Below are 56,000 nucleotides of genomic sequence, written 5' to 3'. Positions count from 1 at the left end.
CTGCAGCAGCGGCTCGGCGTTGAGGCCGAGATTGGCGTCGAGCAGCCTACGAGTGTATGCGTGACGCGGCGCATTGACGATTTGGACTGTCGAACCGAGCTCGAGCAGCTCGCCATGCCGGAACACCGCGATGCGCTCTGCAAGCTCAGCGGCCAGCGCGATGTCGTGGCTGATGAACAGCAGCGTCATACCGTCCTCGGCCACCAGTCGCCGGATCAGCCCGACGATCTCGGCCTGCACGATCGTATCCAGCGCGCTGGTCGCCTCGTCGGCGATCAGCAGTTTCGGCCCGGCCGCAATCGCTGCGGCGATCGCCACACGCTGCTTCTGGCCGCCGGAGAGCTGGTGCGGGAAGGCGCAGAGGGCAGCGTCCGGATCGGGCAGGCGGACGCGCTCGAGCAGGGTTTTTGCCTTGGCATAGGCGTCTCGCCAACTGAGGCCGAGATGAGTGCACGCGACTTCCGCGATCTGCTTGCCGATTGGCATCACCGGGTCGAGACTGGCGGATGGGTCCTGGAAAACGAAGCCGATATCGCGGCCGCCGATGGGGGTGTGGCTTGTCGCAATGACGAATGGTCGGCGCTCTGTCGCGCCCCCTTCTGTCCTGCCGGACATCTCCCCCTCAAGGGGGGAGATTGCACTTTCATCTCTGCCTTCGCCAATCACCGAAGCTGGCGGAAAGGAACCGGCTGCGGAACTGCCGATCTCCCCCTTTGAGGGGGAGATGTCCGGCAGGACAGAGGGGGGTGCCTTGGCACCAAACATTGGTGGCGGGCGCAAGAGCCAATCGATGCGGCCTTCGATCCTGGCGGTGGCCGGCAGCAGGCCGGCAATGGCCAGCGCCAGCGTGCTCTTGCCCGAACCGCTTTCACCGATGATGGCAAAGCGCTCGCCGGCGGTGATGTCGAAGCCGACATTCTTCAGCGCCGCTACCTCGGCGCCGTCGCGGCGATAGGTCACCGTCAGATTGCGGATCGAAGCAAGCGCCGTCACGACAGGCTCCTCCTCATCGCCGTGGTCTCGACGACGCCTTCGCCGGCGAGATAGACGCCGAGCACGGTGAGCACGAGCGCTACGCCCGGAATGATCGACAGGAAGGGCGCGGTGCGCAGCACGGCGCGGCCTTCGGCGATCATGCCGCCCCAGGTAACCCGGTTGGGATCGCCGAGGCCGAGAAAGGACAATGCCGCTTCGGTGAGAATCGCCGCGGCGACGATCACCGACGACAAAGCCATTACCGGCGGCAGCGCATTGGGGAGCACCTCGCGAAAGGCGATCTCCAACGGATGCATGCCGATGACGCGGGCGCCGGCAACAAAATCGCGCTCGCGGATCGACAGCACTTCGGCCCGCGCCACGCGTGCCGGTCCGGTCCAGGCGCCAAGCGCGATCGCCGCGACGACGACGCCGAGCGACGGCCCGACGATGCTGACGAAAGCCAAAGCCAGCAGAAAGGCTGGCACGGTCTGGAACGCGTCGGCGATGCGCATCAGCATCTCGTCGACAACGCCGCCAGCAAAACCGGCCAACGTGCCGATCACGACGCCGACGGCAAGGGCGACGGCTGCTGCTGCCAGCCCGACCGCCAGCGAGGTGCGGGCGCCGTGGAGAAGCTCGGCTAGCACGTCGCGGCCGAGGCGGTCGGTGCCGAGTGGCAACGACCAGTCCTGGAACGGCGGCAGCAACGCCGGCCCGGCAATGGCCTGCGGATCGCCGGGAAAGAACAAAGGTGCGGCAAGCGCCACGCCAAACAGCGCCGCCAGGATGACCGCGCCGGCGATCGCTTCCGGGGTCCGGAGAAAGCGGCGAAGCGGGCTCACGCGCCGGCCTCACTGGCGCCGACGCGCGGATCGAGGAAGGCGTAGGCGATGTCGACGAGAAGGTTGATGATGACGACCAGGACAGCGCTGGTGAGAATAATGCCGAGCAGTAGTGGGGTATCCCGCGCGGCCACCGCTTCCTGCGCCAGTCGGCCAAGGCCTGGCACGGAAAAGACGCTTTCGATGACGACGCTGCCGCCCAGCATCTGCGCGGACTGCAGGCCGAACATGGTGACCAGCGGCAACAGCGCGTTGCGGGCGACGTGGGCGAGCACGATGCGACGGCGGGAAAGTCCCCTGGCACGGGCGGCCAGCACAAAGTCCTGTCGCCACACCTCGGCCATGCCGGCGCGCATCATGCGCAGATAGAGCGCCAGATAAATGAAGCCGAGCGCCGAAACCGGCAGGACGAGATGGCGGGCGATATCGGCGGCACGATCGAGGCCGGTCTTGTCCGAGGCGATACTCTCGATGCCGCCGATCGGAAACCAGCGCAGGTCGACGGCGAAGACAATGATCAGCACAAGCCCGAGCCAGAAGCCCGGCACGGCATAGAGCGCCAGCGAACCGATGGAGAGGAAGCGATCGCGGAAGCTGCCGGGTCTGGCGCCGGCATAGATGCCGAGCGCCGAGCCGAGGCCGAAGGAGAGCGCGGTGGCGCTGCCCATCAACAGCAGCGTGTTGGGCAGGCGCCCGAGGATGACATCGCGGATCGGCCGCGAAAAGCTGACCGATTGGCCGAGATCGAGATGCAGCAGCGCCCAAAGATAATTGGCGAGCCGTGTCAGCTCCGACTGGTCGAGACCCCAGCGGTGACGCAACAACTCGATCATGCCGGCGTCGCCGCCGGTCGAGACGATGTAGGCATCGACCGCGTCGCCGGGAGCGGCTTCGAGCAACAGGAACGTGCCGATGACGACAATCAGCAGCACGAAGATGCTGCCGACGAGACGGCGGCGAAGGAGGATGACGGCGCGGGTCATGGCGCAACGCCGATAGGAGAGCCAAGTCTTCGGTGCCGCGCTCTACGGCGCCCCCCTCTGTCCTGCCGGACATCTCCCCCACAAGGAGGGAGATTGGCAGTTTCGGCGTTGCCGGCCGTCTTGCAACGCTGGAGATTGGCAAAAGCGACAATGACAGCCGATCTCCCCGCTCGTGGGGGAGATGCCAAGTGGTGGCAAAGAGGGCAGGACAGAGGGGGGCGCGAAAAAGCTCTCATCGCTGAAGCTGAGCACCCAGACAAGCGGCGCGCAAGTCTGGAGAGACTTCCTTACCCCTCCAGCCAAGTGTCCGCCCAGTTCGATACCGCCCAGCGCGGGTTGTTGGCGATGTTGTTGACCGTATCGCGGGCGACGCTGATGAAACTCCATTCGGCGACGTTGATCAGCGGCAGGTCGGCGGCAACTTTTCTCTGGAACTCCTTGTAGAGTTCAGTGCGGGCGGCGGTGTCGAGCGTCTCCGATGCCTTGGCGATCAGGGCGTCGAGATCGGCATTCTTGTAGCCACCCTGGTTGGAGAAGGGCACGCCGTCGGGAGTACCGCTCTGCACCAGGATGGTGGTCGAGATCGCCGGATCGCCGCGGAACACCGGCGGCCCGACCGCAAGGTCGAAGGCGTGATCGGTGTAGACAGCCTTGATATGCGCGGCAGAGTCGTTGTTGACCAGCTGGGCGTCGATGCCGATGGCGGCGAGCGCCTGGCGCAGATAGTCGCCGAACTGCTTGGTTTCGTTGAAGTAGGGCGCCGGCAGCAACCTCAGTGAAAAGCGCTTGCCGTCATCGCCTCGGCTGTAGCCGGCCTCGTCAAGCAAGGCGTTGGCCTTGGCAACGTCGAAGGCGTAGGTCGGCACGTCGGCGGTATAGAATTGCGGGTCGTTTTTCGGCACCGGGCCAGTGGCGGTGGCGGCATAGCCAAGGAATACCGTCTTGACGACGAAATCCTTGTCGATGGCGTGAGCGATCGCCTGGCGTACTTTCAGGTCGGCCAGCTCCTTGCGGCGATGATTGATCTCGACGACGAGCTGGTAGGTCAGCCCTTCATAACCCTTGGTGATCACCTTGAGACCGGGCACTTTGGAGATGCGGTCGAGATCGGCCAGGGGCACGGCGGAGAAGGCGGCGAGCTGGATCTCTTCGGCTTCCAGGGCGCTGGCAGCCGACGCGCGGTCCGGCAGCACCTGATAGATGATCTCGTCGAGATAGGGCTCGTCCTTGCCCCAATAGTCGGTGTTCTTCTCCAGCCGGTAATATTCGCCGGGCTTGTGTTCGGCAAATTTGAACGGTCCGGTGCCGACCGGGGCGTTGTTGGCCGGATTGTCCTCGATCTTTCCGGTCTCGTAGATGTGCTTGGGCACCACGCTGCTCAGCGCCGGCAAGGCGTTGCGGATCAGCTGGAACGGTGTCGGCTTGGCGAATTTGAACACGGCGGTGGCTTCGTCCGGCGTGTCGACCGCGTCCAGATCCTTGAACACGGTGCGGCCGAGATTCTGCAGCGGCTTCCAGACCTGCAGCGCCGAGAAGGCGACATCGGCTGAGGTGAATGGCTTCCCATCATGCCATTTGACGCCCTCGCGCAGTTTGAACGTCACCGACAGGCCGTCGGCGGCACCTTCCCAGCTGAGCGCCAGGCGCGGATCGAGCCCGTCCTTGCCGCCGAAGGAGGCCTCGGCCAAGGTTTCCACGATCTTGCTCGAAATGAAGAAGACGCCGTTCGAGGCGACAATCGCCGGATTGAGATTGCGCGGCTCGGAATCGGCGGCGACAACCAGTCGTCCGCCCTTTCTCGACGTCTGCGCCGAGCCGATCGTCGGCATGGCGGTGGAGGCCAACAGCAATGCCGAACCGGCCAGCATTGTACGTCTGGAAATGGTGAACTCTGGCATGATCGAACTCCGTCCTCTCCGCGGACCCGGCCGGGTCCGCCGTACCCCTCGGACGCTCGTAAGCATCCTGCAAAGCTGATTATGGGCCTTGTGCGGGGTTTCGCCAAAGACGGAATTGGCGCATCTCTACGTGGCTTTGAAATTTCCGTCCGCTGGACCAGTTGTACAGAAAACGGTTCGACGCGCGGTTCTAGCAGGACCAGACTGGAGTAAAGTGCAGCAGGTGGAGCAGCTTTTGGGGCTGGTTCGCCCGTTCTGGCTGGACCAGATCGGGCAAAATGATGCAGATTTAAGCATAGCCGAGGTTCAGAGCCGGAAAAGCCGGTGCCGGCGAGCGGCCGGCTAAGGGATTTCAGGGAGAGAGACATGAACATTGCCCCAGGCAAGAATGCCGTCGGCAGCGTGCCGTTCGACCAGGCCAGGGTGGACGGGCTGATGGAGGAGGCCGGCATCGACGTGCTGCTCGCCACCTCCAAGCACAACACGCAATATCTGCTTGGCGGCTACAAGTTCATCTTCTTCGCCGCCATGGATGCAATCGGCCACAGCCGTTATCTGCCTGTCGTCGTCTATGAGAAAGGTGGGCCGGAGCATGCCGCCTATATCGGCAACCGCATGGAAGGCGGCGAGCACCAGAATCATCCGTTCTGGACGCCGACACTGCATGCCGCCTCCTGGGGTACGCTCGATGCCGCCAATCTGGCGGTCGAGCATTTGCGAAAGATCGGCAAGGGCAATGCCCGCATCGGCATCGAGCTCGCCTTCCTGCCGTCCGACGCCTATATGCTGATCCGCAACGCGCTGCCGGATGCCAAGCTGATCGATGCGACTGATATGCTGGAGCGCATGCGGGCAATCAAAACCGAGGCGGAGCTGGAAAAGCTGCGCATCGCTTCGGAGCTGATCACCGATTCCATGCTGGCGACCATCGGCTGGGCACGCGAAGGCACGACCAAGAGCGAGATCATCGAACAGCTCAGGCGCGAGGAGACCAATCGCGGCGCGCATTTCGAATATTGCCTGTTGACGCTAGGCTCCAGCCACAACCGCGCCGCCTCGCCGCAGGCGTGGAGGAAGGGCGAGGTGATGTCGATCGATTCCGGCGGCAACTACCACGGCTACATCGGCGATCTTTGCCGCATGGGCGTGCTGGGCGACCCTGACGCCGAACTCGAGGATCTGCTGGCCGAGATCGAGACAGTGCAGCAGGCGGCCTTCTCCAAGGTCAAGGCGGGCACGCTGGGCGGTGACATGATTTGTCATGCCGAAGGCGTTCTGAAGAAATCCAAGGTTGCGGCCTATACTGATTTCTTCGCGCATGGCATGGGGCTGATCACGCATGAAGCGCCGTTCCTGATGACCAACCATCCGGTGACCTATGAAGGCACCTATGCCGCAAAGCCGCTGGAGAAGAATATGGTGCTTTCGGTCGAGACGACCATGCTCCACCCGACGCGCGGCTTCATCAAGCTGGAGGACACGGTGGCGGTGACCGATGCCGGTTACGTCATGTTCGGCGATCGGGGCCGGGGCTGGAACGGGGGCGGGGCTTAGGCGCCTTCTATCTCAATTCCCGCCTGGCGGCAGCAGGGTGAAATCCGGCAACTCCCGCAACGCCAGTTCCGGCCCGGCCGGCGAATAGACGACGAAAAGCTGCATCGGCCCGTCGCCGGTATTGAGCGTCGAGTGGAAGCGGCTTTCCGGCACATAGATGGTACAGCCGGGGCCGACTTTCTCGACGACCGGGTTGCCTTTCTCGTCTTCGACCATCTGCTCGCCATTGCCTGAGATGACAAAGATGATCTCCTCCGCACCCGGATGGTTATGACGCGTATGGCCTTTGCCTGACGGTAGGTCGACGACACCACCGGAAAATCGCTTTGCGCCGTTCACTTCGGGAGCGACCGTCAGCGACAGCCTGCCCCAGTCGAAGCCGAAGGCGCTAACGTCTTTTGGATATACGAATACCTTGCTGTTGTCGGTCATCGTCCCACCCTTCTTTTTGCTGGTCTCTACGCAGCGCCGAACGTGACGGCCTTGAAATCCGCCGTCTGCCTGGCGATCGAGGCTTCCGCCGGCAGCCGCTCCATCGAACTGGCGCCATAGAACCCGTGCAGGCCCTTGCAGCGCTCGAGAATATATCTGGCGTCGTCCGGCATCGAGATCGGCCCGCCATGGCAAAGCAGGATCATATCCTCGCGCACTGAGCGTGCCGCTTTGGCGATGGCGTCGATCTCGCTCACACAGTCGTCCAGCGATTTAGCCGATGTCGCGCCAATCGAGCCGCCGGTGGTCACCCCCATATGGGCGACGACGATGTCGGCGCCAGCTGTTGTCATGGCGCGCGCCTCGTCTGGGTTGAAGACATAGGGCGTGGTCAACAGGTCGAGTTTGTGAGCCTCGGCGATCATGTCGACCTCGAGCCCGAAGCCCATGCCGGTTTCTTCAAAACTCTGCCGCATCTGGCCGTCGAACAGGCCGATGGTCGGAAAGTTCTGCACACCGGAAAAGCCCATCGTCTTCAACTCGGCCAAAAGCAGCGGCATGATGACGAAGGGATCGGTGCCGTTGACGCCGGCCAGCACCGGCGTCTTCTTCACTACCGGCAGCACTTCGTAGGCCATTTCCTTGACGATCTCGTTGGCGTTGCCATAGGCGAGCAGGCCGGCGGCCGAGCCGCGCCCGGCCATGCGGTAGCGGCCGGAATTGTAGATGATGATCAGGTCGATGCCGCCGGCTTCCTCTGCCTTGGCCGACAGGCCGGTGCCGGCACCGCCGCCGACGATCGGCACGCCGTCCGCGATCATCTTGCGGAATTTCTCCAGGATTTTCTTGCGCGGTATGGCGGCCATGTCTTGGTGTCTCACTGTCTGGCGATGTCGAGGAAGGCCGTTGTGGCAGCCCAGGCGAATTCGGGGTCGTTGATATGAAGCGGCAGGCGCAGCACGCGCCGCGTTTTGGCGGGTTTGATGGTACGCTCGATCGCGTCGAACAAAGCGGCATCGGCTTCAGGGTCGAAGAAGGCGCCGCCTTCAATGTCGAGCGCCGACACGCCTTTCTCCGGAATGAGGAAACGAACCGGACCCTGGCAGAGGCTCAGCCTTGTGCCGATCCATTCGCCGATCGTTCTGCTTTCGTCGGCAGTGGTGCGCATCAGTGTGACGTTTGGATTGTGCTCATAGAACAGCCGGCCGCGATAGCGTTCCGGAATTGTCGGCGGCGCCCAGAAATTGACCATGTCGAGCGCGCCGACCGAGCCGACATAAGGCAGCCCGGTGCGGGCGATGGCGCCAAAGCGATCTTCGGTCGCCGGCAGCACGCCGCCAAGCACCAAGTCGCAGACTTCGGTCGTTGTGATGTCGATGACGCCTGACAACAGGCCGCTGTCGGCCAATTTTTCCATGGTGCGGCCGCCGGTGCCGGTGGCATGAAAGACCATGCAGTCATAGGTCGAACGAAGCTCATCGGCGATCGCGGTCACGCATGGCGTGGTGACGCCGAACATGGTGAGGCCGAGCGACGGTTTGCCCTCGGGCGGCGGCGCCGGCTTTGTCGCCATGCCTGATATCGCCTGGGCGGCATTGTGCAGCACAACGCGCGAAAGCCGGTTGAGGCCGGCCATGTCGGTCACCGACGGCATCATGACGATGTCGGAGACGTCGACGTAAGGCGCGGTGTCACCCGAGGCCAACGTCGAAACCATGATCTTGGGCAGACCGAACGGCAGCGTGCGCATGCCTGCGGTGATGATCGAGGTGCCGCCACCGCCGCCAATGCCGATAATCCCGGCAATATCGCTGCGCGACTGGACAAACCGGGCAAAGGCGGCAGCCATCGCCGCCACCGCGGTGCCGCGATCGTCGACGCCGAGCACGGCATTGCGACCCTCGGAATGGTGGCTGGCGACCTCGTCTGCCGAAACATCGACCGGCACGGTCGCGCCGCGTGTTCCGATGTCGACACGGGCAATCGAAGCGCCGGTAGCCGCGACCGCATCGGCCAGAAATGCGAGTTCCTCGCCCTTGGTGTCGGCGGTGCCCACCACATAGATGCGCTTCATCGCGTTTCCCCGGTCTTGGGCGTGCTCGGCGCTGCCGCCCCTTTTTGCCCGGCCGTTCGACGGCGCGAAGGGCCATTGCAATTTTTTGAGACACGCGTATCGTATTGACATGAATGTCTCACGTCAACAAGCGGCAATGGACGACGATGCCAGCCAAGGGCCGAACCCCCAAGTAGAGCGCGGGGCCCGCGCGCGCACCAGGCGTCTCATGCTTGAGACGGCGACAAAGCTGATGCAGGCGGGCGCCACGCCCTCCGTCAGCGAGGTGGCGGAGGCAGCGGAGGTCTCGCGCGCCACCGCCTATCGGTATTTTCCGAGCCAGGCGGCGTTGGTGCAGGCGGTGGTCGATGAGGGGCTTGGGCCGATCCTTACGTGGAAATCGAGCTCTGCCGATCCCGAGCGCCGGGTCGCCGAGCTGTTCGAGACCGCCATGCCGCGCATCGAGGTCTTCGAAGCGACGTTCAAGGCGGCGCTGAAACTGTCGCTCGACCAGTGGGCGCAGCGACAGGCAGGCACGCTTGACGGCGAACCTGCCTTCACGCGCGGCCATCGCGTCGATCTTTTGAAAGATGCGATCGCGCCACTCAAAGGCCGGTTGCCGCCGCGCGAATTCAAGCGGCTCGCGCAGGCGCTGTCATTGATCTTCGGTGTTGAGGTGCTGATCGTTTTAAAGGATATATGGGGCTTGGATAGCCGCAGTACGATGTCGGTTGCGCAATGGGCGGCCGGCGCACTGGTGCGTGCGGCGGTGACGGAATCGATGGCTGAAGGTGACGGGATCGCGCCGACGAGGGCCGTTAGATGAGGCCAATCTGGTTCGACCAGATTTTCAGCCTGACCATTTGTGCTACTAGCGATGCAGCGGCCTAAGCAAGGCACTTATGTATCGAGGAGTAGGAAAATTCAGGGAAAACAGACAGATATCGCAGAAACCAACTTGTCTGCGTGTCCGCCACCGTTCAAGAAAGAGCTTGACGTTTGTCTGAAATTGGTAATACCAGATCAGGACAAATAAAGCGGATCAAAGGGTGAAGGCTAAGATCCGTTTCGGTCGAACGAGGAGGCTCAAAACCGGAACGGTGCCGTCACGGGAGGACTACCAGGGCCGGCCTCGCCGCCGGCTCGCATGACGCGGTAGAATGCGCACAAGGGAGGAAATCATTATGCGCAAGACAATGACCAGCTTGCTTGCTGGTATCGGCCTAGTGCTCGCCTGCGGAACGTCCGTCTACGCGCAGGAAAAGGAACTTACAATCTTCTGGGCGGAATGGGATCCGGCCAATTACCTGCAGGAACTCGGCAACGAATACGAGAAGGAAACCGGCGTCAAGATCACGGTGGAAACCACACCGTGGCCCGACTTCCAGACCAAGGCCTTCACCGAGTTCAACGCCCATGGCGACGCCTACGATATGGTCGTCGGCGACTCGCAATGGCTCGGTGCCGGCTCGACCGGTGGCCACTATGTCGACCTGACCGACTTCTTCAACAAGCACAAGGTCGGTGAAGTGATGGCACCGGCCACGGTGAAATACTATGCCGAATATCCGGGCGGCAGCAGCAAGTACTGGGCCATTCCGCTCGAAGGCGACGCCGTCGGCTGGTCCTATCGCAAGGACTGGTTCGAAGACCCCAAGGAAAAGGAAGCCTTCAAGGCCAAGTATGGCTACGATCTCGACGTGCCGAAGGATTTCAAGGCGCTACGCGACATCGCCGAATTCTTCTACCGGCCGGACCAGAAAAAATACGGCATCGCCATCTACACCGACAATTCCTATGACGCGATGGCGATGGGCTTCGAAAACGCGCTGTTCTCCTTCGGCGGCGAGCTGGGTGACTATAAGACCTACAAGGTCGATGGCTTCATCAACTCCGACAAGGCGATCGCGGCGCTCGACGCCTACAAGGAACTCTACAAGTTCACGCCTCCGGGCTGGGCCAAGTCGTTCTTCGTCGAGGACAACCAGGCGATCACTGAAAACCTGGCCGCGATGAGCATGAACTACTTCGCGTTCTTCCCCTCGTTGATCAACGAGGCGTCGAACCCGAACGCCAAGAACACCGGCTTCTTCGCCAATCCAGCCGGACCTGGCGGCGACCAGTTCGCCGCACTCGGCGGTCAGGGCATCTCCATCGTTTCCTACTCGCAGAAGCAGGAAGAGGCGACGAAGTTCCTGGAATGGTTCATCAAGGACGAGACCCAGAAGAAATGGGCAGCGCTTGGCGGCTACACCTGCAGTGCCGCCGTGCTCAAGTCGCCCGAATTCCAGAACGCCACGCCCTACAACAAGGCGTTCTACGAGACCATGTTCAAGGTCAAGGACTTCTGGGCGGTTCCGGAATACGCGGAACTGCTGCAGCAGCTTAACCAGCGCATCTATCCTTACATGATCGGCGGCGAAGGCACCGCCAAGGAGACGCTGGACGCACTGGCAGCCGACTGGAACGCGACCTTCAAGAAATACGGCCGCGGCCAATAAGTATGAAGTTTCACGGAGGGGGCGTTCGTGCCTCCTCCGTTTCTTTTTCTGATTTTTGAACCGGGAGCAGAGTCTTGGCGACCACGATGATCACCACGCTGGACAGGTCCTCGCGGGCCGCCGCTCGCGGTCTAAGCGACATTTCGATCCGCAATCTCTTCATCATCCCGACGATCCTGTTTCTGATCGTCTTCAACATCTTCCCGCTGATCTATTCGCTGGGCTATTCGTTCACCGATTTCCGCGCCTCGACCAGCGCGGCGGCGAATTTCGTCGGGCTGCAAAACTACCGCGACCTGCTCAGCGATCCCTATGTCTGGTCCAACTTCGCCATCACCGCAAAATACGTCATCATCTCGGTCGCCGGCCAGCTGCTCGTCGGCTTCGGCGTGGCCATGCTGCTCAATCGCGACATTCCGCTCAAGGGCCTGCTGACGACGCTCCTGTTGTTGCCGATGATGCTGTCGATGGCCGTCGTCGGCCTGTTCTGGAAGCTGCTCTACGATCCGTCCTTCGGCATCATCAATTATGCGCTGGGCCTCGGCACCTTCGAATGGCTGTCGGATCCGAAAATGGCGCTCTATGCGGTCGCGCTGACCGACATCTGGATGTGGTCGCCCTTCGTCATGCTGTTGTCGCTGGCCGGCCTGTCGGCCGTGCCCAAGCATCTCTACGAGGCAGCCGCGATCGACAGGGCCGGGCCGTTCTACACCTTCTTCCGCATAACGCTGCCGCTGGTTGCGCCGATCCTGATGATCGCGGTCATCTTCCGCACCATGGAGGCGTTCAAGACCTTCGACCTCGCCTACATCCTGACCAGCCAGCCGACGGCCGAGCTGATCTCGATCCGGCTCTACAAGATGGCGTTCCAGGAATGGCAGACCGGGCGTTCCTGCGCGCTCGCCTACATCGTGCTGATCATGGTGCTGGCGATCACCAACATCTATGTCAAATACCTCAACAAGGTGAAGGAGCGCTGAGATGGCCGCAGTCCGCACTTCTTCCGAAATCACCTTCAACCGGGTCGCCATCGTCGCTGTCCTGCTGGTGACGATCATCTTCCTGGCGCCGATCTACTGGATCGCCTCGACGGCGTTCAAGCCGCGCAACCTCGCCACCACCATTCCGCCGACGGTGGTTTTCCAGCCGGAGATATCGCCCTTCGTCAAGTTGTTCACCAAGCGTTCGCAACTGCGCAGCCCGCCGTCGCCGGAGGAGTACGCGGCTGCGCCGTGGTGGGAGCGCGTCGTCTTCAATGGGGGCGAAAAGATCGTGCGCGACGGCAAGGGCCAGGTGCAGTGGTCGGGCTATCCGAGCCGTTTCATGAACTCACTGATCGTTGCCATAACCTCGACCGTCCTGGCCGTCGGCATGGGCACCTTCACCGCCTATGGGTTCTCGCGCTTCAAGGTAAAAGGCGAGGCGGACCTACTGTTCTTCATCCTGTCGACACGCATGCTGCCGCCGGTGGTCGTCGCCATTCCGATGTTCCTGATGTACCGGGCGGTCGGCCTCAACGATTCCCATATCGGCCTGATCATCCTTTACACCGCCTTCAACCTGTCCTTCTCGGTGTGGCTGATGAAGGGCTTCATGGACGAGATCCCCAAGGAGTATGAGGAGGCGGCCCTCGTCGACGGCTATACGCGCATGGAGGCCTTCTTCAAGATCGTGCTGCCCGAGGCCGCCACCGGCATCGCCGCCACCGCCGTGTTCTGCTTTATCACGGCGTGGAACGAATATGCCTTCGCACTGATCATGACCAGCCGCCGTGCCCAGACAGCACCGCCCTTCATCCCCAGCCAGATCGGTTCCGGCCTGCCGGACTGGACGGTGATTGCCGCCGGAACCTTTCTGTTCCTGCTGCCGGTCGCGATCTTCACCTTCCTGCTCCGCAACCATCTGTTGCGCGGCATGTCGTTTGGAGCGATCCGCAAATGAGCTTTCGCTACATCAACCAGAAATATCTCGAACCGGGCAGCCAGGTGCTGATGGTGCTCGGTATCATCGCGCTCTGCCAGCCGTGGAACATGCTGCTGCACAGCTATGGCGTGACCATCATCCTGATCGGCCTGATCGGCTTCAACATCACCTCCAAGATCGCGCCGGAGGAGAAGGCCGGCACCGGGCAAGGGGCAAATCCGGGGGCACAGCATTGACCCAGATCGAGCTTCGAGGCGTCCAGAAATATTTCGGCGCCGTCCAGGTCATCAAAGACCTCAACCTGAAGATCGACGACAACGAGTTCATCGTGCTGCTCGGCCAGTCGGGCTGCGGGAAGACGACGACGCTCAGGGCGATTGCCGGGCTGGAGACGATCGACGGCGGCGACATCCTCATCGACGGCAAGCCGGTCCAGCACCTCAAGGCCGCCGATCGCGATATCGCCATGGTCTTCCAGTCGTTCTCGCTCTATCCGCATATGAGCGTCTATGAGAACATCGCCTTTCCGCTCAGGGCGACGCGCAAGAGCAAGGCCGAGATCGACAGCGAGGTGCGCTCGGTCGCCAAGACGCTGCAGATCAGCGATCTCCTCGCCAAGAAACCGTCGGCGCTGTCGGGCGGCGACATGCAGCGCGTGGCGATCGGCCGAGCCTTGGTGCGGCGGCCGAAGGCGATGCTGATGGACGAGCCGATCGGGGCGCTCGATGCCAAGCTGCGCGAGGAGATGCGGGCCGAGATCAAGCGGCTGCACATCAAGCAGGGCTCGACCAGCATCTACGTCACCCACGACCAGATCGAGGCGATGAGCCTCGCCGACCGCATCGTCATCATGCATGAAGGTGTGCTGCAGCAGGTCGGCTCGCCGGACGAGGTCTATTCGCATCCGGCGAATCTTTTCGTCGCGCAATTTGTAGGCAGCCCGGTGATGAACGTCGCCGACACTTCGGTGACCGAGAAAGCCTCATCGGCCTCGGTCACGGTCGGCGATGCGGCCGCCGGTTTCGAATTCCCGCGCGCCTTGCTGTCGAAGCTCAACGGCCATGCCGGCAGCCAACTCGCGCTCGGCATCCGGCCGGAAGGCGTCCTCGTCCGCCGCGAAGCCGCCGAGGGATTCTTGCCGGTGGAGACGCAGATCGTCGAGCCGCTCGGGTCCTTCGACATCGTCGACCTCAAGGTCGGCTCCAAGATGCTGCGTGCGCGCACCAAGAGCGGCTTCATCGGCGGCCCCGGCGAAAGGGTCTTCGTCAGAATCGATCCCAGCCAGGCGCATTTCTTCGACACGGCGAGCGGCAAATCGCTGGGAGTGAGACTCTGATGGCCCACATCCAGCTCAAGAACATCTCGAAGAAATTCGGCAATCACACCGCCTTGACCGGGCTCGATCTCGACATCGCCGATGGCGAGTTCTTCGTCCTGCTTGGCGAGACCGGCGCCGGCAAGACGACGACGCTGCGCATGATTGCCGGCCTGGAAAAACCGAGCGAAGGCCAGGTCTTCATCGACGGCGTCGATGTCGCCGACTGGGGCGCGGCCGAGCGTGACGTGGCGCTGGTGCTGCAGCAATATTCGCTGTACCCGCGCTATACGGTGCGCCAGAACCTCGAATTTCCGCTGAAGCCGAAGATCCGCCGGCTGCCCGATGCCGAGATCAAGGATCGTGTCGACCGCGCGGCCAGGACGCTGAGGATCGAGCATCTGCTCGACCGCAAGACCGACAGGCTTTCAGGCGGCGAGATGCAGCGCGTCTCGATCGGTCGCGCCATCGTGCGCAAGCCGCGGGTATTCCTGATGGACGAGCCGTTGTCGGCGCTCGACGCCAAATTGCGCGAGGCGCTGCGCACCGAATTGAAGAACCTGCAGATGCAGCTTGGCGCCACCTTCCTGTTCGTGACGCATGATCAGATCGAGGCGATGTCGATGGGTGACAAGGTCGGCGTGCTCAACCATGGCCGCATCGTCCAGACCGGCACGCCGTACGAGATCTATAACAATCCGCGCGACACCTACGTGGCAAGCTTCGTCGGCTCGCCGCCGATGAATCTCATCGACGGCAAGCTCGTCAACGGACGTGCGGTGATGGCGCCGCTCAATTTCGAATTGCCGTTTGCGGGGGGTGCCAAGACTTCGGGGGGTGCCAAGACGGGCGCGGCGATCGACGGTCGCCCGCTCGTCTTCGGTATTCGTCCCGAGGACGTCTATCTCGAGACCGGCGCGCCGGTCGAGGCGCGGGTCCATGACGTCGAGAACCATGGCGTCGAGAAGATCCTGACGCTGCGGGTCGGCGACGCCATGCTGCGCGCCACCGTGCCTGCCAGGACCGACGTCCAGATAGAGCAGCCGGTGCGCTTTGCCTGGAACCCGGACAAGGTGGTGCTGTTCGACAAGGGCAGCGGAATAAGCCTGCGTCACGCCGGCTAAGTACAATCGTCTTTACTGCGCTAGAGCGGGATGCGTTCAAAGTGAACCGTGCATCCCGCTCTATCCATGTGTTTTAGCCGCATTTGTGCGACGCCACGTAATTCCACTTGGCTGCGAAATGCTCGAGTCTTCCCGTCATCCCCCGTACGGGGGATGCGGATGCTCCGATTTGTCGAATAGGCTGATCCTTTGGTCCCAAACGGGCTTTGCAAGCCCAATTTGGAGGCCCAAAATGGAGGGTTGGCTATGGGAAATCTGTTCCGCAGTTTTGCGACGATCCTGCTCGTCGCCGGTATGGGATTGTCGGCGGCGCATCTGGGCGAGGCGCAGGCCGCCAAGAAAGTTGTCGCCGGCGCGAAGGTCGACGCCAAAAAGATCAAGGACCTCAACGGCACGGTCAATCTGTCCACCAGCGACTGCAAGCTGTTGTTGAGCGGCACCGTCGTGGAAGTCTCGGATGGCAGGTGCGGGGCCTCCGGCAAATATTGCAAGAGCAGCGCCGGCTCGGCCTGCATCACCGAGCAATAAGCCGGCCAACGTTTAGCCGGTCTGGCGGATCTCCGCCTGTTCCTCGGCCCGGAAATGGCTGGGCGGCGATCCGATGACCCGTTTGAAGGCGCGGCTGAAGGAGGCGTCGGATTCGTAGCCGAGGCGCGCCGCGACGACGGAAATCTTGAGCCGGTCGCGGACCAGCCATTGCCTCGCCTGGTGCATCCGCACCTGCGTGACGTACTTTGCCGGTGTTTCGCCGACAATGGTTGCGAAGCGCTCGGCGAAACCTGATCGCGAGGCACCCATCATCTTCGCCAGAGCCTCCACCGTCCAGTCGCGGTTCGGTTCAAGATGGATCGCGGCCAGCACCCGGCCGATCTCGCGGTCCCTGACCGCCGCAATCCAACCGGAAGAGTCGCCGCAGCCGCGCTCGACCCATGAGCGGATGACGGTCGCGGCGAGCACATCGGCCAGCCGCGCCAGGATGCCGCCGGAGCCGACGCGCTCCATCGTCACCTCGCGGGCCATCGCTTCCAGCAAATGCGGGATACCTGGCTCATAGGCCTCCAACTCATGTGCGCGCATCACGTCCGGCATCATGCCGAGCAAGGGGTGCAAGCCATCGAGATTGAAATACATGCTGCCGAAAAACAGCAAGGTCCCCGGACGGCAGCCGGGCATGCCGTCATTCGACATGCAATAGACACCCTTGCAGATTTCCTCGACCTCATAGCCGTGGATCGGCGCCGCCTCGATACCCGGCTCGCTCGCCAGTGTGTGGGCTGAGCCGCGCGGCAACAAGGCAGCGTCGCCCGCCTTGAGCTCGACCCATTCACCGGACGGCTGCAGCAACCAGCAGCCTTTGCGGCCGATGAAATGAAACCGTGCCGCCGCCTGAGCCGGAAAATGGATGCCCCAGGGTTCCTTCATCTCGCAACGGCCGTAATCGACGCCTTCGAGGCGCAATCCGCGCAATATGTCTGTCAGCGGATCACCGGTGACGGGGATTTTGGACGAACGGTCAAGCATAATGGTGTTTCTAGCATGGAAACTCCAGACGGTCACTCCTTATGTTGCACTGCAGCCAGATGCTGCGCTGCAACCAGATCGGAGATCCCTCATGACCGAACCCGCGACAGGCGTCATGGACGCCGTTCTCGACCCATCGGAAACCGGCGAACGATCCGAGCCCGCATGGGGGGCGGTGGTCTCCCTGGCGCTCGGAGTCTTTGGCCTGGTGACCGCGGAATTTCTGCCTGCCAGCCTGCTGACGCCGCTTGCGCAGGATCTCGGCATCACCGAAGGCGCCGCCGGGCAGGCGGTAACGGCCACCGCCGTCATTGGCGCGATTGCGGCGCCGACCATGGCTATTGTCACCAAGCGGCTGGACCGCAGGCTGGTCATGTGGGCACTGACGGTGCTGCTTGTGCTGTCAAATCTGGTGGCCGCGTTTGCGTCCTCGCTTCCCGTTCTTCTGATTGCCCGCATCATGCTCGGGATCAGTCTTGGCGGCTTCTGGTCGATGTCGGCAGCCATGGCGATGCGGCTCGTTCCGATGCGGCTGATGCCGCGCGCCATGTCGATCATTCTCACCGGCGTTTCGGTGGCGACGGTCTGCGCGGCTCCGGTCGGCGCCTATGTCGGCGACATCTGGGGCTGGCGGACGGCGTTCATGATCGCCGCCGTGGTCGGTGCGCTGGCGCTGCTGGTGCAGGTGGCTACCATTCCGAAGCTGCCGCCTGCAGGTACGGCAGGTTTTCGCACGCTGCTGGAGGTGATGAAGCGGCCGATGATCAGGGTGGCACTGCTGGTGGTGCTGCTGGTCGCCTCGGGACATTTTGCCGGCTTCACCTATGTCCGCCCGTTTCTCGAGAAGGTCCCCGCGCTGGACATCGAGACGATCTCGCTTGTGCTGCTCGCCTACGGCATTGGTGGCTTCTTCGGCAATTTTGCCGGCGGCTTCATTGCCGAACGCAACCTCAAGGCAGCCGTCAGCCTGGCGCCCCTGCTGATCGCGTTTTCGGCGCTCCTGCTGCTGGTGGTCGGAGGTTCACCCGTCGTGGCTGCAATAGCAGTGGCCAGCTGGGGCTTTGCCTTCGGCGCCGTCCCAGTCGGGCTGCAGACCTGGCTGGTGCGGGCCGCCCCCGATCAGGCGGAAAGCGCCGGTGGGCTCATGGTTATGACGTTCCAGGTCGCCATCGCGTTGGGCGCCGTCTTCGGCGGCCTGCTGGTCGACAATACCGGCGTTGCCACCGCCTTCGCCTATTGCGCGGCGGCGACGTTGCTTGCGGCACTGGCGGCGTTCTTCCTTGGCCCCAAGCCGATCGACGACCCCAAGGCCTAAACGGAACGGCCGTCGAAGTCGAAGACCGGCACGGCGGCGACGTCCAACGCCTCGATGCAATTAATATTGATATAGGCACTTCGCCCGCTCCCTTCGCCGATACCCTCGGCGAAGGGGTGAATGCCGCAGCTGCGGCAGAAGCGGTGGGCGATGACATGGTTGCCGAAGCTGTAGCGGCCGAGATCATCGCCCCAGGCAAGCACCCGCATGCTCTCATGCGGAACTGCCCATAGCAGTGCACCCTTGCGCGAGCAGATCGAGCAATTGCATCGAACGGCTCCGGTCAGCTCGCCTTCGACCTCGAACGCGACCTTGCGGCAGTGGCAGCTGCCTTGGTAGAGCATCGGGCCTTCCTCCTTCGGTTCGACACGTGCAAATCCGACCGTGCCGGGCTATGTCTCCTGCGGCCAGTTTCTGGCTACTACGTTAAGACGTTGCAAGCGCGCGGAGTCCGACACCAAAAAATGCAATCAGCCCGCGATCACCTCGAAGCAATTCTTTCGCCTCTTGCCGCTCGCGTCGACGATGAGAGGGTTTTCGTAAAGCTCTACCCGGAAGCCGCACGGGCGGCGGCGGACGCCACCGATGCGCGGCGAAAAGCCGGCGTCACGCTCGGGCCGCTCGATGGGGCGATCGTCTCGATCAAGGATCTGTTCGATGTCGCCGGCGAGCCGACCACGGCGGGCTCTCTGCTGCTCGCCAACGCAGCGCCGGCGCTGCGGGATGCCATTGTCGTGCAACAGTTGCGCCAGGCCGGTGCAATCATCCTCGGCAAGACCAACATGACCGAGTTCGCCTTTACTGCGATCGGCGTCAATCCACATTATGGCACGCCCGGCAATGCTAGCGATGCCAGCCGTATTCCGGGCGGCTCCTCCTCAGGCGCCGGCGTTTCGGTGGGCGAAGGCACCAGCGAAATCTCCATCGGTTCCGATACCGGTGGTTCGGTGCGCATTCCGGCATCGCTGAATGGCGTCGTCGGTTTCAAGCCGACTGCGCGGCGCGTGCCGCTTGCGGGTGCGTTTCCGCTGTCAGCCACGCTGGACTCGATCGGTCCGCTGGCCCGCACCGTCGCCGAATGTGCGGCGGCCGATGCAGTGATGTCGGGCGAAAACCTGGCGGCACTGTTGCCGCTGCCGCTGGACGGCCTGCGCATCGGTATTGCGCGCGGCGTGCTGTTCGATGATACGCAGGAAGAGGTCGCGACGACGTTCGACCGGTGTCTGCGCAAGATAGAGCTTAGCGGCGCACGGCTTGTGGAGCTGTCGATCGACGACCTGCTTGCCGATCTGCGCGTGGCAACCCAACGCGCGTCGATCGCGGCGATGGAAGGGGCGGAGATCCATGCCGACTGGCTGGCGACGGGAGCGACGAGGCCGGTCGACCCGCGGGTAAGCGGGCCATTGGCGCGCGCCGCCGCCATTCCGGCCACGGTCTATATCAGGGCAATGCGCCGCCGCACGGCGCTGGCCGCCGCGATGGATGACCGGCTGGCGTCGGTCGACGTGCTGGCCCTGCCGACCACACCGGTGACGGCGCCGACGATCGTGTCGATGACCAGCGACGAGGCTCTGTGCAACAGGACGGAAGGCCTTCTGCTGCGCAACACGCAGGTCGCCAACCAGTTCGATCTATCAGCCATCTCGCTTCCGATGCCGGGAATGACGCGTCCGGCCGGCCTGATGCTGGTGGCGCGCAATGACCATGACCACCACCTGCTGCGCATCGCAGCGGGCGTGGAGGGGCTGCTTGCAAATTGATCGGATAGCGCGTGTCAGCGCGACGAGCAGTGGCCGCGTTCGCTGTCCTTGGCGGCGCGTTCGATGCTGGTGGCGACCAGCCAAGGCAGGGTGTACCGCTTGCCGTTGAAGGTCCGGGTGCGGTTCTCGATCGAGCCGACAACAACGACCTTGCCGGCATAGAGCTTGTCTGAAAGATCGAGCGCCTTGTCTTGCTGCGGCAGGCGATCGATGTCGATTGAAACGCCTTTGATGAGCTTCCCAGCAGCGAGGTCGAGTGCGCTATTCGATGGACAGGGTGCCGCCACGCAGCGTATGCCGTTGTCGCAGAACACGTAGCTACCCTGTCCGTTGGCGAAGGCTTGCGCCGTCGCCACGCAGAAGCCGGCGGTCAGCAGGAATTTTGTGACGCTTGCCATGCCGGCACCATCGCCGGCGAATTCGGGAAAATTGGGGCGCTTTCAGAAATCGGCAGGGAACCGCCGCCGGTAGTGCTCGACCACTTCGGGGTTGCGCAGATTGACCGGCAATCTGTTGGCCAGCACCAGCAAGGCTTCGCCAGCCGCGCCGACGCCCATGCGCATCATCGACTGCTCGGTAATCCCAGCCATGTGCGGGGTGACGATGACGTTGTCGAAGCCGAAATAAGGATGGTTGGGCGGTAGCGGTTGTGTAGCAAAAACATCGAGCGCAGCGCCGCCGATGCGGCCCTTCTGCAAGGCCTCGATCAGCGCGTTGTCATCGATCACCGGCCCGCGCGAAACATTGATCAGCAGCGCATCCGGCTTCATCCGCTCAATGCGCTCGCGGCTGATCAGCCCCCGTGTTTCGGGCGTCAGCGGGCAGCACAGAACGATGATGTCGCTCTGCTCGATGAGTGCATCGATCGACAGGAAGCCGACCCTGTCCGGCGCCGGCCGCATGCTGCGCGTCGTCGCCACCACATTCAGATCGAACCCATGGGCGGCGATGTGGCCAACCGCCTGACCGATCGCGCCGAGGCCGACAATGCCGATCGTCTTGCCCGCTAGCTCGCTGGCCACCACCGTGTGTTCGCGGCCCGCCAGCCAGCCCTTCGCACGCAAGTCGCGGTCCGACACACGGAAGCGCCTAAGCAGCGCCAGCGCCGCGAACATCACATATTCGGCGACAGATCGCGCGTTCACCCCCGGCACGTTCGCCACCAGCACGCCGACCGCATTGGCCGCTTCCATCGGTACCATGTCCAGCCCGGCGCCGTGGCGGATCGCGGCCCTGAGCTTCTTCGCGCCTTCGAAAAGCGCCGCAGGCAAGGGAGCGCGAACGATGATGACATCGGCGTCCCTCGCCTCGGCGGCCAGCGTGGCCGCATCGAGGGCGGAAGCAACGACGAGTTCGCCGGCCCCGGTCAGCATGGAAGCGGCACGAGGGTGCAGTCTGTGTGTTGACAGGATCTTGGGCATTTCAGGCCTTTTCGAGCGCAGGGCTTTCCGGTTCCGCCCCACGCCCCTCGATCAGCCCCTTCCAGTAGCTTTCCGCGCCTTGCAGGTGGGCGCTCATCAGCGCCTGGGCGAGATTGCCATCGCGGCGCAGCAGCGCCTCGTAGATCTGGATATGCTCGGCATGGGAGCGCACGCTGCGTTCGGGATCGTTGAAATAGATCGGCAGGCGCAGTTCACCCATCATGTAGTAGACGCTGCAGATATTGTGGAAGACGCTGTTCTTGGTCGCCCGCACGATCTCGAGGTGGAACTCGCGGTCTTCCCGGGGAAGCCCTTCACCGGCGGCGATGCGATCCTCGGAGGCCTTCAGGATCTCGCGCAGCCGCTCGAAATTCTCCTCGGTGGCGCGTGAACAGGCAAGTTCGGCGGCCTTGATCTCGTGGATCTTGCGCAACTCGACCGTCTCGTAGATCTGGACGGGATCGAGCGGCAGGCCGGCGCGGGCGAACAGCGCCATCGCCTCGACGCTCGCCTGCTTCGTATCGATGTAGATCCCGGATTTCGCCCGTCGCTCGACGATGCGCATGGCCTCGAGAATGGCCAGCGCCTCGCGGATCTGGCCGCGGCTGACGCTGAAATGCTCTGCCAGTTCGCGCTCCGACGGCGTGCGGCCCGTCTCCTTGTCCGAATGGGAGAACAGATAGGCGGCGAGTTCCGCGAGAAGGTTCTTTTCTTTCATGTCAGCCGTGTTGCGCGTGCGCCTCCAGGAACCGCTCCGAAATGGTGAATCCCAGCCCGGGTCTATCAGGAATCGCTACCATACCGTCCTTTGCTTCGACAGTCTCTTCGATCAGATCGTGGATCATCGGGTTGGCGCCGAGCGAATATTCGACGGTGAAGCTCGCCGGCGAAGCAGCGCAGACATGCAGCCCGGCAAAGAAGCAGGGCGCGCCGGCCCAAAGATGCGGCGCAAAGCGCAGATTGAAGGCGCTGGCGATGGTGCCGATCTTCATCGCCTCGCTGATGCCACCGCAAAAGGCCGGATCCGGCTGGAATATATCGGCGGATTTGAGCACGGCGAGGTCGCGGAAGGCATAGCGCGTCGCCTCGCTTTCGCCGGTGGCGATCGGGATCGAACCGCAGGCGCGCACCTCGGCCATGCCGGGCTTGTCGTCGGCGATCACCGGCTCCTCGAACCAGGCGAGATCGAGGTCGCCGGCGAGATGGATAAAGCGCTTGGCTTCGGCCACCGTGTAGGTGCCGTGCGCGTCGACCATCAGGTCGATATCGGGACCGAGCGCCTGTCTGGCGGCACGGACGCGAGCGGCCGAGATATGTGGGGCGCCGTCCATGGCGCCGACGCGCATCTTCAGCGCCTTGAAACCGCCCTTGGTGATGTAGGACTGCAGCTGGTCGCCGATGGCTTCCGCAGTGGCCCAGCCGCCGGAAGCATAGGCCGGCATGCGGTCCAGCTTGCGGCCGCCGAGCAGCCGCCAGACCGGAACGCCGAGCGATTTGCCAAGAATGTCCCACAATGCGATGTCGACGGCGCTGATAGCGGCGATGCTCATGCCGCGTCGCGCCAATTGCGGCATGGCGTGGCCGGCGCGAGCGGCGCTGTCGTGGCGCGTGCCATTATAGAGCATCTCCCATATGACGCCGATGTCAGCCGGGTCGCGGCCGACCAGCTGCGGGCCGACCTCGTAGTTCAGCAAATGGACAAGGGCGCCGTAGCTGCCGGCGCTGCCGGCGGCATTCTTGCCCTCGCCCCAGCCGACCAGCCCGTCGTCGGTCTCGATGCGCAGGATGGCGGCGTCGAACGTCGCCACCTGACCGAAGTCGCTGCGGTGCTGCTTCGCGGCTTCGATCGGTATGCGGACCCACCAGGCTTGGACCGTCTTGATGCGCATGTTCATCCTCGGCCCGGCCGCGGTGAGGCGGAAGGGCTTTTCCAAACGGCTCGGCTACTTGATCAGCGGCAGCAGCGTTTCCGCGTTGATGCGCATCTGGTCGGTGTAGAATTTCTCCGTGAGCACGCTGGAGCCGTGGTCCTGAATGAATTTCAGCTGCTCCGGCGAGATGTCGACGGGGTTGCGTTCGACCATGTCGGGATAGGGGGCAGCCGGCGTGCGGTCGACGGGGGCGACGAATTCATTGGTCAGCGCGCCGTCATAGCCGATCTCCTTCAGCGTGCCGACGATCTTCGGCCAGTCGATCTGCCCGAGGCCGGCGGCGAAGCGGTTGTTGTCGGCGACATGGAAGTCGTACAGGCGCTTGCCGACCTGCCGGATGGCGTCGTAGACGTTAAATTCTTCCATGTGGATGTGGTAGGCGTCGAGGCAGACGCCGCATTCGGGACTGACCGCATCGGCCAGCGCCAGTGCCTGGGCGCCGCGGTTGAACAGATAGGTCTCGAAGCGGTTGAGCGGCTCGACCGCGATCTTGACGCCGACCTTCTTGGCGTGGGTGAAGCATTCCCGGGTGGCGTCGACCACCCATTTCCACTCCTCTTCCTCGGTGCCGTCCGGCACCACCTTGCCGACGGTGGCCGGAACCAGCGTGATGATCTCGCCATCAAGTTCGCTGACCATGGTCAGCACGTCCTTGACATACTGCACCGAGCGCTCGCGCTGGCCCTGGTCCTTGGAGGCGAGATTGCGCTCGCCCAGCATCAGCGTCACCGCTCCCCAGCAGCGAATGCCGTACTCGTTCAACAGTGCGCGCGTCTCCTTGGGCTTGTACTGTTCGGGTTCGCCGGAGATCTCGATCGACTCGTAGCCGAATTTCTTGATGCGCTTGAGCGTCGTTTCCAGCGGCTCCGCCCGCATCCAATTGTGCGTCGAAAGATGCATGGTCTATCCTTCCCAGAATCGCCTGTACCAGTTCGCCTGCGGCGCACTCTGCCGAAGCGTGCCGCATGATTCCTCCCCAAGGCGTCCCAGCATTTCTTGGCAAACTGGTTCGACCAATTGGGCCTGATGGGAGGTCTACAGTAATTTCATCTGGACGGCAAGAACTGCTGCCATCAAGCGTTGGCTCCTATCTATGCTATTGATTATACTTAAACATGTGGCCTAACTCGGCATGGTTGCAGGACCGCGGCAGCGCGTCAAATGGCTTGACCAGATTTCGGCATTTGGTAATACCAGAATAGCGGCGCTGAGCGCGCTGTGCAAAGAGACCAAAGACGCTGGCCCTGTTTTCAATCGGCGCTATGCTTGGTCGTGAAACATAGGGAGATGCCGATGCCGACGACGATGAAGGGGCCTGGTCTGTTCCTGGCGCAGTTTGCGGGCGACGCCGCGCCGTTCAATTCGGTGGCCTCGATCACCAAATGGGCGGCTGGTCTGGGCTACAAGGGCGTGCAGATCCCGACATGGGACGCCCGATTGTTCGATCTCGAGAAGGCAGCCTCCTCCAAGGCCTATTGCGACGAGGTGAAGGGCATCTGCGCCGATGCCGGCGTCGAAATCACCGAACTGTCGACGCATCTGCAGGGGCAACTGGTGGCGGTGCATCCCGCCTATGACGCGCAGTTCGACGGCTTTGCGCCGGCTGCGGTGCACAACAATCCAAAAGCCAGGCAGCAATGGGCGGTCGAACAGATGAAGTTCGCCGCCAAGGCGTCGAAGAATCTCGGGCTCAAGGCGTCGGTGTCGTTTTGCGGCGCGTTGGCCTTCCCATACCTCTACCCATGGCCGCAGCGGCCGGCGGGACTGATCGAGGAAGCATTTGCCGAGCTGGGCAAGCGCTGGAAGCCGATCCTCGACGTCTATGACGAGAACGGCGTCGATGTCGGCTACGAAATCCATCCGGGCGAGGACGTGTTCGACGGCGCGACATTCGAGATGTTCCTCGATGCGGTCGGCGGCCATAAGCGCTGCAACATCAACTACGACCCGTCGCACTTCCTGCTGCAGCAGCTCGATTATCTCGAATTCATCGACATCTACCACGAGCGGATCAAGGCGTTCCACGTCAAGGATGCCGAATTCAATCCGACCGGGCGGCAAGGCGTCTATTCCGGCTACCAGAGCTGGACCAACCGCGCCGGGCGTTTCCGCTCGCTCGGCGACGGGCAGGTGGATTTCGGCGGCATCTTCTCCAAGCTCACCCAATACAATTACGATTCATGGGCGGTGCTGGAATGGGAATGCTGCCTCAAGCACCCGGAGGATGGTGCTGCCGAAGGCGCCCCCTTCATCCAGCACCACATCATCAGGGTGACGGAAAAAGCATTCGACGATTTCGCCGGCGGCACGACCGATAAAAAGGTGCTGCGCGGCATGATGGGGATCTAGCACAGATATCCCTCCCGAGGGGAGGGTGGCCCGGAGGGCCGGGTGGGGTCGGTCCATGCCGAGCTTCACGCCCGGCGACCACCCCGTGCTACGCGTCGACCCTCCCCTCAAGGGGGAGGGGTATCTCAGATAACGAGGGAGAAAATCATGGTTGGCGCATCGAAGACGGAAACGGGAGGCGGTCCGATCCGCTACGGCATGGTTGGCGGCGGACAAGGCGCCTTTATCGGCGCGGTGCACCGCATCGCGGCGCGCATGGATAACGAGTTCGTGCTGGTTGCCGGCGCCTTGTCGTCGAATCCGGAGCGCGCCAAGGCCTCGGCGGCCGAGCTTGGGCTCGATCCGGCACGCAGCTACGGCTCCTATGCCGAGATGGCCAAGGCCGAGGCCAAGCGGCCGGACGGCATCGAGGTGGTGGCCATCGTCACGCCGAACAATGTGCACGTGCCGGCCGCCAAGGCTTTTCTCGAGGCCGGCATCCACGTCATCTGCGACAAGCCGCTGGCGACGACGCTGGCCGAGGCAAAGAGGCTGGCGGCGCTGGTCGAAAAGACCGGCAAGGTGTTTGTGCTGACGCATAACTACACCGCCTATCCGATGGTGCGGCAGGCACGCGAGATGGTGGCCAAAGGACAGCTCGGCGACATCCGCATCGTGCAGTCGGAATATCCGCAGGACTGGCTGACCGAAGACCTGGCCGCCACCGGCCAGAAACAGGCAGCGTGGCGCTCCGACCCGAAGCAGGCGGGTGCCGGCGGTGCACTGGGCGATATCGGCACGCATGCCTACAACCTTGCCCGTTTCGTCTCCGGGCTGGAGCTCGATTCGTTGTCGGCCGACCTCGATGCCTTCGTGCCGGGGAGGCTGCTCGACGACAACATCAATGTGCTGCTGCGCTTCAAGCCGGTCGGCGGGTCGCACCCCGCCAAGGGCATGATCTGGGCAAGCCAGGTGGCGCCCGGCCACGAGAACGGGTTGAAATTGCGCATCTACGGCTCGAAGGGCGGGCTCGAATGGGTGCAGGCCGATCCGAACTATCTCTGGTACACGCCGTTCGGCCAGCCGAAGCAGTTGATCACCCGAAACGGCGCGGGAGCGTTGCCCGTCGCCGGGCGCGTCAGCCGCGTTCCGCCAGGCCATCCGGAAGGCTATCTCGAAGGTTTCGCCAACATCTACCAGGAAGCCGCGCGGGCCATTCGTGCGGCGCGCCGGAAGGGCGGCAAGCCGGCTAAGGATGTCGTTTTCCCAACTGTGCAAGACGGCGTCGAAGGCATGGCCTTCATCGAGGCCTGCGTGAAATCGGCGAAGAAGAATGGAGCGTGGACGAAACTTTAATCACTGCGTCCAGTTAACGGGAAGTCCCCCTCACCCGGACTGCCGGCCGAATTGCAAGGGCAATTCGGGGCATTCCGATCTCTCCCCGAGGGGAGAGGAGATCGCCTGCGTTGGCGTCTGCATCTTCTCCCCAGCGGGGAGAAGGTGGCCGCGAAGTGGCCGGATGAGGGGCTTGTGGCGAAGTCGCCGGAGGAGCAAGCCCGGCCGTCAAAGGGGAGGGGCGTCGATGAAAATCGGCATGTGCATGTTGTTGTGGACGACCAGTGTCACGAAAAAACACGAGCCGTTGTTGAGGGATATCAAGGCGACCGGCTTCGACGGCGTCGAGATACCGGTCTTCTCCGGCACGCCGGACGACTACAGGAAACTCGGCGAGCTGCTCGACCGTATCGGGCTGCAACGCACCGCCGTCTCGGCGATGGGCGATCCGGCGATGAACCTGATCTCGCCGGATGCCTCGAGGCGCAAGGCCGGGATCGACTACATGAAATCGGCGATCGACTGCGCTCAGGCGCTTGGCGCGAACACGTTGAGCGGCCCGCTGCATTCCACACTCGGGGCCTTCTCCGGCAGCGGGCCGACGGCGGCCGAGAAAAAACGTTCGATCGCCTCGCAACGCGCCATTGGCGACCATGCCGGCAACAAGAGCATCACCATCGGGCTGGAGGCGCTCAACCGCTTCGAATGCTATCTGCTCAACACGATGGACGATTTGTCGGAGCATATCGACGCGATCGACCGGCCGCACATCAAGGCGATGTACGACACCTTCCACGCCAACATCGAAGAGACCGACCCGATCGGCGCCTATACGCGCAACCGCAAGAACATCGTCCATATCCATATTTCGGAGAACGATCGCGGCGTGCCGGGCCGCGGCCACGTCCCCTGGAAGGAGACGTTCTCCGCCATTCGCAAGAGCGGCTACGACGATTGGCTGACGATCGAGGCGTTCGGGCGTTCGCTGAAGGATTTGGCCGCGGCCACCAAGGTGTGGCGCGACTTTTCCGAAGGCCCGGAAGCTGTTTACCGCGACGGCTACAGGCATATCAGGAATGGATGGAGGAAGGCGCCCTAACCGCACGTCTGCGCAACGCCCCCGTCAGCCCTGGCCGGCCTGGATCCGGTTGTAGTCGTGGATCGTCCTGCTCAAGCGGCGGCGCAGGAAATTGGAAATGTTGTCGAAGATGAAAACGACGAGCAGGACCAAGAGCACCATGTAGAAGACATTGGCCCAGTTGGAATTGGTGCGCATCGCCTCCCAGAGCTTCAGGCCGATGCCACCGGCACCGACGGCGCCGATGATCGTCGCGCCCCTGGTGTTGGATTCCCACTGATAGAGTGTCTGGCTGATGAAGACCGGGATCACTTCCGGCAGCACGCCATAGCGCTGCACCAGCAAGCCGTTGGCGCCGGTCGACTGGACGCCCTCGCGTGGCTTGTCGTCGATGTTCTCGAGGCCTTCCGAATAGACTTTGCCGAGCGTGCCGATCTCGGTGAAGAAAATCGCGGCGCTGCCGGCAAGCGGGCCCGGGCCGAAGGCGCGGGTGAAGAACAGCGCCCAGATCAGCATGTCGACCGAACGCATGAAATCGAAGAACCGCTTTAGCACCTGGCTAAGCAGGCCGCTCGGGGTGATGTTGCGGGCGGCGAAGAAGGCGAGCGGGAAGGCAACGATGCCGCCGAGCAAGGTGCCGAGAAACGCCATGACGATGGTCTGGAACAGCTTCGTCCAGACGTCGCCATGCTGCCATTGGGCGTTGTTCCAGATATTGTCGGCGGCCAGCGCAATGTTCGATGTGCCCGGCTTGATCTCGGGTCCGGACACCAGCAACGAGACCACCTCGCCGGGCGACTTGCCGAAGAAGGGCGAGCGTGTGTCGAAGACGAAATTCGCCCAGCCGAGGAAGCGCTTGCGGACCTTGACGCGATCGACGGTTATACGGACCTCGCCGGCAAAGCCCATCCTGGCGACGATCTCATCGTCATGCGCGGTGATCCACTCCGGCACCGGGCCGGATATTACCGGTTTGCCGTTGGTCAACGACACCGGCACCGCCTGGCCATTGGCGACAAGCGTCGCTTCGGCCTTGTCGAAGGTGACCGATTTGGCCCGGCCGTCGATCAGGACGGTGTAGGAGCCGTTGGCGTTGGTGATGACCCAATCGGGATGCGGGTCTTCGCCGAGCGCCGAAAATCGCGGGTATCTGGGTGTGATCTGAGGCTGGTCGAGACGGAATTCCGGCTGCAGATCGTAGCTGATCCATTGCGTCAGGAAGAGCGGCAGGCGCTCCCAGTGCGATTCCCTCAGTACTTGCGGCAGGCTGAAGAACCACAAGGCGTAGAGGAGATAGAGCAGGATGCCGGTGAACAGGACCAGCGGGCCGAAGCGTTTGTACAAGGGCCGCCGGAACACTTGGGGAAAGCGCTCCTCGATCGACCGCATCTCATCGGCGGTCATTGCGGCCATGGGCAGTCTTCTTGTTGATTTGCCATGATCTTTTCCAAAAACCGGAATCCACTTGTTGGGATCATGGTCAGGCACCCATCATGAATGCCTGCTCGCCGACGAGCTTGCGGCGTAGCCAGGCGGAAAACTGGTCGACGAGGAAGATCGTCGTGAACAGCAGCAGCACCAATGCCAGCGTCTTGGCGCCGAAGCCGCGCGAGATGGAGAGCTTCAGTTCCTCGCCGATGCCGCCACCGCCGACCGCGCCGATAATGGTCGAGATACGCACATTGATCTCGATCCTGAGCAGCGTGTAGGACATGAAATTGGGCAGCACTTGCGGCAGGCCGGCAAAGCGCACGCGCTCGAACCAGTTGGCGCCGACCGCGCGCAGGCCTTCTTCGGCGCGCATGTCGATGTTTTCGTTGATCTCGTAGAAGAGCTTGCCGAGGGCGCCGATGGAATGCAGGCCGATGGCGATGATGGCTGCGACCGGGCCGGTCGAGAGGATGGCTGCGAACAGGCCGGCAACGACGATCTCGGGGAAGGCGCGAAGCAGTTCCATGAAGCGCTTGACGACGAGCCTGAGCACCGGACTGGGCGTCAAGTTGCGCGCGGCGATGAAGGAAAAGGGCACCGTAAAGACAAAGCCGATGAAAGTGGAAACCAGCGCCACGTTAAGCGTGGTGAGCATCAGCTCGAAATATTCGGGTAGATAAAAGCCGCCCCAGAGATAGACGCGGCCAAGCGGGAAGTTGAACTCTTGGCTGCCCTTGTCGTGCGGCGATGCGATGTCGAACAGCGCCCGCCAGACGTCGTTCCAGTCCTTGGGAACAAGCCAACTAAGGAAATCCAGTATGTGCGGCAGCCGATCGAAGAAATGTCCGGCATTGGCCTCGTCGGCGAACCACATGGCTGTGCACATGGCGACAAGCAGTGAGCCGATGCCGAGCGCCGTGTAGAACCGGCGCAAGGACGTCTGGCGTCGCCAGGCGTCTGCTGCCTGCCGGACCGCGTCTGAACGAATTGTAGCGGCGAAGGTCATACGGGGTCACGAGCGGACACGCAAAAAGGGCGGCGACCGCATCGGCCCGAAAGTTGACTTTCGGAAAGCACGATGCGGCATCTAAGTGTTAGAGCGTACTTTGTGCGTCCAAGTGGACGCACGTCGCTCTAATGGACGCCGCCCTTTCCGCAATTGTCGTCAGCCGCCGATCGCGGCTTTGCGGGCTTCGACGATGACGCTGTAGAAGTCCGGCTTCACCGGAACGTAGCCGGTGAAATCGCCGCCTTCGATGGCCTCGAAGCAAGGCTTGTCCTTGGCCGGCAGGCTGGTGAAGAAGTTGGCGAGCTTGGCGCTCATATCGCCGCCGAGTGCGGTGCGCACGACCAGCGGGCCGTTCGGGATCAAGCCGGAGCGCCAGACTTCGACGAAATCATTGGGGTCCACGGCGCCCTTGGCGACTTCCTTGTGGAAGGTGCCGGAGGTGTAGCCGTTCTTGAAGTCGCCGATGCCCGAGGAATCGTCAACCGCAACATCGACCTTGCCGTCGCGAACCGCGAGAAGGTTGTTCTCGTGGCCGCCATTGAACTGGGTCGAGGCGAAGAAGGTTTCGTTCGAAGCGCCGGTGTCCTTCGGGATCTGGGTCAGCGGGATCAGGTAGCCGGAGGTCGAATCCGGGTCGGCATAGCCGAGCTTCTTGCCCTTGGCCGACTTGATGTCGGTGATGCCGGACGACTTCAGCGCAAGGCCGATCGAATAATAGCCGGTCGCGCCGTCGGTCTGCTGGGTGGTGAGGATCGGGGTCACGGCGTTCGGATCCTTGAGGTAGACGCTGGCATAGCCCGACGCGCCAAGCTCTGCGAAATCGAGCGTGCCGCCGAGCAGGCCCTGGATAACGCCGTCATAGTCGGCGGCCGGGAACAGCGAGACCTTCTCGAAGCCGAATTCGGACTTCAGGTGATCGGCGAGGCACTGAAAGTTGCGCAGCCGGTCCGCTTCGTTTTCACCGCCAAGGATGCCGATGCGGAATTCCTTGATATCCTGGGCGTGAGCGGCGCTTGCCGCGATAGCGAGCAATGAAACGGCGCCAAAAACCATCTTCCTGAACATTATCTCTCTCCTGTTGGTCCCGGCCTCGCGCCGGTAGCGTACGAATTTTTTGACAGGTGCCTTTGACGCGGGCGGGCGATCAGGCCGTTCTCAATATCCCGGGAATGCGGGCTCGAGCGGTCCGGCGGATGCAGCGATTTTCTGTTTGATGGCGACACTGGTGGAGGTGATGGCCTCGGAGATTTCGCCGCCATTGCTGTCGGCGCCGTAGACCATGCGCACGGCCTCGCGGTTGAGGGCTTCGGGCGGGCCGTCGAAGACGACCTTGCCGGCGGCCATGCCGATGATGCGGTTGCAGTAGGTGCGGGCCGTATCCAGCGTATGCAGATTTGTGATGACGGTGATGCCCTCGCGCAAATTGATGTCCTGCAGCGAATCCATCACCACCTTGGCGTTGAGCGGATCGAGCGAGGCAATCGGCTCATCCGCCAGCAACACCTTCGGCTGCTGCATCATGGCGCGCGCAATCGCAACGCGCTGCTGCTGGCCGCCGGAAAGCGTGCCGGCCGGCTGCAGGGCGGTGCGGGCGATGTCGAGGCGCTCGAGGGCTGCAACCGCCTCGGCGCATTCACCGCGGGAGAACATGCCAAACAGGTTGGACAGCGTCGAGCGGTGGTTGAGCCGGCCGAGCAGCACATTGGTCAGCACATCGAGGCGCGGCACGAGATTGAACTGCTGGAAGATCATGGCGCAGTCGCGCTGCCATCGCCGGAGCGGCGAGCCGCGCAACCCGGAGACCTCGACGCCGTTGAACAGGATGGATCCCTGGCTGGGATCGATGAGGCGGTTAATCATGCGCAGCAGCGTCGATTTGCCGGCGCCGGAGCGGCCAATGATGCCGACCATCTGGCCTTGCGGAATCGCGATGTGAACATTGCTGACGGCGGTGTTCTTGCCGAACCGGCGGGTGACGCCGCGGATTTCGAGCGTAGCTGACATGGTGCAGGCTCCAGTCCAATCGCAATTGAAGGTCTGTTTACCCTGGCTAGCGCAGCCGCGTGAACCTGCAGTGTCGGAACGATGTCAGTTTTGTTACTGCCCACAGCCTGGAGCGGGGCGGGATCAACTCGGCGCGAGAAGCTCGAATGGTGAATGGTGAATGGTGAATAGTGAATAGTGAATAGTGAATGGTGGCAAGAGAGGCTTCCCTAAGCCTCGAAACCTATCCGTCCCGCCATTCACTATTCACCATTCACCGTTCACGATCCCTTAGCCGCCATATTTCTCCAGAAACGCCTCCGCCGACAATTCCCGAAAATCGTCGAGCGCGGCGCGCAGCCTTGCATGGTCCCAGTCCCACCAGGCGAGCGCCTGGTAGCGCTCCGCGGTGCGGCGGTCGAAGCGTTCGCGGATCGGCTTGGCCGGTACGCCGGCGACGATGGTGTAGGGCGCGACGTCCTTCGACACCACCGCACCGGCACCGACCGCCGCGCCATCGCCGACGGTGACGCCCGGCAGGATGGTCGAGCCGTGGCCGAGCCAGGTGTCGTGGCCGATGGTGACGCGTTTGGCGCGGCGCTTGGCGAAGAATTCGCTCTCGTGCTCGGCGTCGTCCCAATAATCCGAGGCGCGATAGGTGAAATGGTGCAGCGTCGGCCGCCAGGTCGGATGGTTGGTAGCGTTGATGCGCACGCTTGCGGCGATGTTGGCGAATTTGCCGATCGTTGCGCACCAGACGCCGCAGTCCTGCATCACGTAGGAATAGTCGCCGAGCGTGCTTTCGGAAACCCGGCAGCGCTCGGCGATCTCGGTCCAGCGGCCAAGCGTCGAGTTCTCGACTTCCGCCGTCTCGTGCATCAGCGGCGCCTCCGACAGTTTCCTGGTCATGCGGCGATTTTCCCGGCGGCGAAGGCGGTCACGTCGATGACGCGGTCGGCGACCGCCTCACGCACGTCGTGATCGTGGAAGATGCCGAGCAAAGCGACGCCCGCTGCCTTCTTGGCGGCGATCAGGGAAATCACCACATCGCGGTTCCTGGCGTCGAGCGAAGCGGTCGGCTCGTCGAGCAGCAGGATCGGGTGCTCGGTGATGAAACCGCGCGCGATGTTGACGCGCTGCTGTTCGCCGCCGGAGAACGTCGCCGGCGGCAGCGCCCAGAGCTTCTCCGGCAGGTTGAGCCGCGCCAGCAAGGCGCGTGCCTTGCCGTGCGCGACCTCGCGCTCCTCGCCGCGCTCGACCAGCGGTTCGGCCACGACGTCGAGCGCAGAGACACGCGGCACGGTGCGCAGGAACTGGCTGACATAGCCGATGGTAAGCCGGCGCACGGCAAGCACGGTGCGCGGGCTGGCCGAGGCGAGATCGATGAGCCCGCCCTCGTGCTGGACGATGATCTGGCCTTCATCGGCGGCATAATTTCCGTAGAGCATTTTCAGGATCGAGCTCTTGCCGGCGCCGGACGGGCCGCCGAGCACGGCGCATTCGCCGGCCCTGATCGCGAACGAGACACCGGCGACCACCGGCAGTTTGATGCCGTCGCGCAGATGCATAGTGAAGCTCTTCGCGACATCGGAGACAACGAGCGGGGTTGCCATCAGAGGGTTCTCCAATCGTCATTCGTCTGCGGGCCAACACCCCCCTCTGGCCTGCCGGCCATCTCCCCCTCAGGGGGGGAGATTGGCTGTCGCATTCGGTTTCGCCATTCTCCTGTGTCGCAGAACGGGCGGGACATAAAAGCTGCTGATCTCCCCCCTTGAGGGGGAGATGGCCGGAAGGCCGGAGGGGGGTACGCCGGAGCAATCATCGTCACACCTGCAGAATCGAGGAGACAAGCAACTGGGTATAAGGCGCGCGCGGATCGTCGAGGACGCGGTCGGTGAGGCCGCTTTCGACGACGCGGCCGTCCTTCATCACCATCATGCGCTGCGACAACAGCCGCGCCACGGCGAGATCGTGGGTGACGACGATGGCGGCCAGGCCGAGATCGGTGACCAGGCCGCGCAACAGATCGAGCAGGCGCGCCTGCACCGAGACGTCGAGGCCGCCGGTTGGCTCGTCCATGAACACCAGCCGCGGCCCGGTGACGAGGTTGCGGGCGATCTGCAGGCGCTGGCGCATGCCTCCGGAAAAGGCGCGCGGCTCGTCGTCGATGCGGTCTTCGTCGATCTCGACACGAGACAACCAGTCGACCGCCGTTGCGCGGATCCTGCCATAGTGACGGTCGCCGACCGCCATCAGCCGCTCGCCGACATTGGCGCCGGCCGACACCGTCATGCGCAGCCCGTCGGCCGGGTTCTGATGGACAAAACCCCAATCGGTGCGCATCAGGAAGCGGCGCTCGGCCTCGCTCATGCGGTAGAGTTCGCGAAACTGGCCGTCGCGCATCCGGTAGCTGGCGGTGCCGGAGCTGGGCAGCAGTCGAGTTGACAGGCAGTTGAGCAAAGTCGTCTTGCCGGAACCGGATTCGCCGACCACCGCCAGCACTTCGCCCGGCCAGAGGTCAAAAGTGACGTTCTCGCAGCCGACGCGCGAGCCGTAGAATTTGGACAGCGCCGAAACGCGCAGCAGCGGTTCGTCGGTCATTGCGCCGGCTCCGTTTTTCCTGGGGCAAGATGGGTCTCGGGCGCGAGATGGCCGCGGTGGCCGTCAGCGCGCCGCTTCTCGCAATGATCGGTATCGGAGCAGACGAACATGTGGCCGCCGTGGTCGTCGAGGATGACCTCGTCGAGATAGACGTTCTCGGCCGCGCACAGCGCGCAGGGCTGGTCGAAGGTCTGCACCTCGAACGGATGGTCCTCGAAATCGAGGCTGACCACATCGGTGAAGGGCGGCAGCGCGTAGATGCGCTTTTCGCGGCCGGCGCCGAACAATTGCAAAGCCGGCGAACGGTGCATCTTCGGATTGTCGAATTTCGGCGTCGGCGAGGGATCCATCACATAGCGGCCCTCAACCTTGACCGGGTAGGCGTAGGTGGTGGCGATGCGGCCGTGCCTGGCGATGTCCTCGTAGAGCTTCACATGCATAAGGCCGTATTCCTCCAGCGCATGCATTTTGCGCGTCTCCGTTTCCCGCGGCTCGAGGAAGCGCAGCGGCTCGGGGATCGGCACCTGGTAGACCAGCACCTGACCGGCACTCAGCGGATATTCAGGGATGCGGTGGCGCGTCTGGATGATGGTCGCCGTCGCCGTCTCGGTGGTGACCGCGACATTGGCGACCTTCTTGAAGAAGGTGCGGATCGAGACGGCATTGGTGGTGTCGTCGGCGCCCTGGTCAATGACCTTGAGCACATCGTCCGGGCCAATGATCGAAGCGGTGACCTGGACGCCGCCGGTGCCCCAACCATAGGGCATCGGCATTTCGCGCGAGGCGAACGGCACCTGATAGCCAGGAATGGCGATGCCCTTGAGGATCGCCCGACGGATCATCCGCTTGGTCTGTTCGTCAAGATAGGCGAAGTTGTAGGTGGCGATGTCCGCTGGTTGTGCACTCATTCCGCTGCCTCCCTCTTTTCTTCGGCCTTGCCGGCATTTTCGCGGGCATCATGCTCGGCGCGCATGCGGCGCACGAGGTCGAGTTCGGCCTGGAAGTCGACATAATGCGGCAGCTTCAGGTGCTCGACGAAGCCGGTCGCCTGGACATTGTCGGAATGCGAGATGACGAACTCCTCATCTTGCGCTGCGGCGATGACATCCTCACCCAACTCCGAGGCGCGCAGCGCGCGGTCGCATAGCGCCATGGCCATGGCCTTGCGCTCGCTCTGGCCGAAGACGAGGCCATAGCCGCGGGTGAATTGCGGCGGCGCCTTTGCCGAGCCCTTGAACTGGTTGACCATCTGGCATTCGGTGACGCGGATGCTGCCGAGCGGCACGGCAAAGGGCAGTTCCGGCACGTCCAGTTCCAGTTCGACCTCGCCGATGCGAACTTCGCCGACGAAGGGATGGTTGCGCGCATAGCCGCGTTGGGTGGAATAGCCGAGCGCCAGCAGAAACCCCTCGTCGCCGCGCGACAGCGCCTGCAGGCGGATGTCGCGCGCCATCGGGAATTCGAGCGGCTCGCGGGTGATGTCGCCGGGGGTATGATCCCCAGGCATGTCGCCGTCGGGCTCGATCAGGCCTTCGCGGGCGAGGATGGCCGAGACGCGCGGCATGGCTTCCGCCTCGCCTGCACGCTGCTCCGGCTCGGCGACATCGCCGCCGGCGGCAAGTTCGGGATCGAGCAGCCGGTGGGTGTAGTCGAAAGTCGGGCCGAGCAACTGGCCGCCGGGCAGGTCCTTGTAGGTGGCCGACACCCGCCGCTCGACCAGCATCGTGCTGGTGTCGATCGCCCTTGTGTAGCCGAAACGCGGCAGCGTCGTGCGATAGGCGCGAACCAGGAAAATCGCCTCGATCATGTCGCCGCGCGCCTGGACGATGGCGAGTGCCGCCAGTTCCCTGTCGTAGAGCGAACCTTCGCTCATCACCCGGTCGACGCCGAGCGCCAGCTGCTCGACGATCTGGTCTAGACGAAGTGCCGGCACCGAACGGTCGCCGCGCCGGCGGTCGGCGAGCAATTTGTGAGCATTGCGAATGGCCGTCTCGCCACCCTTTACCGCCACATACATGCTACGCCTCCATGATCTTGATGCGCGTCGTGCGCGGCAGGCAGGCAATTGCGTCGAACGTGGCGAGGATGATATCGACGCCACGCGGAAAACGCTGGTTGTTCTGCTTCCATTGCTCGACGAAATGGCGCGGCATTTGCGCCGGCGCGATCGTCGCCGTCTTCTCGATGCCCGGGCCTTCGAGCAGCAGCGCAGCGCCGGAGACGAGATCGCCGACCTCGAGGATCAGCGTCGTCGAACGATCGGGATAATCCTGGGTGCCTTGCGAAAACCCGTCTAGCGCCATCATCTCGGCCGGCGTGGCGATCAGCGCGAAATGCGCGTCGGCCGGGGTGTTGGCCAGCGGCGCGCCGGTATGGAAGCCAAGCCAGGATTTCACCGCCGACACCTGCAAAGCCGGGTCGAGCCAGAGCGGCGTGTCGTTGTCGCACAGCGCCAGCGCAACGGCGCCGGCGGTGGCCGACAGCGGCGCCGGTGGGTGGGCAAGGGCCGGCAAGGGCTGGACGCTGCCCGGCCGCGCCATCGCGTCCATCACGGCACGGAATACGGTCTGGGCATTGAATACCGGATCGGCGAAGCCGCCTTCAATGGATTGAGTGGCGATATCCATCAGTCTTCTCCGCGCACCATGGTGAAGAAATCGACCTTGGTCGCCGCCGTCTCGGCGCGGCGCTGTTCACGCGCCTTGGCCAGTGCCGCCTGCAAGGGCGCAACGATCCTGGTCTCGACCTCGTTGCGGTGGGCAGGATCCTGCCAGAGCGCGTCGGCGATTGCAGCCAGCCTTGCCTTCTGCTTGTCGCGACCAAGCGCGTAGCAGTGGCCGACATGGCCGGACGCAAGCCGCACCGTGGCACGGGTGACCGTCGCCTCGCCGACATTGAAGGGCGCGCCGCCGCCGCCGATGCGGCCGCGTACCGTAACCAGGCCGGTTTCGGGGCCACGCAGAAGTTCCGCTTCGCAAGGCAGGCCGGCTTCGTCCCAGAGGCGGACGATGTCGTCGCCGGCCGATTGCGCCAGCGTCGCCATCACGGCCTTGCGCTCGGCCTGCTCTCGCGCTTCCCGTCCTCGCATGGCCGGTGCTCCTCGTCTGCGTTCATTTGTCTATTGATATAGACAACTATACAAATTATATCCATTATCTAGCGCGTGTCCATGACGGGCACGTGACACGGGCCAAAAGATCGGCGCGAGGAATTGGGGCGGGAGATGATCGGACAAGCCAACAGCATCGAGCGGCGCAGCGGTGTCGCGCTGTGGCGGCAGATCGCCGACCAGATCCTGCATTCGATCGCCGCCGGCGATTTTCCCGAGAATGCCGCGCTGCCGCCGGAGATCGCGTTGGCCGGACGCTATGGCGTCAACCGCCACACGGTGCGTAGCGCTATCGCAGCGCTGGTGCAGGAGGGTGTGCTCAGGGCGGAGCAGGGGCGCGGCACCTTCGTGCTGTCGCGCAAGCGGCTGTCTTATCCGATCGGCGCCCGCACCCGCTTTTCCGAGGGATTGCAAGGACAGGCGTCCGAGCGGCATATCACCTTGCTCGCGTCATCGATCGAGCCGGCCAACCGTCGTGTCGCAGAGGGCTTAGGCCTGGCGACGGGGGCCGATGTGATACGCCTGGAAACGCGCGGCGAAGCCGATGGAATGCCGGTGTCTCGCGCGGCCGGCTGGTTCGATGCCAGGCGCTTTGCCGGCATCGATGCCGCCATGGCGGAAACCGGTTCGATCACCGCATCGCTGGCACGTTTCGGCATCGACGACTACCTCAGGCAATCGACCGTGCTGTCGGCGCGCCATGCCGATGCCGCCGACCTTGCGGACCTCGAGCTACAGCCCGGCGCCATCGTGCTGGTGACGGTCGCCGTCAACGTCACGCCCGACGGTCAGCCGATACAGTTTTCGGAGTCGCGCTTCCCGGCCGAGCGGATCGAGCTCAAACTGTCGGCGCTCTGAGATGCGGCAGCCCTGGCATCATCCGACTTGAATGACGGCCTTGATCAGGCCGGACTTCTCATGCGCCCAGCGGGCGAGGTCACGCGGCGTCTCGCCAAGCGTGGTGCGGTGGGTGACCAGCTTTGCCAGCGGCAGCGCGCCGTTGCGGATCGAGGCGGCGACATGGTCGAAATCGGCACGCAGGGCGTTGCGGCTGCCGATCAGCATCATCTCGCGCTTGTGGAATTCGGGATCGGAAAAGGCGATGTCGTCCTTGACGACGCTAACCAGGACCAGCGCCCCGCCGTGCGCGACATGGGCGAAGGCCGACTGCACCGACCGGGTGTTGCCGGTGGCATCGAAAACCACGTCGAAGCCGTCGCCGCCGGTTGCTTCCCGCACCAGGTCGGCAGCAGCGCCCCGCGAGCCGTCGAGGGTCGCGAAGCCGAGTTCGCTTTCGGCAAAGCCAAGCCGTTCAGCGCTCATGTCGAGCAGCGTCACATCGAGCCCGGCGATGCGGGCGAACAGCGCCGTGCCGAGCCCGATCGGGCCGGCGCCGATGACCAGCGTGCGCGCACCTGGATCAGCGAGCGAGCGCCGCACGGCATGGGCGCCGATCGCCAGGAATTCGACGGCGGCAGCATCGGCCAGCGACAAGCCGTTTGCCGGATAAAGATTTTGCGCCGGCACCAGGATCTGCTCGCACATGGCGCCGTCGCGGTGGACGCCGAGCACCTCGATCATGACACAGCAATTCGGCTTGCCTTGCCGGCAGGCGATGCATTTGCCGCAGGCGAGATAGGGATTGACGACCACCGCTTCGCCGACGGCGAGATCGACGTCCTCGCCAACCTCGATCACGGTGCCGGAAACCTCGTGGCCCATGATGCGGGGATAGGCGAGGAACGGGTGCTTGCCTTCGAAGATGTGATAGTCGGTGCCGCAGATGCCGACATGGCTGACGGCGACCAGCGCCCAGCCGGCGGGGGGCGCGCCAGGCGCCGGACGATCTTCGAGGACAAGTTCGCCGGGCGAGCGGCAGACGACGGCTTTCATGCTTCAATCCAGTCGGTTCATGGCACCGCCGGCCCTGCTGTCGCGAGGCCGGCGGTCGTTGGGAGGCAGTCTATTTGCCGCGGCGGCGCAGCCCGTCGAAATAGACGATGACGATGATCAGCACGCCGGTGATGATGCGCTGCCAGAAGGCGTTGACGTTGAGCAGATTGGCGCCGTTGTTGATGGTGGCAAGGATGAAGGCGCCGAGCAGCGGTCCGTGCACGGAGCCGACAGCGCCGAACAGCGAGGTGCCGCCGATCACCGAGGAGGCGATCGCCTGCAATTCCCAGCCCTCGGCCTGCGTCGGATTGCCGATGCCGATGCGCGAGGCAAGCAGCACGCCGACGAAGGCCGCACACAGGCCCGACAGCGTGTAGGCCATGTAGATGGTGCGCTGGACGTTGACGCCTGACAGGCGCGACGCCTCGGCGTTGGAGCCGACCGAGAACAGATAGCGGCCCCAGCGGCTGTGGTGCAGGAAGATGTAGGCTGGGATGCCGACCAGGATCACCATCCAGAACAGATTGGGGACGCCGGCGAAGGAACTGCGCGAGAACGTCTGGAAGGCGTCGTTGTTGATCGAGATCGAGTTGCCATTGGTCATCAACAGACCGATGCCGCGCAGCGAGGTCAGCGTTGCCAGGGTGATGATGAAGGGCGGCAGGCCCATCTTGACGATGCCGAACCCATGGAACATGCCTATGGCGACGCCGACCAGCAAGGTGATCAGGATGGCGAGGAAAACCGGTGTGCCGGCGTTGATCAGCATCGCGACGATGACGGTGGCGAAGCCGACCACGGCGCCGACGGAAAGGTCGATGCCGCCGGTGATGATGACGAAGGTCTGGCCGACCGCCAGGATGGCGATCATCGACCCTTGCCGCAACAGGTTGGAGATGTTGTTGGCGGAGGCGAAGCTCGGCGTCGCCACCGACAGGATGATCCATAAAAGAACCAGCAGCGCCAGCAGTGTCAGTCCGAACAGGGCGTTGTAGTTGCGTTTCGGCCTTTCGGCAGCGATCGCCTCGGTGCTCATATCTTCCCTCCCGGTCTTTCTTGTTTCTCGGCCAGCGCCTGGGTGAGGATCTCCTCGTGATCAGCGGTACGAAAGCCGTGCGTGGCCACCAGCTTGCCGCGCCGGAACACGTGCAGCGTGTCCGCGAGTTCATAGACCTCGGGCAGGTAGGACGAGATCAGGATGATGCCGGCTCCCTTGGACAACAGCGCGCCGAACAGGCGGTAGATCTCGGCCTTGGTGCCGACGTCGACGCCGACAGTCGGCTCGTCGAAGATGAATAGCTTGGCGCCATGGGCGAGCCATTTGCCGATGACGATCTTCTGCTGGTTACCGCCGGACAGGCTGGAGGCCAGCGCGCCGCGCGTCGGCGTCTTGATGCGCAGGTCGGCGATCTGGCGATCGGCTTGCGCCTTTTCCTGCGCGCGGGAGATCAGCAGATTGCTCGAGATGCGCTTGTAGATCGGCAGATTGAGGTTGAGTCCGACCGGCAGGTTGAGGCAGAGGCCCTGGTCGCGGCGGCTTTCCGGGGCCAGCGCCATGCCGAGCCTGATCGCGTCATGTTCGGAATTGACCTTGACCTCCTTGCCCTCCCAGAGGATCTGGCCGGCCGATTTGCGGTGCCGGCCATAGAGCGTGGTGACGAACTCGCTGCGCCCGGCGCCGATCAGGCCGTAGAGGCCGACGATCTCGCCGGCGCGGACGGACATCGAGACATTTTCGAAACCCTTGCCGGACAGATTCCTGGTTTCGACGATGGTCGCGCCGGGGGTGAAATGCTCCTTGTGGTAGACCTGCTCGATCGAGCGGTTGATCATCATCTTGACCAGCTCGGCGTCATTGGTCTCGGCAATGTTCCTGGTGCCGACCAGCGTGCCGTCGCGCAGCACCGAGACGCGGTCGGCGAGCTCGAACACTTCTTCCATGCGATGGCTGATGTAGATGATGGTGACGCCTTCGCCCTTCAGCCGGCGGATCAGCGTGAACAGCTGGTCGGCCTCCTTGCGGGTAAGATAGGCGGTCGGCTCGTCGAAGATCAGGAATTTGGTGCCGCGCACCGTGGCGCGGGCGGCGGCGATCAACTGCTGCTGGCCGATGGTCAGGTCACCCAGCATGACATGCGCCGGCAGGTCGAAGCCGAGATCGTCGATGATCTTCTGCGCCTGCCTGACCATCGCCCGCTGCTGCAGGATGCCGAAGCGGGAATCCTCCTCGCCGAGGAACATGTTGGCGGCGACGGTGAGATGGCGGCATAGGACGACTTCCTGATGCACGGCATTGATGCCGAGCGCCATCGCCTCATGCGGCGTTGCCAATGCGGCAGGCTTGCCCTCCCAGATGACATCGCCGGAGGTGCGCGGCATGACGCCGGTCAGAAGCTTGATCAGGGTGGATTTGCCGGCGCCGTTCTCGCCAACGATGGCGTGGATCTCGCCGGCCTTGAAAGCGAGATCGACCGGCTTCAGCGCATGGGTGCCGGGATAGCGCTTTTCCAGCCCGCGGAGTTCGAGGATGGTCCTGCCCGGTTCCAGCGTTGGGGCCGGATGGAGTTCCTGCGCCGTCGACATCATGACAATCCTCCCAGATTGGCCCCCAAAGATTGGCCTCGCGATTGGCACGAGTGGGATGTTTCCGGGGCGAAAAGGCCCCGGAAACAGTTCACTTGCGGCTATGCTCAGTCGAGCTTCGGGTTGAGCAGCGCGTCGATCTTCGGATCCTTCATGTTGGCCTTGGTAACCAAATTGGCGCCGGTATCGACATTGGCCTCGACCTTCTCGCCCTTCGAGGCGGCGAGCGCCGTCTTGATGCCGTCATAGCCCATCCGGTACGGATCCTGAACGACGAGAGCCGAAATGACGCCGTCGTTGAGGAACTTGATCAGCTTCTCGTCGCTGTCGAAACCGACCAGCCCGACCTTGCCGGCAAGACTGTTCTCGGCGATCGCCTGACCGACGCCCTGCGCCATGATCAGGTTGGAGGCGAAGATGCCCTTGAGGTTGGGGTTGGCGGTGATCAGATCGGTGGCGATGTTGAGGCCGGTGGTGGCCTGGCCGTCGGCGTATTTGTCGGCGACCAGCTTGAGGCCCGGATATTTGGCAGCGAGCTGTTCCTTAAAACCCTGGGCGCGCTGTTCGAGCGAGCCGGCGCCCGGAAGAGCGGTGATCAGGGCGACGTCGCCCTCGACCTTGCCGCCATTGGCTTCGCCGATGGCTGCGGCAAGGCCGTCAGCGGCAACGCGGCCGCCCTGGATGTTGTCGGTGGTCAGGAACGAGGTGAAGGCCTTGGAGTCGGCGCCAGAGTCGATACCGATGATCTTGACCTTGGCGGCGGCCTCGTCGATCGGCTTGCCGAGCGCCTTGGCTTCGGTCGGCGCGATGACGACGGCCGCCGGGTTGCCGGCGACGGCATTTTCAAGGATCGAGATCTGGCCGTTGACGTCGGTCTCGGCCTGGGCGCCGAGCTCCGGCACGTTGACGCCGAGATCCTTGCCGGCCTTGCGGGCGCCAGCCAGAACGATCTGCCAGTAGAAGGACGTGGTGTCCTTAACGATGATCGGAATGGTCGCGTCGGCCGCGGATGCCGGGGCCGAGTGCATCACGCCGGCAAGCATCGAGGCGGCTGCGAGTGCCACGAAGGCGCGGCGATTGAGAATGCTGGTCACGAATTTCATTAGGAGTCCTCCCTAAGTCGCCCGGTGAATGTTACGGAAGCTCCATTCGGATGGCGCGGCCCAAACGGAACTTTATCAATAAAAAACATTTACCGCATTTTGATAGTGCATCACCTCGGTCGGCGCAAGCGATGTTTGATGGCCGCTCGAATGGCTGGGCGGGAAAGCTTGCTCCCTCGGAACTCCGCTGCCAATCTCCTCCAATATGTCGCATGGAATATTAATTCCATCATCCAGTCAATATGGAATGTTCATTCTTTTTCGGGAGCGTTGGAACTGTGACGCCTGGCGATCACGTCCGGTGTTCGCGACTATTGCGCATGTCCGGCTTAGAGCGTCGCTCCGAGATGCCAAGGCACGAACTCGTTGTCGCCGTAGCCGAACTCTTCGCTCTTGGTCTTGCGGCCCGAAGCCGTCTCGACGATCAGTTCGAAGATCTCGCGGCCCATGCCGGCGATGGTCTTTTCGCCCGAGGCGATGACGCCGCAATTCACGTCCATGTCCTCTTCCATCGTGTGATACATGGTCGAGTTGCTGGCGACCTTAATCGACGGCGTCGGCCGGCAGCCGAAGCAGGAGCCGCGGCCTGTGGTGAAGACGATGACATTGGCGCCGCCCGCCACCTGGCCGGTGGCCGAGACCGGGTCGTAGCCGGGCGTGTCCATGAACACCAGCCCGTGCCCGGTGACCTTTTCGGCATAGCCGAAGACGCCGTTGAGCGGCGTCTGGCCGCCCTTGGCGACCGCGCCGAGCGACTTTTCCAGGATGGTGGTCAGGCCGCCGCGCTTGTTGCCCGGCGAGGGGTTGTTGTCGATGGAAGCGCCATGCTTGGCGACATGGTCTTCCCACCATTTCACGTAGCCGTCGAGCTTGGTGGCGATCTCGGGGGTGGCGGCGCGATAGGCAAGCAGGTGCTCGGCGCCGTAGATCTCCGTCGTCTCGGAGAGAATGCCGACACCGCCGACGCCGGCCAAAATGTCGACCGCGGCACCCAGCGCCGGATTGGCGGTGATGCCGGACATGCCGTCGGAGCCGCCGCATTGCAGGCCGACGACGATCTCGCTGACCGGGATCGGCTCACGCTGAAGCTTGCCGACCTCCTCGGCGATCTCGGCCAGCACGACCAACGCCTTCTCGACCGATTTGCGCGAGCCGCCGGCTTCCTGGATGTTGAAATGGCGTTTTCCCGCGGCAACGCCCTTCTGGCCGTAGAGGGTGAGCTGGTTGACCTCGCAGCCGAGCCCGACCATCAGCACGCCGCCGAAATTCGGATGACGGGCGTAGCCGGCCAGCGTGCGGTGCAGCACCATCATGCCGTCGCCGGTGGCGCTCATGCCGCAGCCCTGGCCGTGGACGATCGGGACGAAGCCGTCGATGCCGGGATATTGCGGCAGAAGCGTGCGGTTCGCCGCGTCAGCGATGGCGTGGCAGACGGTGGCCGAGCAATTGACGCTGGCGAGAATGCCGATGAAGTTGCGCGTGCCGGCGCGGCCGTCGGCGCGGCGGTAGCCCATGAAGGTGCGGGCGCGGTCGGCATCGGTCGCATGCACTGCCTCGCTCGGCGGCACCACCGGCAAACGCCCGCTTTCGAAGACCAGATTGTGCGAATGGACATGCTCGCCGGGCGCGATGTCTTGCGTGGCGCGGCCGATCGCCTGGGCGTATTTGACCACGGCCTCGCCGGCCGCAATCGGCTTGATCGCCACTTTGTGGCCCGGCTCGATCACTGCGGCGGCGACGGCGCCGCCCGGCAGCACGGTGCCGATCTCGATGCGGCCATTGGCGACCGCGACATTGTCGGCGGGAGACAGAAGAATGCTGTTTGCGGCGTTCACGGGAGCTTCCTGGGTGTGTTCCTGGGTGCGCGAGCGGATTGACACGCGGCTCTTAACATATAATGTCTTTTATCGTGAAAAAACATTTTTGCGTCAATTGTTTTTTCGCCAGAGCGCGACGCGTCTTTTGGATGCGAGAAGTAGGCTCTACACCAAAACTAGCGTTGCGCATGATGTTTTCCGAAAAGGTACCGGTTTCATGCGCGAGAAACGCTTCACACTGGCCGCAAACGCAGATGCGCCACGGGGCAGGGGATGTCGAAGAGCAACAACGTTTACAAGGACGCCTATAATCGCGGTCTGAGGCTGCTCGACGAAACCAGGAGCCTGCCTTCGGAGCCGGAGCTGGGTACGCTGCTCGGCGTCAGCCGCACGACGGTCCGCACTATCCTTGCGCGCATGGAAGAAACCGGGCTGATCGACTGGAACAAGCGCAGCAAGACGGTCCTGCGCGAACCGCGACCGGACGATTTCTTCCCCGAGGAAGAAACCGACACGCTGGCCGAGATCATCGAGCGCTCCTTCATGCGGCGGCTGCTTGCCAGCGGTGCCGAAGCCGGCATGCAGATCAACGAGCTCGAACTGGCGCGCGAGATCGGCGTCGGCACCACCAGCGTGCGCGAATTCCTGATCCGCTTCTCGCGCTTTGGGCTGATCGAGAAGCGCCGCAACAGCCACTGGGTGCTGAAAGGCTTTACCCGCGCCTTCGCGCTGGAGCTGACCGAAATCCGCGAGATGTTCGAACTGCGCTCGGCCGCAGCCTTTGCCGCTCTGCCCGAGGACAGCCCGGTGTGGGCCGACCTCGACCGCCTGGAAGACGAGCATCACCGGCTGGAGCGCGAGATCGCCGTGCGCTTCAACGAATTCTCCGAGCTTGACGAGCGCTTTCACCGGCTGATCCATCGGGCGTCGCACAACCGCTTCATCGTCGATTTCTACGACGTCATCGCCATGATCTTCCACTACCACTACCAGTGGAACAAGGCGCAGGAGCGCGAGCGCAACGAAGTCGCGGTCCAGGAGCATCTCGCCTATATCGCCGCGCTCAAATCGCGCGATCTCGCCAAGGTCGACGCCGCCTGCCGCAAGCACCTGAAATCGGCCCGCCACACGCTGCTGACGTCCATTCCCGAGGGCAGGCAGCCGCAACGCGCGTGATTGTGTTGCGTTGCCGCAGCAACGTTTTGGCGATTTTTCGGCCGCCGGCTCCGTGCTAGAGAGCTGACGTTGCTGCGTGAAGAGGCTGGTTCTTGACCATACGCCGGAGACGATGGAGCATGCCGGTCGCGTTCGCCGCGGCGTGGCTTTTCATGCTCCAGTCGATGTTCGGCGCGTTTGCGTCCGGCGTCGAGCCGAAAGCCTCGCAATTCGATGCTTTCGGCAACACGATCTGCACCCATGACGGTGCGGCGCAACTCCCCGCCGGCGATCCGCATCAGCAGCACATGCCGGCTTGCTGCATGCTTGGCTGCAATCTCGTTTCGGCGGTCTACGCGCCGCTGGATGCAGCCGGGAGCCTGGCTCGCAGCCTTTCCATCGAAACCATCGCCTTTTTCCTGCCGGCCTTCCGGCATCGCGATTTCGCCCGCGCCCGCACTCCGTCCAATCCGCGTGCACCACCGGCGACGGCCTGATCCGTTCTGGTTCGCGCCGCGCAACGCTTTGCCGGCGCGTTTATCGACATCGTTCGCGACCGGCCATCGGCGCGATCCCCCTTAAAGTCCACGGAGCAATCATGTCTCACTCTTTTCGCGCTGCCGCATCCAGCCGCAGGCGCTTCGCACTGGGTAGTTTCGAGCAGCGTCTCGGCGTCGCCCTTTGCGTTCTTGCCCTCCTGTTCGCCAGCGCCCAGACGGTGTTGGCACACGAGTTCAAGCTTGGCGATCTCGAGATCGGGCACCCCTGGTCGCGCGCCACGCCAGCCGGCGCCAAGGTGGCCGGCGGCTACTTCACCATCACCAACACCGGCAGTGCGGCGGATCGCCTGCTGTCGATCACCTCCGACATTTCGGCCAAGGCCGAACTGCACGAGATGGGCGTCAGCAATGGCGTGATGACCATGCGGCCGGTCACCGGCGGCCTCGAAATCCCGGCTGGCGGCAAGGTCGCGCTGGCGCCTAACGGCTATCATTTGATGTTCATGGATTTGAAGCGGCAGCCCAAGGAGGGCGAAACGTTCTCCGCCACGCTGACCTTCGAAAAAGCCGGGCCCCTGCAGATTGAATTCGCCGTGCAAGGCATCGGCAGCGCGGCGCCCCAGGACGACGACTGACTTGGCCGCTTCGAGAGGTACCATCATGAAGAAATCTCTTTTGCCCGGCTGCGTGCTTCTTGTCCTCGGGACCAGCGCGGCCTTTGCCCACATCACGCTCGAAACGCCGGAGGCGGCGGTGGGCTCGACCTACAAGGCGGTTCTTCGGGTGCCGCATGGCTGCGAGGGCAAGGCGACGACCGCCGTGCGCGTGCAGATCCCGGAAGGGGTGCTTTCGGTCAAACCGATGCCGAAGCCGGGTTGGACGCTGCAGGTCAAGAACGGCAAATACGAGAAGTCCTATCAGCTCTACGGCCAGGCAGTGACCAGCGGCGTCAAGGAGATCGACTGGAGCGCCGGCAGCCTGCCGGACGAATTCTACGACGAATTCGTCTTTCGCGCGACGCTGGCGTCCGACCTGCCGGCAGGCCAGACGCTGCATTTCCCGGTGGTGCAGGAATGTGACGGGGTTGCCGATCGCTGGATCGAGATTCCGGCGGCCGGGCAGGCTGAGGACGCGCTGGAATTTCCGGCGCCCGGCCTCAAGCTGCTGCCGAAGAAGTGATCCTTACGCGGCGCGCTCTATCCGAAAGAGCGCGCCGCTGTCTTTGTGGCGGTGACATGAGCGCGGCATCGATCCTGCGAACGGCCTGCACAACCGGCCGGCTTGCCATAGGCCTGCTGGCTGCGATTGTGCTGCTTGCCACCATTGCCGCGCCAAACGCAGCCTTCGCCCATGCGGCGCTGATCAAGGCCGAGCCGGCTGACGGTGCGGTGCTGGCGCAGAGCCCGTCGCAGATGTCGCTGACCTTCAGCGAGCCGGTTTCGCCGCTGGTGCTGACGCTGGTGCGGCCCGACGGGACGTCGATCCCGCTGAGCTCTTTCCGGCTCAGCGGCCAGACCGTCGAGATTGACAATCCGCAGGCGCTGACGTCGGGCACGCATGTGCTGAGCTGGCGGGTAATCTCCGCCGACGGGCATCCGGTCGGCGGCTCGGTGCTGTTCTCGGTCGGTGCGCCGAGTGCTGCGCCGGCCGCCTCCGAAGCTGTCGACCGGGCGCTTCGAACGGCGATCTGGATCGGCAAGGTTTTTCTATACATCGGCCTGTTTTTCGGCGTCGGCGGTGCCTTTGCGCAGGCCTGGCTGGCGCAAGGCGGCCGATCCGGCCAGAACATGATCGTCGCCGCGATCCTGTGCGGGCTGGCCGCCGCACTCTTGTCGCTCGGTTTCCAGGGGCTGGATGCACTCGGCGCGCCGCTTGCCCGGCTGGCGCAGCCGGTCATCTGGCAGACCGGGCTTGGCACCAGCTTCGGCTGGACGGTGCTGATCGCGCTGATGGCGCTCGGCCTTGGCCTGCTATCGCTGGTCGTGCCGCCCGCCGACGCAAAGCCGCTGGCCTTGGCCGGACTGGTTGGCGTTGGCGCAGCACTTGCCGCCAGCGGGCATGCCAGTGCCGCCGAGCCGCAATGGCTGACCCGGCCGATGGTGTTTCTGCACGCCACTGGTATCGCCGTCTGGGCCGGGGCGCTGGCGCCGCTCGGTCTTGCCTTGAAACGGCAGCCGGACAAAGCCGGGCCGTTGCTGCGCCGGTTTTCACGAGCGATCCTGTTCGTCGTGGCGGTGCTTGCGGCAGCCGGCATCGTGCTCACCGTCATCCAGGTGCAAACGACGTCGGTGCTGGTCCATACCGCTTACGGCCGGCTGCTGCTGCTCAAGCTGGTGCTGCTCGTCTTTCTGTTCACACTCGCCGCCGTCAATCGCTTCAAGCTTACGGCCCCGGCTGAGGCGGGCGAAACAGAAGTCCAGCGGCGGCTGGCCCGCTCGATCGCCATCGAGCTGCTGATCGTGCTGGCGATCTTCGGCGTTGCCGCCGGCTGGCGCTTCACGCCGCCGCCGCGCGCGCTGGCGATCGCCGCGGCACAGCCGGCGTCGGTGCATATCCACACGCTGCAAGCGATGGCCGACCTCAGCATTGCGCCCGGCCATGCCGGAGCTGTTGCCGCTTCGATCTTCATCATGACCGGCGATTTCGGCCCGCTCGACGCCAAGCAGGTAACGCTGGTGCTGTCAAAGCCCGATTCCGGCATCGAACCCATCAAGCGCCCGGCGACGAAGCCCGGCGACGGTACCTGGCGCGTCGACGATCTCGTCATCCCGGTCGCCGGCCGGTGGACGGCGCGGCTCGACATCCTGGTCTCGGATTTCGAGATGGTGAAGATAGAGGCGCCGATCGACATCAGGCCGTGAAGACGGCGCTGGTCCGCGCAACACAATTCGGCGAGGCGGTTGACGCGGCCGCGAACCCCCGTCAATCATCGCCATCAAGAATGGGCGTCCAACCCAATCGCGGGCTCAAACCAACAAGATCCGAAAGCAGGGAAGAAACGATGGAAAAAGCCGAAATAGGCCTGATCGGCCTTGGCACGATGGGCTCCAACCTGGCGCTCAATATCGCCGAGAAGGGGCACCGCATCGCCGTCTTCAATCGCACCGCGGCGCGCACCGATGCCTTTGTCGAAAATGCCGGCGCGCTTCGGGATAGGGTGGTGCCCTGCTACAGCCTCGAAGAACTGGCCGCCGCGATCCGGCCGCCGCGGCCGATCATCATCATGGTGCTGGCCGGCAAGCCGGTCGACGAGCAGATCGCGGCATTGCGCGGTGTGCTGTCGGCCAACGATATCGTCATCGACGCCGGCAATGCCAATTTCCGCGATACGATGCGGCGCTTCTCCGAACTTACCGATTCGGGCCTGACCTTCATCGGCATGGGCGTGTCCGGCGGCGAGGAGGGCGCACGCCACGGTCCCTCTATCATGGTCGGCGGCACCGAAGAGTCCTGGAAGCGCGTCGAAAAGGTGCTGACCGCGATCTCGGCCAAGTTCAAGGGCGAGCCTTGCGCGGCGTGGCTTGGCACCGACGGCGCCGGCCATTTCGTCAAGACCATCCACAACGGCATCGAATATGCCGACATGCAGATGATCGCCGAGATCTACGGCATCTTGCGCGACGGGCTCGGCATGGGGCCGAAAGAGATCGCTGAGGTGTTTTCCCAGTGGAACACGGGCAGGCTCAATTCGTACCTGATCGAGATCACCGCCAAGGTGCTGGCCGCCGACGATCCCAAGACCGGCAAACCGGTGGTCGACATCATCCTCGACCGCGCCGGCCAGAAAGGCACCGGCAAATGGTCGGTGATCGAGGCGCAGCAGCTCGGCATCCCGGCCACCGCGATCGAGGCGGCTGTGGCGGCACGCGTACTGTCGTCGATCAAGGACGAGCGGCTTGCCGCCGAAAAGGTCTATGCCGGCGGCGTGAGCAAGATTTCCGGAGACAGGGACGCCCTGCTCGCCGATCTCGAGCTGGCTCTGTTTGCTGGCAAGATCGCCGCCTACGCGCAAGGCTTCGCGGTGATGAGCGGCGCGTCGAAGGAATTCAACTGGAACCTGCCGATGCCGGTCATCGCCAAGATCTGGCGGGCCGGCTGCATTATCCGCTCGCAATTGCTGGATACGATGGCGGAGGCCTTCGGCGCCGGCGGTGCAGCCACCAACCTGTTGATGGCGCCGGCTTTCGTCTCATTGATGCAGGAGGCACATCCGTCGCTTCGCCGTGTCGTCGCAAGGGCGGCCGAAGCCGGCTCGCCGGTGCCGGCCCTGTCATCTGCACTTGCCTATTTCGACAGTTACCGGCAGGGCCGGGGCACCTCGAACCTGATCCAGGCGCAGCGCGATTTCTTCGGCGCGCACGGCTTCGAGCGCATCGATGGGCAGGGCGCTTTCCATGGTCCTTGGGGAAGCGGCGCGGCGGGTTAGCGTCGCGACTTGGACCTAGAGTCCAATTTTGCGGTTGTCAGAAGGCAGATATCTCCAGCGACCAACTGGGTGTCGGGTCGCGCCAGGAACCTGCTATGCCGGTAGAGACGATTGACGGTCTCATCGGTATCGGCGGAGCCGCGAATCTGTGGTAAGCCGCCGCTCAACCAACCAAAGGACGACACCTGTGAGCGAACCGACCGTGGCCCAGGCGACCGAAAGTATCTATGCCTCGCTGCGGGCGGATAATGCCGACATCGACGCACATATCGCGACGCTTAAAGCGGCGCTGACACGAGAAGGGATAAAACAGGCGGTGTTCGATCCGACCAAGTTGGCGCAGAACAACCGCTCGGGGCGCAAGTTGATGCAGGCCTATTTTCGGCAGCGCGGCGTGAGCGTGAGGTTTTCGGACTAGTAGAGCCGCGCGCGGGTGATCTCAAGCGCGCCGTTGGGAGTTCTCGGGCCGGTCCGGCGGTTCGCCATCTGGACGTCGGGACTGCGCCTCATATCAGTCTTTCGACCCGTGGCGCGAACAGCCCGAAAGCCGTCGTTGCGAAAATGCCTTCGCCATCCGGAACCGGAACCGCATTGATCAGGATGCAATAGCTTCTTCGCTATTAAACATTATTCTGACTTCGGAGTCTGAAATGCTGCGTCCTCAACGGGCTCATACGAATATCTTGTCGAGTGATCCAAGATTGAAGCCGTTTCCGCTCAGATCGGCGCGCGACCAATCCACGAAGCGATAGCGCTCTCGGAAGTTCGCTTCGGATGCGGCATCGGGGAAATAATCGACGATGGCAAGCGGCGTCTTTTTTCGGCCCAGCTCGTCGGTTTCCCACTTGTGCCGCTGGTAGTTTGTCACGAGGCTGTAGAGGATCTGCCTGGCGTAATCATCATGGCCGGGCAGAGAGAAGCCGACGATCGCCATGCCGAAATTGTAGTAGCCGCCATTGCCCATCCCCTCCCAAAAATCATTGAGACGCGTGGCATAAAGCAGCTTTGTGGCCGATGGTGGCAATATGCGCGGCGTCGCCATGAACAGAAGATCTTTATCGTAAAGCGCCTTCAGGTTCTTCGCGCGATAGATATTTTTCAGCGGGTCCGACTCTTGGCGGGGACCATCGGTCAGTCGCTCAAGGCCGAGGCCAGCCTCATCGGAAAATATGATGTCTTTTGGAGGCGGCGCGCCCATCTTTGCATGGTTGGCAATTCTGCGCTCAAAGCCGGTGCGGTCGAACCAGTCAATGGAGCCGTGCATTTTGAGGATGACGACCTCATCCCGGTCGTTATCGATCGTACCGCCAAACTGAGTCACTTCCTTGAACCGGGTCGAAAACAGGCGGTAAGGTTTGCCGATAGCATCAAGCGCGCGTTCCAGAAGCGTGTCGTAGTTGAAGGTAATGACGTAATCGTCCGGCTCGAGGCGTTTTGCGAATTCGATGTAGAGATCGGGCACAGTGTTGAGCGCGTTGACGTGCCGCGCCAGAATGCTGCCGATCAGATATTTCGTGACGATGGTTCCCTCATTGCCGTCCTGACTCCACGTATCACCACCCCGGAGGCCAAGATAATGTTCGACGTCGAGGAAGCGCATGAAGTCCTCGAAATCCACCGTCTCCGGCGTCAGACTTTCGCCAGCCGCATCTCTGCGAAATTCAATGTAGTGCTCAAGATCGTTGTTGAATTTCGAAGCCCGCCGGTCGGAAGGAAAGGCCGCAGCCGTTTCGCGGATTTCTTTCCATAGATCATATGCCAGCGGCAGTTGAGCAGGCCGCGAGAACCCCGCTCCAAGGATAATGAGTCTATACTTGTCCGGCATCGGCGCCCCCTTCAAAAAGTATACCCCGAAACGTACTGCCGGTCATGCTGTATGACTTTGCGGACGCTCGATTACTTGCGGCTCCGGCGGAAGCGTTCGATGGGCTTTCCGGTCAGGAAGCCAACATCGTACTCGTCGCCTTTCCAGCGCTCCAAATACGGCTCGCCGAATTGTTCCGCACAGTCGATCCAGGCGGTACCGAAAGGATTGACGAAATCAGCCAGGGACTCTTTGCCTTCCGCATAAAGCGGGACCCATACGGACCTGGCGATATCGTCTCCTGTGTGGTGATAGACGTTCGGTGTCATATAGACGAAGCCATCGACATGGCATTCCGAAAGCCCCAAAGCGGCATTGCTGAGAATAGCAAGTGCGTCCGCAGGGCTGAGCCCGAAATTATTGTCATTTGCGAACATCGCCAGGCCAAAGGCATCTGGAATTTTTAGGTGAAGTTTGGTGGCCGCAATTTGCTTGTTTGCCTTGCGAAGGGCCTGCCGCAGAGGATTGGCGATCTGCTGGCGGAGGCGGGCCGCGACTCGCTCCGGCATGGGCTCGCCGCGAAACAGAAAGCCCATCAATTCGCTGCCCGTGTGCCCGAAATGCGTAAACGCCCGCGCGACGCGCTCGGGATAGGCATCGCGAGAGTCCGTTTCCATGCACTTCAGTTCCACGATCACACGGTCGTCAGGAAAATAGAAGTCTGCATTCAGGACCATTTCCGGCTGGTCGGGCATCAGGTCACGCACGATCTGACCGTTGCGAAAGGTCGGCACGAATTTGGTAAATTCGGGTTCAATGTGGATGAGTGTCGGTTGCCAGTCGGGGCTGCTCTCCATCTGTCTTGTCCCCTTCGGCCCGTTGCCTTTAGCATGTAGTGCGCCTTCGGACCGAACTCACGTTATGTATAATGGCTTGTGCCCGCGGAGTGAAGATTTTGCCACCGCAATATTAGCGCGGAACTTCTGCAGCGCTCTGCACGGGAGCGCGCGTAGCGGAACTTCGGTTTCTGATGGACCCGACCCAAGACCGGACAGTCGGCCTTCTGCCCCGCGGCTGCGCCCCGAAGCAGACATATCGTGGAGACTGGCATTTGCAGGATGATTGCGACAGGCTTTGTGAAAAAAAGGGCAGTCGGCGAAGAACTTGCCTATATAGAGCGGCACCTAACGGCGGCCGATATAGGAACGACTGGATGAGCAGCGTCACGTTCGTTTTTGACCCCAAGGAAGGCCTGGGCGACGGCTTCCTCACGCCGGTCTATTTCGACAACGAGGTGCTGGTGAAGCACCTCTACAGCAAGACGAACGCGGTGGAGTTCGCGAGCGAGACTTACGGCACCATCTATTGGCCGGACCACTACATGTCGTTCGGGATCAATGCCCAGGGGGCGGTGATCGCGTGGCTCGGGGATCTGCAAGATCAACCTGCGGCCGAGCAGCACCATTGGCGAGAGCATAACATCCCAGCACAGCATGACATGAAGTCGGAGTTCTACGACGCGCAGATCGATGCTCAGTTCACACAATCCCCGATCGCCATCCAGACGATTAACGAGCTGGAGAAATGGAACGCCGCTTTCGCCGGTAAGCACGGCCTGCGGCTCTACAAGCCCACTTCCTTCAAGGATCGCATCGAGGCGGTGCGGCGCTACCGTCGCATCATCATCCAGTCAGAGGACGATTTCATCCGTTTCATCAGCGAGCTGAACGAGATCATCAACGAGAACGTCAACACCGATGAGATCCGGAAACTCCTCAAAGGGAAGAACGTCGCCTTCAAGGACGGATCGAAGGGCAACAAGCTCCTCGAAGTCGTCTATCGCGACGTGCTCGGCGATACGACCAACCTCATCGAGCCGTTTTTCATGCTCTACGACGTGCGCCTGTGGGCTGACCATGACATGGGAGACAAGCTGCTGCAGGGCGTTTGCGCGAAGCTGGGCATAACCGACCTCACCGACTTCGAGGCGATCCTCACGGCTCTCCTCGAGCGCCTGCGGGGTGCTCTGAAAAAGCTGTCGGCCACCTACGGCTGATCGGTCAGGTTAGTCCCAAATAGCGCTTCACAGTCTCGGGGATCACCGTGGTGGCCACATCGGCCCCGATCTTAACCGCGCCCTTGCCGGCCGCCTTCGAGCGACTGCTTCATCGATCTGAGTTCTTGGCGCAGACTTCCGTTGTGGGTCGGTGAACGAACCCGCTGCGCGGGATGGGCGCGTGGGGTGAGGTAGAGTTCACGAACCGAACGTCGCGCTCGCATTGAGGGTGGTTCGG

Annotated in this window: 55 protein-coding genes (1 of these 55 running past the window's edge); 23 read left to right on the top strand and 32 right to left on the bottom strand. The window is 63.1% G+C overall.

From position 1 onward, the window contains the following. From NKI58_RS00275 to NKI58_RS00260, 4 genes are all read right to left on the bottom strand, one after another. Positions 1 to 993: the 5' portion of an ABC transporter ATP-binding protein gene (locus NKI58_RS00275; protein WP_352783527.1), read on the bottom strand. 9 nt of this gene lie to the left of the window's left edge; the window shows 993 of its 1,002 coding nt (coding positions 1-993); it begins with the start codon at positions 991 to 993; the stop codon falls past the left edge of the window. Further along, positions 990 to 1,820: an ABC transporter permease gene (locus NKI58_RS00270; RefSeq protein WP_352783530.1), complete on the bottom strand. Its 831-nt coding sequence runs from the start codon at positions 1,818 to 1,820 to the stop codon at positions 990 to 992. The genes NKI58_RS00275 and NKI58_RS00270 overlap by 4 nt, the downstream gene beginning before the upstream one ends. Then, positions 1,817 to 2,803 (bottom strand): ABC transporter permease, encoded by a 987-nt coding sequence (locus NKI58_RS00265; protein WP_352783534.1) that lies wholly within the window; start codon positions 2,801 to 2,803, stop codon positions 1,817 to 1,819. Before NKI58_RS00265 ends, NKI58_RS00270 begins: the two co-directional genes overlap by 4 nt. A gap of 287 nt (positions 2,804 to 3,090) precedes the next feature. After that, positions 3,091 to 4,701, bottom strand: a complete 1,611-nt coding sequence (locus NKI58_RS00260; RefSeq protein ID WP_352783539.1) for an ABC transporter substrate-binding protein — start codon at positions 4,699 to 4,701, stop codon at positions 3,091 to 3,093. Between the two features lie 366 nt (positions 4,702 to 5,067). Between NKI58_RS00260 and NKI58_RS00255 the strand changes: the two genes are divergently transcribed. After that, on the top strand, positions 5,068 to 6,255 hold the full coding sequence (locus NKI58_RS00255) for a M24 family metallopeptidase (protein ID WP_352783549.1): 1,188 nt from the start codon (positions 5,068 to 5,070) through the stop codon (positions 6,253 to 6,255). A 12-nt stretch (positions 6,256 to 6,267) separates the two neighbouring features. Here the strand turns inward: NKI58_RS00255 and NKI58_RS00250 are convergent, their stop codons facing one another. Genes NKI58_RS00250 through NKI58_RS00240 form a run of 3 tightly spaced genes read right to left on the bottom strand, consistent with a single transcriptional unit; the run spans position 6,268 to position 8,761 of the window. Further along, a complete protein-coding gene (locus tag NKI58_RS00250) occupies positions 6,268 to 6,687 on the bottom strand; it encodes a cupin domain-containing protein (RefSeq protein WP_352783550.1) in 420 nt (139 codons plus the stop codon). 26 nt (positions 6,688 to 6,713) lie between these two features. Next, entirely contained in the window at positions 6,714 to 7,553 is an 840-nt protein-coding gene (locus NKI58_RS00245) for a phosphoenolpyruvate hydrolase family protein (RefSeq protein WP_352456829.1), read from the bottom strand. 11 nt (positions 7,554 to 7,564) lie between these two features. Continuing rightward, positions 7,565 to 8,761 carry a Tm-1-like ATP-binding domain-containing protein gene (locus tag NKI58_RS00240; RefSeq protein ID WP_352853010.1) on the bottom strand — a complete coding sequence of 399 codons (1,197 nt, stop codon included), beginning with the start codon at positions 8,759 to 8,761 and terminating at the stop codon, positions 7,565 to 7,567. Positions 8,762 to 8,870: 109 nt separating this feature from the next. On the opposite strand from NKI58_RS00240, the gene NKI58_RS00235 reads away from it, so the two are divergent. From NKI58_RS00235 to NKI58_RS00200, 8 genes are all read left to right on the top strand, one after another. Then, positions 8,871 to 9,566: a TetR/AcrR family transcriptional regulator gene (locus NKI58_RS00235; RefSeq protein WP_502896892.1), complete on the top strand. Its 696-nt coding sequence runs from the start codon at positions 8,871 to 8,873 to the stop codon at positions 9,564 to 9,566. A 358-nt stretch (positions 9,567 to 9,924) separates the two neighbouring features. Next, positions 9,925 to 11,241, top strand: coding sequence for an ABC transporter substrate-binding protein (locus tag NKI58_RS00230; RefSeq protein ID WP_352448404.1), 1,317 nt, complete (start codon positions 9,925 to 9,927; stop codon positions 11,239 to 11,241). A gap of 74 nt (positions 11,242 to 11,315) precedes the next feature. Then, on the top strand, positions 11,316 to 12,221 hold the full coding sequence (locus tag NKI58_RS00225) for a carbohydrate ABC transporter permease (RefSeq protein WP_023722315.1): 906 nt from the start codon (positions 11,316 to 11,318) through the stop codon (positions 12,219 to 12,221). Position 12,222: 1 nt separating this feature from the next. Further along, the gene (locus tag NKI58_RS00220) at positions 12,223 to 13,182 is read left to right on the top strand and encodes a carbohydrate ABC transporter permease (RefSeq protein WP_352448403.1); all 960 of its coding nucleotides are present in this window, start codon (positions 12,223 to 12,225) and stop codon (positions 13,180 to 13,182) included. Beyond that, positions 13,179 to 13,400 (top strand): hypothetical protein, encoded by a 222-nt coding sequence (locus NKI58_RS00215; protein ID WP_352853008.1) that lies wholly within the window; start codon positions 13,179 to 13,181, stop codon positions 13,398 to 13,400. Before NKI58_RS00220 ends, NKI58_RS00215 begins: the two co-directional genes overlap by 4 nt. Then, positions 13,397 to 14,500, top strand: coding sequence for an ABC transporter ATP-binding protein (locus NKI58_RS00210; RefSeq protein ID WP_352456825.1), 1,104 nt, complete (start codon positions 13,397 to 13,399; stop codon positions 14,498 to 14,500). Before NKI58_RS00215 ends, NKI58_RS00210 begins: the two co-directional genes overlap by 4 nt. Then, positions 14,500 to 15,603 carry an ABC transporter ATP-binding protein gene (locus tag NKI58_RS00205; RefSeq protein ID WP_352783555.1) on the top strand — a complete coding sequence of 368 codons (1,104 nt, stop codon included), beginning with the start codon at positions 14,500 to 14,502 and terminating at the stop codon, positions 15,601 to 15,603. The genes NKI58_RS00210 and NKI58_RS00205 overlap by 1 nt, the downstream gene beginning before the upstream one ends. A gap of 246 nt (positions 15,604 to 15,849) precedes the next feature. Further along, positions 15,850 to 16,131 (top strand): hypothetical protein, encoded by a 282-nt coding sequence (locus tag NKI58_RS00200; protein ID WP_352448400.1) that lies wholly within the window; start codon positions 15,850 to 15,852, stop codon positions 16,129 to 16,131. A 12-nt stretch (positions 16,132 to 16,143) separates the two neighbouring features. Here the strand turns inward: NKI58_RS00200 and NKI58_RS00195 are convergent, their stop codons facing one another. Continuing rightward, complete coding sequence (locus NKI58_RS00195) at positions 16,144 to 17,124, bottom strand: AraC family transcriptional regulator (RefSeq protein ID WP_352853006.1); 981 nt, start codon at positions 17,122 to 17,124, stop codon at positions 16,144 to 16,146. A 91-nt stretch (positions 17,125 to 17,215) separates the two neighbouring features. Here NKI58_RS00195 and NKI58_RS00190 point away from each other — a divergent pair, with 91 nt between their 5' ends. Next, positions 17,216 to 18,439: an MFS transporter gene (locus NKI58_RS00190; protein ID WP_352853005.1), complete on the top strand. Its 1,224-nt coding sequence runs from the start codon at positions 17,216 to 17,218 to the stop codon at positions 18,437 to 18,439. Here NKI58_RS00190 and NKI58_RS00185 read toward each other — a convergent pair. Continuing rightward, positions 18,436 to 18,783 carry a GFA family protein gene (locus NKI58_RS00185; RefSeq protein WP_352853004.1) on the bottom strand — a complete coding sequence of 116 codons (348 nt, stop codon included), beginning with the start codon at positions 18,781 to 18,783 and terminating at the stop codon, positions 18,436 to 18,438. The genes NKI58_RS00190 and NKI58_RS00185 overlap by 4 nt on opposite strands. Positions 18,784 to 18,903: 120 nt before the next feature. On the opposite strand from NKI58_RS00185, the gene NKI58_RS00180 reads away from it, so the two are divergent. Then, positions 18,904 to 20,199: an amidase gene (locus NKI58_RS00180; protein WP_352853003.1), complete on the top strand. Its 1,296-nt coding sequence runs from the start codon at positions 18,904 to 18,906 to the stop codon at positions 20,197 to 20,199. Positions 20,200 to 20,213: 14 nt separating this feature from the next. Here NKI58_RS00180 and NKI58_RS00175 read toward each other — a convergent pair whose 3' ends face one another. From NKI58_RS00175 to NKI58_RS00155, 5 genes are read right to left on the bottom strand one after another with little or no spacing between them, the layout of a single operon-like run. Continuing rightward, positions 20,214 to 20,597 (bottom strand): DUF6748 domain-containing protein, encoded by a 384-nt coding sequence (locus NKI58_RS00175; protein WP_023675186.1) that lies wholly within the window; start codon positions 20,595 to 20,597, stop codon positions 20,214 to 20,216. A 42-nt stretch (positions 20,598 to 20,639) separates the two neighbouring features. Continuing rightward, positions 20,640 to 21,620, bottom strand: coding sequence for a hydroxyacid dehydrogenase (locus tag NKI58_RS00170; protein ID WP_352783564.1), 981 nt, complete (start codon positions 21,618 to 21,620; stop codon positions 20,640 to 20,642). 1 nt (position 21,621) lies between these two features. Continuing rightward, positions 21,622 to 22,338, bottom strand: a complete 717-nt coding sequence (locus tag NKI58_RS00165) for a FadR/GntR family transcriptional regulator (RefSeq protein WP_352783567.1) — start codon at positions 22,336 to 22,338, stop codon at positions 21,622 to 21,624. 1 nt (position 22,339) lies between these two features. Then, positions 22,340 to 23,509, bottom strand: a complete 1,170-nt coding sequence (locus NKI58_RS00160) for a mandelate racemase/muconate lactonizing enzyme family protein (RefSeq protein ID WP_023675189.1) — start codon at positions 23,507 to 23,509, stop codon at positions 22,340 to 22,342. A gap of 54 nt (positions 23,510 to 23,563) precedes the next feature. Then, positions 23,564 to 24,451, bottom strand: coding sequence for a sugar phosphate isomerase/epimerase family protein (locus tag NKI58_RS00155; RefSeq protein ID WP_352568283.1), 888 nt, complete (start codon positions 24,449 to 24,451; stop codon positions 23,564 to 23,566). Between the two features lie 393 nt (positions 24,452 to 24,844). Between NKI58_RS00155 and NKI58_RS00150 the strand changes: the two genes are divergently transcribed. The 3 genes from NKI58_RS00150 to NKI58_RS00140 all read left to right on the top strand — a co-directional run bounded on the left by NKI58_RS00150 (position 24,845) and on the right by NKI58_RS00140 (position 28,313). Beyond that, on the top strand, positions 24,845 to 25,900 hold the full coding sequence (locus NKI58_RS00150; RefSeq protein WP_352783570.1) for a sugar phosphate isomerase/epimerase family protein: 1,056 nt from the start codon (positions 24,845 to 24,847) through the stop codon (positions 25,898 to 25,900). 147 nt (positions 25,901 to 26,047) lie between these two features. After that, the gene (locus tag NKI58_RS00145; RefSeq protein ID WP_352783572.1) at positions 26,048 to 27,235 is read left to right on the top strand and encodes a Gfo/Idh/MocA family protein; all 1,188 of its coding nucleotides are present in this window, start codon (positions 26,048 to 26,050) and stop codon (positions 27,233 to 27,235) included. A gap of 226 nt (positions 27,236 to 27,461) precedes the next feature. After that, positions 27,462 to 28,313, top strand: a complete 852-nt coding sequence (locus tag NKI58_RS00140; RefSeq protein WP_352783574.1) for a sugar phosphate isomerase/epimerase family protein — start codon at positions 27,462 to 27,464, stop codon at positions 28,311 to 28,313. Between the two features lie 24 nt (positions 28,314 to 28,337). On the opposite strand, the gene phnE (NKI58_RS00135) is transcribed toward NKI58_RS00140, so the two are convergent. The 11 genes from phnE (NKI58_RS00135) to phnG form a co-directional block, all read right to left on the bottom strand. Then, positions 28,338 to 29,705, bottom strand: coding sequence for a phosphonate ABC transporter, permease protein PhnE (phnE, locus tag NKI58_RS00135; RefSeq protein ID WP_352825600.1), 1,368 nt, complete (start codon positions 29,703 to 29,705; stop codon positions 28,338 to 28,340). A gap of 67 nt (positions 29,706 to 29,772) precedes the next feature. Beyond that, entirely contained in the window at positions 29,773 to 30,729 is a 957-nt protein-coding gene (gene phnE / locus NKI58_RS00130; protein WP_352783580.1) for a phosphonate ABC transporter, permease protein PhnE, read from the bottom strand. 159 nt (positions 30,730 to 30,888) lie between these two features. Beyond that, positions 30,889 to 31,797, bottom strand: a complete 909-nt coding sequence (gene phnD / locus NKI58_RS00125) for a phosphonate ABC transporter substrate-binding protein (protein WP_352620198.1) — start codon at positions 31,795 to 31,797, stop codon at positions 30,889 to 30,891. Positions 31,798 to 31,887: 90 nt separating this feature from the next. After that, positions 31,888 to 32,736, bottom strand: coding sequence for a phosphonate ABC transporter ATP-binding protein (gene phnC / locus NKI58_RS00120; RefSeq protein WP_023675197.1), 849 nt, complete (start codon positions 32,734 to 32,736; stop codon positions 31,888 to 31,890). Between the two features lie 270 nt (positions 32,737 to 33,006). Further along, a complete protein-coding gene (locus tag NKI58_RS00115; protein ID WP_352783583.1) occupies positions 33,007 to 33,624 on the bottom strand; it encodes a DapH/DapD/GlmU-related protein in 618 nt (205 codons plus the stop codon). After that, positions 33,621 to 34,328 carry a phosphonate C-P lyase system protein PhnL gene (gene phnL / locus NKI58_RS00110; RefSeq protein WP_352783586.1) on the bottom strand — a complete coding sequence of 236 codons (708 nt, stop codon included), beginning with the start codon at positions 34,326 to 34,328 and terminating at the stop codon, positions 33,621 to 33,623. Before phnL ends, NKI58_RS00115 begins: the two co-directional genes overlap by 4 nt. A gap of 211 nt (positions 34,329 to 34,539) precedes the next feature. Beyond that, on the bottom strand, positions 34,540 to 35,316 hold the full coding sequence (phnK, locus tag NKI58_RS00105) for a phosphonate C-P lyase system protein PhnK (protein WP_140536281.1): 777 nt from the start codon (positions 35,314 to 35,316) through the stop codon (positions 34,540 to 34,542). After that, complete coding sequence (locus NKI58_RS00100) at positions 35,313 to 36,224, bottom strand: alpha-D-ribose 1-methylphosphonate 5-phosphate C-P-lyase PhnJ (RefSeq protein WP_352783589.1); 912 nt, start codon at positions 36,222 to 36,224, stop codon at positions 35,313 to 35,315. The genes phnK and NKI58_RS00100 overlap by 4 nt, the downstream gene beginning before the upstream one ends. Further along, positions 36,221 to 37,333: a carbon-phosphorus lyase complex subunit gene (locus NKI58_RS00095; protein WP_352783591.1), complete on the bottom strand. Its 1,113-nt coding sequence runs from the start codon at positions 37,331 to 37,333 to the stop codon at positions 36,221 to 36,223. Before NKI58_RS00095 ends, NKI58_RS00100 begins: the two co-directional genes overlap by 4 nt. 1 nt (position 37,334) lies before the next feature. Continuing rightward, the gene (gene phnH / locus NKI58_RS00090; protein WP_352783594.1) at positions 37,335 to 37,943 is read right to left on the bottom strand and encodes a phosphonate C-P lyase system protein PhnH; all 609 of its coding nucleotides are present in this window, start codon (positions 37,941 to 37,943) and stop codon (positions 37,335 to 37,337) included. After that, positions 37,943 to 38,404, bottom strand: a complete 462-nt coding sequence (phnG, locus tag NKI58_RS00085) for a phosphonate C-P lyase system protein PhnG (protein ID WP_352613115.1) — start codon at positions 38,402 to 38,404, stop codon at positions 37,943 to 37,945. Before phnG ends, phnH begins: the two co-directional genes overlap by 1 nt. Before the next feature lie 135 nt (positions 38,405 to 38,539). On the opposite strand from phnG, the gene phnF reads away from it, so the two are divergent. Further along, entirely contained in the window at positions 38,540 to 39,283 is a 744-nt protein-coding gene (phnF, locus tag NKI58_RS00080) for a phosphonate metabolism transcriptional regulator PhnF (protein WP_352448378.1), read from the top strand. A gap of 18 nt (positions 39,284 to 39,301) precedes the next feature. On the opposite strand, the gene NKI58_RS00075 is transcribed toward phnF, so the two are convergent. The 5 genes from NKI58_RS00075 to NKI58_RS00055 form a co-directional block, all read right to left on the bottom strand. Next, on the bottom strand, positions 39,302 to 40,318 hold the full coding sequence (locus tag NKI58_RS00075; RefSeq protein ID WP_352783596.1) for a zinc-binding alcohol dehydrogenase family protein: 1,017 nt from the start codon (positions 40,316 to 40,318) through the stop codon (positions 39,302 to 39,304). Positions 40,319 to 40,388: 70 nt separating this feature from the next. Beyond that, positions 40,389 to 41,354 (bottom strand): ABC transporter permease, encoded by a 966-nt coding sequence (locus NKI58_RS00070; protein WP_352448376.1) that lies wholly within the window; start codon positions 41,352 to 41,354, stop codon positions 40,389 to 40,391. Then, the gene (locus NKI58_RS00065) at positions 41,351 to 42,904 is read right to left on the bottom strand and encodes a sugar ABC transporter ATP-binding protein (protein WP_352783598.1); all 1,554 of its coding nucleotides are present in this window, start codon (positions 42,902 to 42,904) and stop codon (positions 41,351 to 41,353) included. Before NKI58_RS00065 ends, NKI58_RS00070 begins: the two co-directional genes overlap by 4 nt. A gap of 104 nt (positions 42,905 to 43,008) precedes the next feature. Beyond that, the gene (locus NKI58_RS00060) at positions 43,009 to 44,004 is read right to left on the bottom strand and encodes an ABC transporter substrate-binding protein (protein ID WP_352783600.1); all 996 of its coding nucleotides are present in this window, start codon (positions 44,002 to 44,004) and stop codon (positions 43,009 to 43,011) included. 329 nt (positions 44,005 to 44,333) lie between these two features. Next, a complete protein-coding gene (locus NKI58_RS00055; RefSeq protein ID WP_352783602.1) occupies positions 44,334 to 45,839 on the bottom strand; it encodes a UxaA family hydrolase in 1,506 nt (501 codons plus the stop codon). Between the two features lie 255 nt (positions 45,840 to 46,094). On the opposite strand from NKI58_RS00055, the gene NKI58_RS00050 reads away from it, so the two are divergent. The 7 genes from NKI58_RS00050 to NKI58_RS00020 all read left to right on the top strand — a co-directional run bounded on the left by NKI58_RS00050 (position 46,095) and on the right by NKI58_RS00020 (position 52,320). Continuing rightward, complete coding sequence (locus NKI58_RS00050) at positions 46,095 to 46,997, top strand: GntR family transcriptional regulator (protein WP_352448373.1); 903 nt, start codon at positions 46,095 to 46,097, stop codon at positions 46,995 to 46,997. Positions 46,998 to 47,116: 119 nt separating this feature from the next. Continuing rightward, positions 47,117 to 47,473 (top strand): DUF2946 family protein, encoded by a 357-nt coding sequence (locus NKI58_RS00045; RefSeq protein ID WP_352588434.1) that lies wholly within the window; start codon positions 47,117 to 47,119, stop codon positions 47,471 to 47,473. A 101-nt stretch (positions 47,474 to 47,574) separates the two neighbouring features. Beyond that, positions 47,575 to 48,111, top strand: a complete 537-nt coding sequence (locus NKI58_RS00040) for a copper chaperone PCu(A)C (protein ID WP_352783606.1) — start codon at positions 47,575 to 47,577, stop codon at positions 48,109 to 48,111. A 25-nt stretch (positions 48,112 to 48,136) separates the two neighbouring features. Further along, positions 48,137 to 48,655, top strand: a complete 519-nt coding sequence (locus NKI58_RS00035) for a YcnI family copper-binding membrane protein (RefSeq protein ID WP_352783609.1) — start codon at positions 48,137 to 48,139, stop codon at positions 48,653 to 48,655. A gap of 56 nt (positions 48,656 to 48,711) precedes the next feature. Further along, positions 48,712 to 50,337: a copper resistance CopC/CopD family protein gene (locus NKI58_RS00030; protein WP_023675214.1), complete on the top strand. Its 1,626-nt coding sequence runs from the start codon at positions 48,712 to 48,714 to the stop codon at positions 50,335 to 50,337. Positions 50,338 to 50,477: 140 nt separating this feature from the next. Further along, positions 50,478 to 51,902, top strand: a complete 1,425-nt coding sequence (gene gnd, locus NKI58_RS00025) for an NADP-dependent phosphogluconate dehydrogenase (protein ID WP_352620218.1) — start codon at positions 50,478 to 50,480, stop codon at positions 51,900 to 51,902. Positions 51,903 to 52,089: 187 nt separating this feature from the next. Continuing rightward, entirely contained in the window at positions 52,090 to 52,320 is a 231-nt protein-coding gene (locus NKI58_RS00020) for a hypothetical protein (RefSeq protein ID WP_095488311.1), read from the top strand. A gap of 252 nt (positions 52,321 to 52,572) precedes the next feature. Here NKI58_RS00020 and NKI58_RS00015 read toward each other — a convergent pair whose 3' ends face one another. Together NKI58_RS00015 and NKI58_RS00010 are read right to left on the bottom strand one after the other, a co-directional pair. After that, a complete protein-coding gene (locus NKI58_RS00015) occupies positions 52,573 to 53,727 on the bottom strand; it encodes an SIR2 family protein (RefSeq protein ID WP_352783613.1) in 1,155 nt (384 codons plus the stop codon). A 71-nt stretch (positions 53,728 to 53,798) separates the two neighbouring features. Next, a complete protein-coding gene (locus tag NKI58_RS00010; protein WP_352620222.1) occupies positions 53,799 to 54,563 on the bottom strand; it encodes a hypothetical protein in 765 nt (254 codons plus the stop codon). 356 nt (positions 54,564 to 54,919) lie between these two features. Here NKI58_RS00010 and NKI58_RS00005 point away from each other — a divergent pair, with 356 nt between their 5' ends. After that, positions 54,920 to 55,762, top strand: a complete 843-nt coding sequence (locus tag NKI58_RS00005) for a hypothetical protein (protein ID WP_352641154.1) — start codon at positions 54,920 to 54,922, stop codon at positions 55,760 to 55,762. The last annotated feature ends 238 nt before the right edge of the window (positions 55,763 to 56,000 follow it).

It is taken from the genome of Mesorhizobium sp. M0522 (genome assembly GCF_040321085.1).
Classification (GTDB): domain Bacteria; phylum Pseudomonadota; class Alphaproteobacteria; order Rhizobiales; family Rhizobiaceae; genus Mesorhizobium.
The sequence above is the reverse complement of the archived record's forward strand: the minus strand, read 5'-3'. Positions and strand labels throughout refer to the sequence as shown.

Coding starts and splice junctions, on each gene's coding strand:
- NKI58_RS00265 (WP_352783534.1), bottom strand. CDS start 2,803: ATGACCCGCGCCGTCATCCTCCTTCGCCGCCGTCTCGTCGGCAGCATC.
- NKI58_RS00260 (WP_352783539.1), bottom strand. CDS start 4,701: ATGCCAGAGTTCACCATTTCCAGACGTACAATGCTGGCCGGTTCGGCA.
- NKI58_RS00255 (WP_352783549.1), top strand. CDS start 5,068: ATGAACATTGCCCCAGGCAAGAATGCCGTCGGCAGCGTGCCGTTCGAC.
- NKI58_RS00250 (WP_352783550.1), bottom strand. CDS start 6,687: ATGACCGACAACAGCAAGGTATTCGTATATCCAAAAGACGTTAGCGCC.
- NKI58_RS00245 (WP_352456829.1), bottom strand. CDS start 7,553: ATGGCCGCCATACCGCGCAAGAAAATCCTGGAGAAATTCCGCAAGATG.
- NKI58_RS00240 (WP_352853010.1), bottom strand. CDS start 8,761: ATGAAGCGCATCTATGTGGTGGGCACCGCCGACACCAAGGGCGAGGAA.
- NKI58_RS00235 (WP_502896892.1), top strand. CDS start 8,871: ATGAATGTCTCACGTCAACAAGCGGCAATGGACGACGATGCCAGCCAA.
- NKI58_RS00230 (WP_352448404.1), top strand. CDS start 9,925: ATGCGCAAGACAATGACCAGCTTGCTTGCTGGTATCGGCCTAGTGCTC.
- NKI58_RS00220 (WP_352448403.1), top strand. CDS start 12,223: ATGGCCGCAGTCCGCACTTCTTCCGAAATCACCTTCAACCGGGTCGCC.
- NKI58_RS00215 (WP_352853008.1), top strand. CDS start 13,179: ATGAGCTTTCGCTACATCAACCAGAAATATCTCGAACCGGGCAGCCAG.
- NKI58_RS00205 (WP_352783555.1), top strand. CDS start 14,500: ATGGCCCACATCCAGCTCAAGAACATCTCGAAGAAATTCGGCAATCAC.
- NKI58_RS00200 (WP_352448400.1), top strand. CDS start 15,850: ATGGGAAATCTGTTCCGCAGTTTTGCGACGATCCTGCTCGTCGCCGGT.
- NKI58_RS00195 (WP_352853006.1), bottom strand. CDS start 17,124: ATGCTTGACCGTTCGTCCAAAATCCCCGTCACCGGTGATCCGCTGACA.
- NKI58_RS00190 (WP_352853005.1), top strand. CDS start 17,216: ATGACCGAACCCGCGACAGGCGTCATGGACGCCGTTCTCGACCCATCG.
- NKI58_RS00185 (WP_352853004.1), bottom strand. CDS start 18,783: ATGCTCTACCAAGGCAGCTGCCACTGCCGCAAGGTCGCGTTCGAGGTC.
- NKI58_RS00180 (WP_352853003.1), top strand. CDS start 18,904: ATGCAATCAGCCCGCGATCACCTCGAAGCAATTCTTTCGCCTCTTGCC.
- NKI58_RS00175 (WP_023675186.1), bottom strand. CDS start 20,597: ATGGCAAGCGTCACAAAATTCCTGCTGACCGCCGGCTTCTGCGTGGCG.
- NKI58_RS00170 (WP_352783564.1), bottom strand. CDS start 21,620: ATGCCCAAGATCCTGTCAACACACAGACTGCACCCTCGTGCCGCTTCC.
- NKI58_RS00165 (WP_352783567.1), bottom strand. CDS start 22,338: ATGAAAGAAAAGAACCTTCTCGCGGAACTCGCCGCCTATCTGTTCTCC.
- NKI58_RS00160 (WP_023675189.1), bottom strand. CDS start 23,509: ATGCGCATCAAGACGGTCCAAGCCTGGTGGGTCCGCATACCGATCGAA.
- NKI58_RS00155 (WP_352568283.1), bottom strand. CDS start 24,451: ATGCATCTTTCGACGCACAATTGGATGCGGGCGGAGCCGCTGGAAACG.
- NKI58_RS00150 (WP_352783570.1), top strand. CDS start 24,845: ATGCCGACGACGATGAAGGGGCCTGGTCTGTTCCTGGCGCAGTTTGCG.
- NKI58_RS00145 (WP_352783572.1), top strand. CDS start 26,048: ATGGTTGGCGCATCGAAGACGGAAACGGGAGGCGGTCCGATCCGCTAC.
- NKI58_RS00140 (WP_352783574.1), top strand. CDS start 27,462: ATGAAAATCGGCATGTGCATGTTGTTGTGGACGACCAGTGTCACGAAA.
- phnE (WP_352825600.1), bottom strand. CDS start 29,705: ATGGCCGCAATGACCGCCGATGAGATGCGGTCGATCGAGGAGCGCTTT.
- phnE (WP_352783580.1), bottom strand. CDS start 30,729: ATGACCTTCGCCGCTACAATTCGTTCAGACGCGGTCCGGCAGGCAGCA.
- phnD (WP_352620198.1), bottom strand. CDS start 31,797: ATGTTCAGGAAGATGGTTTTTGGCGCCGTTTCATTGCTCGCTATCGCG.
- phnC (WP_023675197.1), bottom strand. CDS start 32,736: ATGTCAGCTACGCTCGAAATCCGCGGCGTCACCCGCCGGTTCGGCAAG.
- NKI58_RS00115 (WP_352783583.1), bottom strand. CDS start 33,624: ATGACCAGGAAACTGTCGGAGGCGCCGCTGATGCACGAGACGGCGGAA.
- phnL (WP_352783586.1), bottom strand. CDS start 34,328: ATGGCAACCCCGCTCGTTGTCTCCGATGTCGCGAAGAGCTTCACTATG.
- phnK (WP_140536281.1), bottom strand. CDS start 35,316: ATGACCGACGAACCGCTGCTGCGCGTTTCGGCGCTGTCCAAATTCTAC.
- NKI58_RS00100 (WP_352783589.1), bottom strand. CDS start 36,224: ATGAGTGCACAACCAGCGGACATCGCCACCTACAACTTCGCCTATCTT.
- NKI58_RS00095 (WP_352783591.1), bottom strand. CDS start 37,333: ATGTATGTGGCGGTAAAGGGTGGCGAGACGGCCATTCGCAATGCTCAC.
- phnH (WP_352783594.1), bottom strand. CDS start 37,943: ATGGATATCGCCACTCAATCCATTGAAGGCGGCTTCGCCGATCCGGTA.
- phnG (WP_352613115.1), bottom strand. CDS start 38,404: ATGCGAGGACGGGAAGCGCGAGAGCAGGCCGAGCGCAAGGCCGTGATG.
- phnF (WP_352448378.1), top strand. CDS start 38,540: ATGATCGGACAAGCCAACAGCATCGAGCGGCGCAGCGGTGTCGCGCTG.
- NKI58_RS00075 (WP_352783596.1), bottom strand. CDS start 40,318: ATGAAAGCCGTCGTCTGCCGCTCGCCCGGCGAACTTGTCCTCGAAGAT.
- NKI58_RS00070 (WP_352448376.1), bottom strand. CDS start 41,354: ATGAGCACCGAGGCGATCGCTGCCGAAAGGCCGAAACGCAACTACAAC.
- NKI58_RS00065 (WP_352783598.1), bottom strand. CDS start 42,904: ATGATGTCGACGGCGCAGGAACTCCATCCGGCCCCAACGCTGGAACCG.
- NKI58_RS00060 (WP_352783600.1), bottom strand. CDS start 44,004: ATGAAATTCGTGACCAGCATTCTCAATCGCCGCGCCTTCGTGGCACTC.
- NKI58_RS00050 (WP_352448373.1), top strand. CDS start 46,095: ATGTCGAAGAGCAACAACGTTTACAAGGACGCCTATAATCGCGGTCTG.
- NKI58_RS00045 (WP_352588434.1), top strand. CDS start 47,117: ATGCCGGTCGCGTTCGCCGCGGCGTGGCTTTTCATGCTCCAGTCGATG.
- NKI58_RS00040 (WP_352783606.1), top strand. CDS start 47,575: ATGTCTCACTCTTTTCGCGCTGCCGCATCCAGCCGCAGGCGCTTCGCA.
- NKI58_RS00035 (WP_352783609.1), top strand. CDS start 48,137: ATGAAGAAATCTCTTTTGCCCGGCTGCGTGCTTCTTGTCCTCGGGACC.
- NKI58_RS00030 (WP_023675214.1), top strand. CDS start 48,712: ATGAGCGCGGCATCGATCCTGCGAACGGCCTGCACAACCGGCCGGCTT.
- gnd (WP_352620218.1), top strand. CDS start 50,478: ATGGAAAAAGCCGAAATAGGCCTGATCGGCCTTGGCACGATGGGCTCC.
- NKI58_RS00015 (WP_352783613.1), bottom strand. CDS start 53,727: ATGCCGGACAAGTATAGACTCATTATCCTTGGAGCGGGGTTCTCGCGG.
- NKI58_RS00010 (WP_352620222.1), bottom strand. CDS start 54,563: ATGGAGAGCAGCCCCGACTGGCAACCGACACTCATCCACATTGAACCC.
- NKI58_RS00005 (WP_352641154.1), top strand. CDS start 54,920: ATGAGCAGCGTCACGTTCGTTTTTGACCCCAAGGAAGGCCTGGGCGAC.